This is a genomic window from Pseudomonas sp. 2,4-D (genome assembly GCF_030418155.1).
Classification (GTDB): domain Bacteria; phylum Pseudomonadota; class Gammaproteobacteria; order Pseudomonadales; family Pseudomonadaceae; genus Aquipseudomonas; species Aquipseudomonas alloputida.
The window spans coordinates 57,672-114,770 of record NZ_JAUHUI010000013.1 but is presented as its reverse complement, the minus strand read 5'-3'; the positions used below and the strand labels follow the sequence as shown (position 1 = coordinate 114,770).

Sequence of the window (57,099 nt, the reverse complement as noted above, 5' to 3'; positions counted from 1 at the left end):
ACTATTACCTGCGCGTCATGGTTACCCTGTACCTGGTCGAGCCGAACCTGCGTCGTCACGACGCCCCGCTCAAGTGGGAACAGCGCACCGGCGGTGTCATGCTGCTGGCTATCGCCATTCTCGCTTTCGTACTGGGTGTGTACCCGCAGCCCCTGCTGGAACTGGTTCAGCAAGCGGGCCTGCAACTGATCGGTTGATCACCCCGGCAGCCCCGGTAACAGAAAACACCCCGCCTAGGCGGGGTGTTTTTTTATCTACACGTTTTTCTACCTGCGCCCAATGGTGCCTCACTCACTCGGGCAGCCCTGGCCTGCGCCCGGCAACGCGGCCTTGCGCAAATCACCATTGGCCGAAGGCAGGTACACTTCCGGGTTGGGCATGCCGCTGGGGGAGAGTTCATGGGTCATTTCGAATTCGGCGCGCACTGACCAGCCACACGCCTCGGTGGTGCATTGCAAATAAGCGATTCGCAGGAAAATATGGCGCCCTTCGCTAGTACGTATGCGCATCCGGCTGTGGCAATGCGGGCAAACCAGCTTGTAAGTACTCACGGCAAGTACCTGCTAGCATTGCCCAGGCTAGCCTGTGTATCAGTATTGGCTGCAACTGTGGGTGTATTCTTCAATTTGATGGTTCTCATTGCAGAAGTGCTCCTTAAAACGCAGGGCTGTATTCATAACGAGTAGTTTAAGCCCATGGAATATCATTAAACCAGTCATGGATATTTGTTATGAGTACTCACATACTTGCTGAGGTGCTCACGCGCCTTAAGCTTCTCACTGGCGCAAACACTGATGCCGAGCTGTCACGTGCACTGTCGGTCAGCCCGCAAACGCTGAGTAGCTGGAAGGTTCGCGAAAGCATCCCTTACTCACTTTGCATAGACATCGCCAAAAAGCATGCATGCTCACTGGACTGGCTATTGCTGGGCCAAGCCGAGCACAACCCCGCCGGCCCAGATGATGCGGGCTGGGAGTGCGAGATGCTCGAACGGCTGCGCACGCTCTCGCACAGCGACCGCCAGGCCATCCTGCTGTTCATCAAGGACAAGCAGCGCATCCAGCAGTTGGAACAGCAACTGAGTGAGCTCGGCGGCGCAACCAATGGCTAACCCCGACGGCGCCAGCGCTGGATAAGCTCGCGCGGGTCAAGTGTATCCAGCCAGACCATGACCTTGAGGCTGATGGGGATCACCACTACAGCGGCCACGAATGCCGCCATGCCCCGGGTCAGCAATGGCACCAATGACGAAACCAGTGGCTCGAACAAATGGCCCACACCCACGGTCACGAATAGCAGCAGCAGTTTCTTGGCCAGCGTCAGGCGCCTGGCCTCACTGGTGATCAATCGATCGCGTGCCGCGCTCACCAACAATGCTCCCAGCAGCGCGGCGAACAGCACATCGCCATCCACCCCCAGGAACGTCACCAATGCCGGAGCCAGGTGGTCGAAAACAGATCGCTCAGGCATGCACTTGCCCTCCGCGCGGAACAGGCAGGCAGGCGGTTGAACCCAGGCTATACATGACCGCCGCTTCGACAAAACGGATGTAGCACACCCGCAAGGCACGCCCATGATCATGCCCGGCCACATCCTCGAGCCGCTTGTAGCCCCGCGCTCGCAGCACTGACCGCCAGCGGGCGAATTCCCGTGCTGCTTCGATGGCTGCGCAGCGCGCGGCCACTTCCAAAGCAGCGTCACTGACAGACCGCGGCAGTTGCAGGTGCTCACGCAACCTGCCCAGATCCACCCGCGGCCAGAACGGGTCGTGGCAATCGGCAAAGCGCGGTAGCCGAGGATCGTTGCTCATGCGCTACCCCCTTACTGCTCGGCCAGCATGCCGTAGCGAATGGCCTTGATCACAGCAGCCACCCGGGTAGGCACTTCGAATTTGCGCAGGATGTTGGACACGTGAAAGTTCACCGTCGACTCCTTGCATTCAAGGATCTGGCCGATCTCCCACGAGCTCTTGCCATAAGCACACCACAACAGCACTTGCTGTTCACGTGGCGTCAGGCGAACCGGGGCGTCCGCCAAGGGTTGCTGCGAGTGTCGAGCGTTGTCAGTCATGTTTGAACTCCACGGGTGATTGAGCGAGGCATTGCTGCCTACTTGCAGTCACCTTACGAAGCACAGGCCACCCACCTCCACCGCCGTGGTTTGTAAAGAACTTTCGTACAAGACCGCATGACGAAGGTTACGCACGATTTGCTGACTTTCTGCGTGCTCCAAGCCGCATTTCGCTCGTCTCAACGCCGTTGTCCATTCGCCTTTCGCCTGGAGTCGTACAATGCGTTCCGATTTACCCCTCTCGTCCTGCCTCGGTCTGCTGGCGGCCTTGGCTGCCACTCAGCCCGCCCTGGGGGCATCCTCGGTCGAATTGGGCCGAGTGCTGATCACCGATGAGGAGCAGAACGAGCTGACGGCAGCCAGCGAGCGCCTGCGTGAAATACCGGGAGCCAGCAACCTGGTGGACATGCAGCGCGTAGGGCAAGGCCGAGTGGCCAGCAACCAGGACGTGCTGGCCTACCAGCCTGGGGTATTCGCCCAATCGGCAGGCAACGACGGCATCAAGCTGTCGATACGCGGCTCGGGCCTCAACCGTGCGCCAGGGGCGCACGGTTCCGGTGTCTACACCATGTTCGACGGCCTGCCGTTGACTGGCCCGGGCGGCACGCCTTACGAATTGTTCGAACCCCTGTGGCTGAGCCGTGCCGAAGTGCTGCGTGGCGCCAATGGCTTTGACCAAGGCTCCCTGGCCTTGGGCGGTGCGATCAACTACGTCACCCACACCGGCTACGACGCGCCTGCACTGCAAGTACGCTACGAGGTCGGTAGCCGCGGCTACCAGCATCGGCACATCAGTTCGGGCCAGGTGCTGGGCAATCTCGACTATTACGTGGCCCTGACCGATTCGGAATATGACGGCTACCAGGCGCACAGCAGCGGCAGCGCCAAGGGCATTGCCGCCAATGTCGGTTACCGCTTCAACCCCAACCTGGAAACCCGCTTCTACCTGCGCTATCGGGAAACTGAAAACGAACTGCCAGGCCGCCTGACCAAGGACCAGATCAAGCACCACCCGCGCGCGGCCAACCCCAACTATCTGGCACGCGACGACAGCCGCCCGCAACCAGGCAGCACCTGGGTGGGCAACAAGACGACCTTCTACCTCGACGACGAGGCACGCCTGGAAGCCGGCCTGGTCTATCACGACTACCCGATGGACCTGCGCGAAGGCCCCATGCGCCTGAAGGTCGCCTACACCGATGTCAGCGGCACGCTGAACTATTTCCGCCGCGACACACTGTTCGGCCGCGAGAGCAAGACCACCGTCGGTTGGCGTACCACCAAGCACCTGCCCAACAGCGGCGCTTCGCAATTTACCCGCAATGGCGATGTGTTTGGCGAGCGCACCCGTGACTTCACCTACCAGGGCTCGGACACCGTGCTGCATGTTGGCAACGACCTGGAACTGGTCCCCAACCTGTGGCTGAGCACCGGCCTGGCCATGATCTACACGCGCCGCGAAAGTGACGTGACCTACCCCGCTGAAGGCGGCAAGGTGAGCATGCATGACTGGGACTATGCCCCCCGCCTGGGGCTGCGCTACGACATCCGCCCGGACTTGCAGGTGTACGGTAACCTGAGCCGCTCGGTAGAGCCGCCCCACCCGTGGTCGCTGATCTGGAGCGCGCCCAGCACAGGCGGCAAGCAGATCCAGCCGATCGAGATGCAAAACCAGACAGCCACCACCCTCGAACTGGGCGCCCGTGGCGACTCGGCCCTCGGCCGCTGGGACCTGGCCTGGTACTACTCGCAAGTACGCCACGAACTGCTGGCCGTTGAGGTAGTGCCAAATTTCACCTCGGAATTCAACGCCAGCGCTACCGTGCACCAAGGCGTGGAAGCCGGCCTCGACAGCACCCTGTGGGAGCGCGCGGGCACTGGAAAGCTGAGCTTGCACCAGGCCTACACCTTCAGCGACTTCCACTACCGTGATGACGACACGTTTGGCGACAACCGTCTGCCCGGCATCCCCATGCACTACTACCAGGCCGAGCTGCGCTATGACTGGCCGAGCGGCTTCTATGCCGGGGTCAACACACAAATGGCTTCGAAGGTGCAGGTGGACTACGCCAATAGCTACCACGCCGATGAATATGCCTTGCTCGGCGCACGCGTTGGCTGGGACTCACCGAAACAGGACTGGCAGACCTGGCTGGACCTGCGCAACCTGACCAACCAGCGCTATGCAGCGACCGTGACGCCGGCCTACAACGACGCAGGCAAGGACAATGCCCGTTCGACACCGGGCGAAGGGTTTGGCGTATATGCGGGGGTATCCTACAGCTTCCGCTGACGGGTAGGAGCGGGTTTACCCGCGAATGCGTCGGCAAAGTCAATGACGCATTCGCGGGTAAACCCGCTCCTGCGGGGGGGGGCGCTGCACAGCATGATTCGGGGTTCAGACCGCCCTGTTCAACTTCACCCATGAAGCAAACTTGTCGACAAACGCCTGCAAGAACGGTCGCGTCTTATCGTTGAGCTTGCCCGAATCCTCGAACAAGCTCGCCGCACCGCCAAGGTAAGCCTCGGGCATCTGCATGCAGGGCATGTCGAGAAACACCAGCGACTGGCGCACCGCATGGTTGGCGCCAAAGCCACCAATCGCCCCCGGCGACACACTCACCACCGCCGTCGGCTTGCCGCTCCAGGCACTTTGCCCGTAAGGACGCGAACCCACATCAATGGCATTTTTCAGGCAGCCCGGCACCGAGCGGTTGTATTCCGGGGTGACGAACAGCACTGCATCACTGCGGCGGATCTCATCGCGAAAACGCTTCCAGGTTTCCGGCGGTGCCTCGGCTTCGATATCTTCGTTGTACAGCGGCAGGTCGCCAATCTCGACGATCTTCAGCGCAAGGCTGGACGGCGCCAGCTCCGAAAGTGCGCGGGCGACCTTGCGGTTGTAGGACTCCTTGCGCAAGCTGCCCACGACGACTGCTACCGAATACACCTGGCTCATGGCAATTCCAACCTTTGCGGGTTAATTAGACGTTGTAGTTATAGATGACCGTTCTCCGGCGCCTGAGTTTTTTTTCCGCAGGGCGAAAACTTCCGCATCTGTTTCACGGTCTATGCCTTCATACATTTCCTACGTAATTCAGAGGTTTCCACCCAAATGGCAGCAGTAATGGTCGGCCAATTCCACGCCCGTGACGCCGAAGGCCGCATCTACCCCGTGCACGAGTTTCAGGAATCCACCCTGCAACTCGACGGCAGCACGCTGGGCGCCCCCATCACCACCTACCGCCTGGCCATCGGCGACAAGGTCAACCACCTGGGTGAAAACCGTTTCGAGCTGGCACGTTCCGGCGTCGAGATCACGCGCATTCCGTGATGCAATCCACCGTGTAGCGGCCCCCTTCGTGCTGCAGGCCGTGCACATCGGCGACAAAGCCGGGAAAGCCCTGGTTGAATGCTCGGGCGAATGCCAGGTAATCAAGGATCGAGCGGGTCGCCTCGGTGAACCGCTCACCCGGCATGATCAATGGGATGCCAGGCGGGTACGGCACCAGCATCACCGCCGCCACACGCCCCAGCAGTGCCTCGATCGGCACCGCCTCCACTTCGCCACGCACCATCTTGTCATAGGCCTGGGCCGGGCTGACGGCCACCTCCGGCAAACGGGTGAACAGCCGCTTTAGCTGCTTGGCCGTGGCATTGGCGCGGTAGCAGTCATGTAACTGGTCGCACAGGTCGCGCAGGCCCATGCCCTGGTAGCGCAAGGCGTCGGCAGACCCCACACTGGGCAGGCAGCTGCTGATTGGGGTGTTGCCGTCATAGTGGCGCTTGAACTCCAGCAGCTCGGTGAGCAAGGTGCTCCACTTGCCCTTGGTGATGCCCATGGAAAACAGTACCAGGAAGCTGTACAGGCCCGTTTTTTCCACCACCAGCCCGCGCTCCCAGAGAAACTTGCTGACTACCGCCGCCGGGATGCCGCGCGCGCCCAGCACACCGTCTGCGCTCAGGCCCGGCATTACCAAGGTTACCTTCAGCGGGTCGAGCAGCACATAGTCGGTCACCACTTCACCAAACCCATGCCATTGCGCCCCCGGCTGCAGCAGCCAGTCCTGCGCGGCCAGACGGGGCATGCCCTCGGCACTTGGCGGCTGCCAGATGCTGAACCACCAGTCCTCTGCGGCAATGTGCTCACGCAGGTTGGCCAGGGCACGACGAAAACTCAAGGCCTCGTCGAACATCTCCTGCAGCAGCGAGCGCCCAGCCGGCCCTTCCATCATGGTGGAAGCCACATCCAGCGAGGCGAGAATACTGTACTGCGGCGAGGTAGAGATGTGCATCATGAACGCTTCGTTGAAACGGTCCCGGTCCAGCTGCCGCCTGGCACCGTCCTGCACATGAATCATCGAGGCCTGGCTGAACGCCGCCAGCAGCTTGTGGGTGGAGTGGGTACTGAACACCAGCGGGCTGTCTGCCGCGCAGGCGGTGCCCATGGCGTAGCGCCCGGTGAAAAAGTCGTGGAACGCGGCATAGGCAAACCAGGCCTCGTCGAAGTGCAGCACCTCGACACTGGCACCCAGGGCCTGCTTGATCAGCCCGGCGTGGTAACACAGCCCGTCGTAGGTGGAGTTGGTCACTACCGCCAGCTTGATACGCTGCCCCCGATCCCGGGCAAGGGGGTTGGCCTGAATCTTCGCGGCGATCGCCTCGGGGCTGAACTCGCTGAGCGGGATCGGGCCGATGATGCCCAGTTCGTTGCGCTCCGGGCACAGGTACAACGGGATGGCACCCGTCATGATGATCGCGTGCACCACCGACTTGTGGCAGTTGCGGTCCACCAGCACCAGGTCGTCACGGCCGACCATGGCGTGCCAGACGATCTTGTTGGCCGTGGAGGTACCATTGATGACGAAGAAGGTGTGGTCGGCGCCAAAGTTGCGCGCCGCCCTGGCCTCGGCTTCGGCCAGCGGGCCTGTGTGGTCGAGCAGCGAACCCAGCTCCGGCACGGAAACGGACAGGTCCGAACGCAGGGTGTTTTCCCCGAAGAACTGGTGAAAGGCTTGGCCTACCGGGCTTTTATGATAGGCCACACCGCCACCATGGCCTGGAGTGTGCCAGGAATAGTTGGACTGCGCGGTGTGCTGCACCAGCGCCTTGAAGAACGGCGGCAGCAGGCCGTCGAGGTAGGTGTGTGCAGCACGCGCTACCTGGCGGGCGAGAAACGGCACGGTGTCTTCGAACAGGTAAAGGATGCCACGCAGCTGGTTGAGCTCGCTCATGGCTTCGGCGGGGGCATTTTCCAAGGTCACCTGCTCGCCCAGGGCGAAGATCGGCAGGTTGGGTGCACGCAAGCGGGCCAGGCCAATCAGCTCGGCCATGTTCTGCAACAGATGGGTGTTCTCGCCAGCGCCTTCGGCCGCGATGAGCATGCAGGCCAGGCCGTGGTGGGTGGCGGCGACCAGCCGTGCTTCGGCGTGGTCAGCGGCGGCGAGAATGGCAAAGCCATCCTGGCGCAATTCCTCGGCGATGCCGCGCACACGCTCGCCAGCAACACTGTCGGCCTTGATGGCGCGGTGGACGATGAGGATCGGGAACTTGAGGTCCTTGTACATCAGGTGGCTACCTCCGAAGGACATGGCGTCCATTTCAGGGTAGTTGAGCCTTGTATTGCCTGTACTGGCCCTTTCGCGAGTGAAGCCGCCCCTACACCTGATTGGTGGTGGACACCTGTCGGTGATTGGACACAGGCGTCGTAGGAGCGGGTTTACCCGCGAAAGGGCCGGGCCTGCTGGCCAATCTGCCCCCCGCCATTCACCGCCGCAGGCGCCACCGTATTCGCGGGTAAACCCGCTCCTGCAACGATCTCCACTTCTGTTGCAGGGCGAAAGATCAGCCGGCTGGCGTCTCAGTCAGGGCCTGCCACAGCGAAGGCCCACCCGCCGACTTGGCAATGGCTGCCAGCCGCTCGGCATGCGCCTCCAGCTCTTCAGCGCTGGCCATGATCACCCGCCCCGGCGTACGCCCGACAATCCGGCGGATCTCGCTGCCGCCAGCGCCTTGCCCGTCCTCTTCGGCATCTGCCCCATTCCCAGCCAACGACAGGCTCGTCTGGCCACCGGTCATTGCCAGGTAAACGTCGGCCAGCAGTTCCGAGTCGAGCAGTGCGCCGTGCAACTCACGGCCCGAGTTGTCGATGTCGTAGCGTTTACACAGCGCGTCCAGGCTGTTGCGCTGCCCCGGGTGGCGCGAACGTGCCAGCAGCAGGGTGTCAAGAATGGTGCAGTGCTGCGAAATGTCAGCGCGGTCCTGCTGGCCCAGCAAGGCGAATTCGTTGTTGATGAAGCCAACGTCGAACGCCGCGTTGTGGATGACCAGCGTGGCGCCCTGGATGAACTGGAAGAACTCCTCGGCGACATCGCCAAACCGTGGCTTGCCGACCAGGAAGGCATCCGTGATGCCGTGAACGTTGATCGCGCCCTCGTCACTCTCGCGGTCGGGCTGCAGGTAGACGTGGAAGTGTCGCCCGGTCAGGCGCCGGCCGATGACCTCGACACAGCCGATCTCGATGATCCGGTGGCCTTCGCCAACCGGCATACCCGTGGTTTCGGTATCGAGAATGACGAACCGTTTATCTTGCTGCTGCTCCACGCGGGCGCTCCAACTTGCATCCGTTACAAAGGCCGCAATTGTACCCCAGCTCAACGCTGGGCGCGTACCTCATCGACCCCACGGTTGGCCAGCTGGTCGGCGCGTTCATTGCCGGGGTGGCCAATATGGCCGCGCACCCACTTCCAGGTTACCTTGTGGCGGTTGACCTGCTCATCGAGCTGCTGCCACAAGTCAGCGTTCTTCACCGGCTCCTTGGCGGCGGTCTTCCAGCCGCGCTTCTTCCAGTTGACCATCCATTCGTTGATGCCCTTCATCACGTACTGCGAGTCCGTGGTCAGCACCACCTCGCATTCACGCTTGAGCGACATGAGGCCCTGGATCGCGGCCATCAGCTCCATGCGGTTGTTGGTGGTCTCACGTTCGCCGCCCCACAGTTCCTTCTCGACGCCCTTGTAGATCATCAGCACGCCCCAGCCACCCGGGCCAGGGTTGCCCTTGCAGGCACCATCAGTAAACATCTCGACGCTATCGCTCATGTACCACTCTTGAATTCAGTGCTTGTCAGTTTCGGGGTTGGCTACGGTGCGGTTGACCTTCGCCAGTGGCAGCGGCAGCAGCTTGCCCATCGGCTCGCGACGTTCCGGCCGCAAAGGCCGCAGGCCTACCACCATCTTGCGCGCCACCAGCAGGTACACCCCGCCACCGGAGCCCTGCCAGCCGCCGGCCAGTCGTTCCCAGCCCTCCAGGCGTTGCTGCCAGGCCGGTGAGGCAAGCGGCGGACGATAGCACCCGAAGCGACGTTTCTCCAGCGCGAAGCCCAGCAGGTTGAGCCAGTCGCCCACCCGTGACGGCGAGATGCAGCGCGCCTTGCGCAGAGCACCGTGACTGAAGAAATGGCGCATGCCCCAGCTGCTCCAGGGGTTGATCCCCACGATCAGCAGGTGCCCGCCCGGGCGTACGGCACTGGCGGCCTCGCGCAGCAGGCCATGGGGTGACAGGCAGAAGTCCAGGCCATGCTGCAGCACCACCACGTCGGCAGCGTGCTCGCTCAACGGCCAGGCCTGCTCTTCGCAGACAATCTCCACACCCGGCAAGGGCGCACCAAGGCGCACGTTACGCTGCACCTGGGGGGCTCTGGGCGGTGGCTCGGCGCAGGGCCCGTAATGCACGAGATAGCCGCCAAAGAAGCGCCCGAGCTCTTCTTCCAGCAGTTTGTCCTCCTCCTTGAGCATCAGTTGCCCAAGTGGGCCGTTGAACCACTCACGGGCCAGGCTGATCAGCTCGACCCAGTCCGGGTCGGCCTGGGCAAAGGCTTGGTCGGTCATTGCGCTCTCCCTCGAAGGTTCTCCCACCGCGCCATCGCGGCTAAGATGCCCTCATGTGCCACGCTAGGCGAATCGGATCCGCACCATGATACAGATCGAAGCTCTCCCCGCTTTCTCCGACAACTACATCTGGTTGTTACAGGATACTGCCAAACGCCGTTGTGCGGTGGTCGACCCGGGCGATGCCGGCCCAGTGGAGCGCTGGCTGGCTGCCAACCCGGAGTGGGTGCTGAGCGACATCCTCGTCACCCACCACCACAATGACCATGTCGGCGGGGTGGAACGGCTCAGGCAATTGACCGGCGCACGGGTCTGTGGCCCTGCCAACGAGCGCATTCCCGGCCGCGACCTGGCCCTGGACGAAGGCGACAGGGTGGACGTACTGGGTGTGACGTTCCAGGTACTGGCGGTACCCGGCCACACCCTGGGGCATATCGCCTTCTTCAGCGACCAGCCAGCAACGCCCATCCTGTTCAGTGGCGACACCCTGTTCGCCGCCGGTTGCGGGCGCATGTTCGAGGGTACACCCGAACAGATGCAGCCCGCCCTCGCCCGCCTGGCGGCCCTGCCAGAGCAGACACAAGTGTACTGCGCCCATGAATACACCCTCAGCAACCTGCGCTTCGCCAAGGCTGTGGAACCGACCAACCCGCACGTTCAGCAACGCTTCGAGGACGTTACCCGTTTGCGCGCCGAAAATCGCATCAGCTTGCCCTCAACGATCGGCCTGGAGCGCCTGACCAACCCCTTTCTGCGTACCTCTGAAACATTAGTTAAACAAAAAGCAGACGAATGGAAGGGACATTCAAACACCTCGCATGTCGCTGTTTTTGCTGCCTTGAGGTCTTGGAAGGACACCTTCTGATAACCGCAAGATATATCGCAAGTGAGGGTAGAAGGTTGACCGGGGCCGGAGCGGTTTCTAGAATCGCCGAAATTTTTCGCCCGGATACCCGTGTCAGCCGATGTCTTCCCGTAGCCGCAGAACCTCTCATTCCGCCGCCCTGACGCGCCTGGCCCAAATCAGCGCGCTGGCCCTGGCCGCCACGCTGGTGGGCTGCCAGAGCACCCGTCAGCTCGACGAATCCGATAGCGTTCGCGCGCACAACTACCAGGCACGGATCAAGCACAAACCTTCACCGCTGCTGGTCAAGCCGGCCGAACAGGCGCCGCAGGATGTCTGGGAGCGCATGCGCCAGGGCTTCGCCCTGCAGGACAGCATCGACGTCAACCCGCGCATCGAGCAGCAGCGCTTGTGGTTCGCCAGCAACCCGACCTTCATCGAAAGCGCCGGGGAACGTGGCAGCCTCTACCTGCACTACATCGTCGAGCGCCTTGAAGAACGCGACATGCCGCTGGAACTGGCCCTGCTGCCAGCCATCGAAAGTGCCTACAACCCCATGGCCTACTCACGCGCCAGCGCTGCCGGCATGTGGCAGTTCATGCCGGCTACCGGTCGCCACTTCAACCTGCGCCAGACCAACTTCTATGACGGCCGCCGCGATGTCACCGCGTCGACCAACGCCGCGCTGGACTACCTGACCCGCCTGCACGACATGTTCAACGGCGACTGGCTGTTGGCCCTGGCGGCCTACAATGCCGGCGAAGGCACCGTCAGCCGAGCCATCGAGCGCAACGAAAGGCTCGGCCTGCCGACCGACTACTGGAACCTGCCGCTGCCACAGGAAACCCGCGACTACGTGCCCAAGTTGCTGGCACTGTCGCAGGTGGTGTCCACGCCAGAAGCCTATGGTGTCAATCTTACCCCGATCGCCAACGAACCGTACTTCGAAGCGGTGGCGATCAATGACCGCCTGGACCTTACCCGGGTCGCGGCCTTTGCCAACATCGACGAGGACGAGCTGATCCAGCTCAACCCGGCATTCAAGAAGCGCATGACCGTCGATGGCCCGAAACAGCTGCTGGTGCCCACCGCCAAGGCGCAGTTGCTCAGTGCCAGCCTGTCCAACCTCAACCCGGAGCAACTGGTCAGCCTGCAACCGCCGAAAGCAGCGTTTGCCCGGGCCGTGGCCGAAGCCAAGGCACCGACGGCGCGCAGCTACCGGGTCAAGCGTGGCGATAACCTGAGCGCCATCGCCAAGGCCAACCGTGTGTCGGTCAAGGACATCAAGCGCTGGAACCGTTTGTCCGGCAACAGTCTGCGTGCTGGCCAGGTTCTGGCCCTGCGCGGCGGCAGTGCACCGAGCGCCGCCGGCAACCGGGTTGCCGCCTCCGGAAAGCGCTCCACGCAATACAAGGTCCGCAAGGGCGACTCCCTGTACCTGGTGGCCAAGCGCTTCAATGTGGAAATGAAGCACCTCAAGCGTTGGAACCCACGCAGCGGCCATGCCCTCAAGCCAGGCCAGACCCTGACCGTCTACCTCGGGCATTGAGTCGTTACAGGGGCTGCTTTGCAGCCCATTCGCGGGCACGCCCGCTCCCACAGGTTTTTCACAGCCCTCAAAGCCGGTGCCGTACCTGTGGAAGCGGGCGTGCCCGCGAATAGGCCTGAAAACCCAGCCACTGGAAAACCCAGCCCCTCTCTTTTTCCAACCCCACCAAGCTGTTACTGTACTCGATCAAAGCCCAACGCCTCTGGATCGGATGCCGACTTGATACGTCCCCTCCTGCTGTCACTCAGCCTGGCCTTGAGCTTTCCCGCAGCCGCGATGGTGAGCGAAAGCCACGGATACGCGCAGTTCGGCACGCTCAAGTACCCAGCCACCTTCACCCACTTCGACTGGGTCAACCCGCAAGCGCCCAAGGGCGGCACGTTGCGGGCCATGGCTTTTGGTACCTTCGACACGCTCAACCCCTACACCTTCAAAGGGTCGAGCCCGATTACCACGCCCAATTTCCAGCAGTACGGCATCAGCGAGCTGAACGAGCCACTGATGGTCGGCACGGGCCAGTACGACCCGTCCGGTGACGAGCCGACCTCCAGCTATGGCCTGATCGCCCGCTCGGTGGAGTACAGCGAGGACCGCAGCTGGGTGGTGTTCAACCTGCGCCCCGAAGCCCGCTGGCATGACGGCCAGCCCATCACCTCGGCTGACGTGGCCTTCTCGTACCGCACGCTGCTCAAGGATGGCCACCCGATCTACCGCACCAACCTGCAGGAAGTGCAGCGGGTGGACATCCTCGGCCCGCTACGCATCCGCTTCGTGTTCAAACGCGCCGGCAACCCGCTGCTGATCCTGCGTCTGGGCGAAATGCCGGTGCTGCCCAAACACTACTGGCAGAAGCGCGACTTCAAGGCCACCACCTTCGAGCCCCCCTTGGGCAGCGGGCCCTACCGCATCACCCAGGTACAACCCGGACGACGCCTGGTGTTTGAACGGGTGAAGAACTACTGGGGCAAAGACCTGGCGGTCAACCGTGGCAAGTACAATTTCAATCGGGTCGAATACGAGTTCTATCGTGACGCGACGGTGGCCTTCGAAGCATTCAAGGCCGGCGAGTTCGACATCTATATCGAGCATCAGGCAAAAAACTGGGCCAACGGTTACAACTTCCCTGCCGTGCGCCGGGGTGAAGTGATCAAGGCACAAATCCCGCACAGCATCCCCACGCAAACACAGGGCCTGTTCATGAACAGCCGCCGGGCCGCGTTCAGTGACCCGCGGGTACGCCAGGCGCTGGGGCTGATGCTGGACTTCGAGTGGACCAACCGCGCGCTGTTCAGCAGCGCCTACCGCCGCTCGACCAGCTACTACCCCAACAGCGAGTTCGCCGCCAGCGGCCTGCCCACCGGCAAGGAGTGGCTGCTGCTGGCGCCGTTCCGTGACCAGTTGCCGGCCAAGCTGTTCAGCGAACCGTACAAGGTCAGCCACACCGATGGCCGGGGTATCAGCCGCCAGACCCTGCGCCAGGCCCTGGGCCTGCTCGCCGAGGCCGGCTGGAAGCTGCACGGCCAGCGCCTGGTCGACAGCAAGGGCCAGCAATTGCGCATGGAACTGCTGCTGGTAAATCCCAACCTTGAACGCATCCTGCAACCTTATGTCGAAAACCTGTCCAGCATCGGCATCGATGCGCGCTTGCGCACCGTGGACCGTGCCCAGTACAAACAACGCCTGGACCAGTTCGATTTCGACATGATTCTGATGACCCTGAACCAGACCCTCAGCCCCGGCCTCGAACAGTGGCTGTACTTCCATTCCAGCCAGGCCGTGACAAAGGGCAGCAAGAACTATGCTGGGGTCAAGGACCCGGTGGTCGACCACCTGCTCGACACCCTGCTCGCCGCCCGCACCCGCGATGACCAGGTCGCCGCTGCCCGCGCCCTGGACCGCGTGCTCTCATGGCACTACTACATGATCCCCAACTGGTACCTCGACAACCATCGCCTGGCCTACCGCAACCGGTTCGCCTTCGTCACCACGCCGCCCTACACCCTTGGGCTGAACAGCTGGTGGATCAAGACTTCGGAGAAAGCCCAATGACGCCAACGCACCGTCTGCGCCGGCTGGCAGGCAGCCTGTTGCTCGCCTGCCTGAGCCTTCCCGCGCTGGCCGCACCGCAGCACGCGCTCACCCTTTACGATGAGCCACCCAAGTACCCCGCCGACTTCAAGCACTTCGACTACGTCAACCCGGATGCGCCCAAGGGCGGCACCTTCCGCCAGTCCAGCTTCGGCGGCTTCGACAGCCTCAACCCGTTCATCAACAAAGGCGTGGCGGCCGAGAACATCGGCATTATCTACGACACCCTGATGCGCCAGAGCCAGGATGAACCGTTCACCGAATACGGCCTGGTGGCCGGCAAGATCGAAAAGGCCCCGGACAACAGCTGGGTGCGCTTCTACCTGCGCCCTGAAGCGCGCTTCCATGATGGCCATCCGATGCGCGCCGACGACGTGGTGTTCACCTTCAACGCCCTGATCAAGGACGGCGCCCCGCTGTACCGCCAGTACTACGCCGACGTCGCCGAAGTGGTCGCCGAAGAACCGCTGAAGGTGCTGTTCAAGTTCAAGCACAAGAACAACCGCGAGCTGCCACTGATTCTCGGCCAGCTGCCGGTACTGCCCAAGCACTGGTACGAAAACCGCGAGTTCAACCGCGGCAACCTGGAAATCCCGTTGGGCAGCGGCCCGTACAAGGTCGCCAAGGTCAAGGCCGGGCGCTCGGTGCGCTACGAACGGGTCAAGGACTACTGGGCCAAGGACCTGCCCATCAACCGCGGCTTCTACAACTTCGATGCCATGACGTTCGACTCCTACCGCGACACCACCGTCGCCCTGGAGGCCCTCAAGGCCGGGGCATTCGACTATGGCCTGGAAGTCAGTGCTAAGAACTGGGCCACCGCCTACAACGTGCCCGCCGTGCGCGAAGGTCGCCTGATCAAGGAAGAGCTGCCCAACGGCAACCCCACCGGTATGCAGGGCTTCATTTTCAACATCCGCCGCCCGGTGTTCCAGGATGTGCGTGTGCGCCAGGCCCTGAGCCTGCTGCTGGACTACGAGTGGACCAACAAGCAGCTGTTCAACGGCGCCTACACCCGTACCGGCAGCTACTTCGAGAACTCGGAAATGGCCGCCCGCGGCCTGCCCAGCCCCAACGAGCTGAAAATCCTCGAACCACTGCGCGGCAAAGTGCCCGAGCAAGTATTTACCGAGATCTTCCACAACCCGGTCAGTGACGGCAGCGGCATGATCCGCGAGCAACAGCGCCAGGCCTACAAGCTGTTGCAGGAAGCCGGCTGGAAAATCGTCGACGACAAGATGGTCGACGCCCAAGGCAAGCCGGCAAGCATCGAGTTCCTGCTGGCGCAGACCGAGTTCGAACGCATTCTGCTGCCGTTCAAGCGCAACCTTGCCGACCTCGGTATCGAGCTGAACATTCGCCGCGTCGACGTTTCGCAGTACATAACCCGCCTGCGCTCGCGTGACTACGACATGATCGTTGGCGGCTACCCGCAATCCAACTCGCCAGGCAACGAGCAGCGCGAGTTCTGGTCCAGCGCCGCCGCCGACAACCCCGGCAGCCGCAACTTCATCGGCCTGCGCGACCCGGCCATCGACCAACTGGTGGACCAGTTGATCAACGCCGACTCTCGGCAGAGCCTGATCGACCACTGCCGCGCCCTCGACCGCGTGCTGCTGTGGGGCTATTACGTGATTCCCAACTGGCACATCAAGACCTGGCGTGTGGCCTACTGGAACCACATCGGCCACCCGAACGTGTCGCCCAAGTACGACATCGGCATCGACACCTGGTGGATCAAGCCCGATGTAACCCCGGCGGTCAGCGAAGCGACTGCGGACGAGGCCAATTAAGATGCTGGCCTACATCCTGCGCCGCCTGCTGCTGATCATTCCGACCCTGTTCGGCATCCTCATCATCAACTTCATCATCGTCCAGGCCGCCCCCGGTGGCCCGGTCGAGCAAATGATCGCCAAGCTCGAAGGCTTCGAAGGCGCCACCAGCCGCATTGCAGGTGGCGGCGCCGAGGTTTCCGTGGCCGGCTCCAGCTACCGCGGCGCCCAGGGCCTGGATCCGGCGCTGATCGCTGAAATCGAGCGCATGTACGGTTTCGACAAGTCGCCGCCCGAGCGCCTATGGATCATGGTCAAGAACTATGCCCGGCTGGACTTCGGCGACAGCTTCTTCCGCGACGCCAAGGTGATCGACCTGATCGCCGAGAAGATGCCGGTTTCGATCTCGCTGGGGCTGTGGAGCACGCTGATCATGTACCTGGTGTCGATCCCGCTGGGGATCGCCAAGGCCGTGCGCCACGGCAGCCACTTCGACGTGTGGACCAGTTCGGCGATCATCGTCGGCTACGCCATCCCGGCGTTCCTGTTCGCCATCCTGCTGATCGTGCTGTTCGCCGGTGGCAGCTACTTCGACTGGTTCCCGCTGCGTGGCCTCACCTCCAACAACTTCGACGAACTGAGCACCACCGGCAAGGTGCTGGACTACTTCTGGCACCTGGTGCTGCCGATCACCGCGCTGGTCATCGGCAACTTCGCCACCATGACCCTGCTGACCAAGAACAGCTTCCTCGACGAAATCAACAAACAGTACGTGGTCACCGCCAAAGCCAAAGGCCTGAGCCGATCACGGGTGCTGTACGGCCACGTGTTCCGCAACGCCATGCTGCTGGTGATCGCCGGTTTCCCTTCGGCGTTCATCGGCATCTTCTTCACAGGCTCCTTGCTGATCGAGGTGATCTTCAGTCTCGACGGCCTCGGCCTGATGAGTTTCGAAGCGGCCATCAACCGCGACTACCCGGTGGTCTTCGGCACCCTGTTCATCTTCACCCTGCTGGGGCTGGTGGTGAAACTGATCGGCGACCTGACCTACACCTTGGTCGATCCGCGCATCGACTTTGCCAGCCGGGAGCACTGACATGGCCTTGTCCCCCCTCAACCGCCGGCGCTTCGAGCGTTTCAAGGCCAACCGCCGTGGCTGGTGGTCGTTGTGGCTGTTCCTGATTCTGTTCGGGCTGAGCCTGGGCGCCGAACTGATCGCCAACGACAAACCGATCGCCGTACGTTACGACGGTGAATGGTACTTCCCGGCGTTCAAGCGTTACCCGGAAACCACCTTCGGCGGGGAATTCCCGCTGGAAGCCAACTACAAGAGCCCCTACATCCGCGAACTGCTGGCGAAGAAAGACAGCTTCGTGCTGTGGGCGCCCATTCCGTTCAGCTACCAGAGCATCAACTATGACCTGCGTGTCCCCGCCCCCGCCCCACCTTCGGCGGACAACTGGCTGGGCACCGACGATCAGGGCCGCGACGTGCTGGCGCGGGTGATCTACGGCTTCCGCATTTCGGTTCTGTTCGCCCTCACCTTGACCGTGGCCAGCTCCATTATTGGCGTCATAGCAGGCGCCCTGCAGGGGTTCTACGGTGGCTGGGTCGACCTGGCCGGGCAACGCTTTCTGGAAATCTGGTCCGGCCTGCCTGTGCTGTACCTGCTGATCATCCTGGCCAGCTTCGTGCAACCCAACTTCTGGTGGCTGCTGGGCATCATGTTGCTGTTCTCGTGGATGAGCCTGGTGGATGTGGTACGCGCCGAGTTCCTGCGCGGGCGCAACCTGGAATACGTGCGCGCCGCCCGTGCACTTGGCATGCGCAACGGCGCAATCATGTACCGGCACATCCTGCCCAACGCCATGATCTCGACCATGACCTTCATGCCGTTCATTCTCACCGGTGCCATCGGCACCCTCACCGCCCTGGACTTCCTCGGCTTCGGCCTGCCCGCCGGTTCGCCCTCGCTGGGCGAACTGGTGGCGCAGGGCAAGTCCAACCTGCAAGCGCCATGGCTGGGCATCAGCGCCTTTGCCGTGCTGGCGCTGATGCTGAGCCTGCTGGTGTTCATCGGCGAATCCGCCCGCGACGCCTTCGACCCGAGGAAGTGACATGAGTGAACAGAACCTGATCGAAGTGCGGGACCTGGCCGTGGAGTTCGTGACCGGGGACCAGGTCAACCGGGTGGTGGACGGCGTCAGCTTCGATATTCGCAAAGGCGAGACACTGGCCCTGGTGGGCGAAAGTGGCTCGGGCAAATCGGTCACCGCGCACTCGATCCTGCGCCTGCTGCCCTATCCCCTGGCCCGGCACCCCAGCGGCAGCATCCGCTACGAAGGCAAGGACCTGCTGCAGCAGAACGAGAAGACCCTGCAGCGCATTCGCGGTAACCGCATTGCGATGATCTTCCAGGAGCCGATGACCTCACTCAACCCGCTGCATTGCATCGAGAAGCAGATCAACGAAATCCTCCTGCTGCACAAGGGCCTGACCGGCAAGGAAGCGACTGCGCGCACCCTGGAGTTGCTGGATATGGTCGGCATTCCAGAGCCGCGCAAGCGCCTCAAGGCCCTGCCCCACGAATTGTCGGGCGGGCAGCGCCAGCGGGTAATGATCGCCATGGCGCTGGCCAACGAGCCCGAGCTGCTGATTGCCGACGAGCCGACCACGGCGCTGGATGTGACCGTGCAGCTGAAGATACTCGAGCTGCTCAAGGAATTGCAGGCACGTATGGGCATGGCCCTGTTGCTGATCAGCCATGACCTGAACTTGGTACGCCGCATCGCTCACCGCGTGTGCGTGATGCAGCGTGGGCAAATTGTCGAGCAAGCCGAATGCGCCACGCTGTTCAGTTCGCCACAGCACCATTACACCCAGATGCTGATCAATGCCGAACCCAGCGGGCTGCCGGCGCACAATCCGGTGGGCGCGCCGTTGCTGGAGGTGGATGACCTCAAGGTCTGGTTCCCGATCAAGAAGGGCTTTCTGCAACGCACGGTCGACCATGTGAAGGCGGTGGACGGGGTCAACTTCAGCTTGCCCCAGGGCCAGACGCTGGGCATTGTTGGCGAATCCGGGTCGGGCAAGTCCACATTGGGCCTGGCTATCTTGCGGCTGATTTCCAGCCAGGGCGGCATTCGCTTTCATGGGCAGAACCTCGAAGGGCTGAACCAGAAAGCCGTGCGACCCTTGCGGCGGGAAATGCAGGTGGTGTTCCAGGACCCGTTTGGCAGCCTGAGCCCGCGCATGTGCGTAGCGGATATCGTCGGCGAAGGGTTGCGCATTCACGGTATTGGCAATGCGCAGGAACAGGAAGCGGCGATCATCGCGGCGCTGGAGGAAGTGGGGCTGGACCCGCGCACGCGGCATCGCTACCCGCATGAGTTTTCGGGTGGCCAGCGCCAGCGCATAGCGATTGCCCGGGCGCTGGTGCTGAAGCCGGCGCTGATTCTGCTGGATGAGCCCACCTCGGCGCTGGACCGTACCGTACAGCGGCAAGTGGTCGAGCTGCTGCGTAATCTGCAGCAGAAGTACAACCTGACCTACTTGTTCATCAGCCATGACCTGGCAGTGGTCAAGGCGTTGAGCCACCAATTGATGGTGATCAAGCATGGGCATGTGGTAGAGCAAGGGGACGCGCAGGCAATCTTCCATGCGCCGCAGCATCCCTATACGCGGCAGTTGCTGGAGGCGGCGTTTTTGGAGGTTGAGGATTTGTAGGAGAAGGGTGTGTGTTCGCCTTGATTCTTGCGGCGCTCGATCTACGCAACACCGCAAAACCCAAGGCAGGTGCCCTGACGCAATCGGGCGTAGAACACCTGGAGATTACGTACGCCCGGGTTATCAGAAATCAATGGTCCCGGAGAACTTCACCAGTCGCGGGTCACCCTGGGTCAGGTAACCGCCGTTAGCCGAAGCCCAGTAGTTCTTGTCGGTCAGGTTCTCCACATTCACCCGCAAGGTCAGGTCTTTCTCCGCTACCTTCAACTTGTAGCGGGCACCGGCATCGAAACGGTTCCAGGTCGGCAGACTGACATTGTTCGCCGCATCGACGAACTGGCCACCGGTGCGCAGCATCCTTGCATTCAGCGCCAGACCCGACACGCCGGGCACGTCCCAGTCGACGCTGGCATTGAGCTGGAACGTCGGCACGCCGATGGCATGGTTGCCATCGTTGCTGCCGTTAGCGGTATTTTTCTGCTCCGAGGTCATGCGCGTGCCGCCGGCCATCAGGCGTAAGCCCTGGACCGGCTCGCCGAACACACTCAACTCCAGGCCTTTGTTGACCTGCTCGCCGTCGCGAATGAAGACATTGTTCAAGGTGTAGCCGTCCGAAGGCTTCTCGATACGGAACACGGCCAGGTTCGCACCAAAGGTCTGTCGGTCGAACTTGATACCAGCCTCAAGCTGCTTGGTGCGGCCTGGCGGGAACATCTCGTTGGCGTTCGACACATTGGCTGGCGCCGTCGGCCCCTGCGCCAGGCCTTCGATGCGGTTGGCATACAAGGAAATGCTGTCGGTGGCCTTGAAAACGATGCCATAGACCGGTGTGGTGATGGACTCCTCGTACGGGTCGCCTTTGCGGCTGCCGTCATTCGCCAGGTTGGGCTGCCCTTGGGAAACAGTGCCATCGTAGGTGTAGCTTTCCACCCGCAGTTGCTGCCGTCGCAAGCCGTAAGTCAGCAGCAGGCGGTCATCGAAGACGCCAATGGTGTCGGAAATCGCGATGCTCCGCGCGCGAGTCTTGCCGGTGACACCAGGGTCACCCATGTCGCCACCCGTGCTGGTGACCGTGCCCGGCTTGGCCTGCTGCACGGTGTCGTAAATGTTGGTGTTGATTGGCGAATAGAAGATGTAGGCGTTTTCCGCCTGGGTCCACATGGTATTGGCCCCCACGGCGATCTGGTGGCTGATCGGCCCGGTCTGCAGCCGCCCATTCAGGCCGGTACTGAAGCTGGTGTTGTCTTCGCCGTGCACGATGTCCGAAGCGGTCATCGTCGCTGCGCCGCTGTTGCCGACCAGTACCGGCGTGCCGTAGGTACCATGCTCGCGCGTGTGACGGGCGCCGCCGGCGAGGTAGGCGGTCCAGTTGTCGCTCAGGTCCCATTCGCCACGAACCATGCCGAAGGTATCTTCCGACTCACTGTAACTCCAGTTCTGGCCATAGTTGTGACTGGCATCCGGGGCGGTCGGGGCCTTGGTCGCGGTGCTGCCCAGGCGCACCGAATTGCGCAGGTGGTTGATGCGCTGTTTCTGGTAGCCGATATCAGTCGACACGCGGAAGTTGTCGCCGCGGTAGTCCAGGCCAGCGGTGAACAGCTTGGTGCGCTGGTCCTGGTCGTCGACGGCGGTTTCACCTTCGCGCTGGCTGAGGTTCAGGCGCGCGCCGAAGCGGTTGTCCTCACCGAAGCGCTGGCCGATATCCAGGTGCTCGCCAATGCGGCCATCAGAGCTGATGTCCTGGGTATAGCGGCGGGTCGGCTCATCGCCGGCGCGCTTGGGCTGCAGGTTGACGTTGCCGCCCAGGCCGGTGCCAGTCGGGCTTACGCCATTGAGGAAGGCATTAGGCCCCTTGAACACTTCGACCCGCTCGACGCCGTCGGTGGACATGATCTGTCGCGGCAAGATGCCGTACAGGCCATTGAATGAAATATCGTCGCCAGCCAACGGCAAACCACGGATCACGAACACTTTGGACTGGTTGCCGAAGCCGAATGATTCACGCACCGAAGGATCGTTGGCCAAAACGTCACCGATATCCTCCGCCTGTTGGTCCTCGATCACCTTGGCGGTATAACTGGTCATGGTAAACGGCACATCCATGTAGTCCTGGTTACCCAGCACGCCCATCCGCCCGCCACGGGCAACCTGGCCTCCGGCAAACTCGTCCGGTAACGCGTCGGGCCGCGCTTTCAACGCATCGGCGCTGACATCGGTCGCCTCCAGCTGGATCGGCTCGGCAGCCTGCGCCATCAGGGTTACGGAACAGCAGATCGCCAGTAATGCGGGGCGTGAGGGAATACGGGAAGGCATTTGTAAATTCCTGACAGCGCTGAGGAAGTGAAACTAAATGTAAATGGTAATGCTTACCAAACACAAACATCAACCCATGTACGTGGCAAAGGGCTGCCATTTATCAGGATTTCTGATCACGATCGTCTTTCATCATCAGCCAGATCGGGCATACAGTCGCTGCTGTCACCCCTGCTCCAACGGTAGAGCCCATGCCCAGTCAACAACAAAAAAACGTCTCCCCTGCCCTCGAGCAGCTGATCCAGCGCGCCAGCCTGCCAGGCCCCACGCTCAGCGAAGCCCAGGCGCATGCCTTGCTGCAGATGCACTACGGCGTTGCCGGTGGGTTGTCGGCATTGGGCAGTCAGCAGGACCTGAACTTCCGGGTCGACACGGCTGAAGGGCAGTTCGTGCTCAAGGCCTGTCATGGCAGCTACGCCAAGGTGGAGCTGGAGGCGCAGCATGCCGCCCTCGCCTACCTGCGTGAGCACGGCCTGTCGGTGCCCGCAGTACGTGCGGCGCACAGCGGCGAAAACTTGCTGGCCGTGGAGGTTGATGGCCAACCGCTGCGGGTACGCCTGCTCGACTACATCGACGGTCAACCGTTGACGCGTCTCAAGCACATGCCGGCGCAGTTGATGGCCGAAATGGGCAGGCTGTGCGCGCGGCTCGACAGCGCCCTGGCCGATTTCGACCACCCCGGCCTTGCGCGCACCCTGCAGTGGGACCCGCAACACGCCCAGGCGTTGATCCAGCATCTGCTGCCCGTCCTGCACAACACCGAGCAACGCGTCCGCATCGAACACGCCACCCGCGTCGCCGGCGAACACCTCGCACCGCTGGTTGATCGGCTGCCAAGCCAGGCCGTGCACCTGGACATTACCGACGACAACACCGTCTGGGCCCGTGATGGCGAGCGCCAGTGGCAGTTGCAAGGGGTGATCGACTTCGGCGACCTGCTGCGCACCTGGCGCATCGCCGACCTGTCGGTGACCTGCGCGGCGCTGCTGCACCACGCCGAAGGCGACCCGCTGCGGATCCTGCCGGCAATCAGCGCCTACCAGGCGCTCAACCCGCTGACCGACGCCGAACTGCGTGCCTTATGGCCTCTGGTACTGAACCGCGCGGCAGTGCTGGTGCTGAGCAGTGCGCAGCAACTGGCCGTGGACCCGGGCAACCAGTACACCCGCGACAACGTCGCCCATGAGTGGGAAATCTTCGACACCGCCACCGCCGTGCCTTTCGCGCTAATGCAAGCGGCCATCCTGCAGGCTGCCGGCCTGCAGCCCGCCACGCCGGACCTGACCGGCTGCGCGCCGCTGCTGCCCGAACTTGCGGGGCAACCGGTGACGCGCGTGGACCTCGGCGTACTCAGCGAGCATTGTGAAGCGGGCAACTGGGAGCAACCCGGCTTCGACCAACGTCTATTAACCCTGCACCCTGCCCCAGCCTGCAGCCTGCACGGGCAGTATCGCCTGTCGCAAACCCATATCGACCGCCCCGACGAACCCGCCACCTGCGCCCTTGGCGTCGAGCTGCATGTGCCCAACGGCAGCCAGGTGCAAGCGCCGGCAGCCGGCACCTGGCTGCACCGCGGCGACGGCCGGGGCTGCTTGCGCACCCCGCATTGGGCTTTGTGGCTGCAAGGCCTGGAAGACGCACCGGCAGACGGCCAGGCCGTGGAAAAGGGCCAGTTCCTGGGCAGCAGCTGCGGCTTCCTCAGCGTGCAGTTGTGCCTGGACAATGGCATCCATCCGCCGCGCTTCGCCACGCCTTCACAAGCCGCCGCCTGGCTGGCCCTGTGCCCGTCACCGGCCGCCCTGCTGGGCTTCGATTGCGATGCCGAGCCGCTACCCGATCCGCAAGCGCTGCTGGCCCGCCGCGATGCCAGCTTCGCCCGCTCGCAGAAGCACTACTACGCGCAACCGCCGCACATTGAGCGTGGCTGGCGCAACTACCTGATCGACATGCAAGGCCGTTCCTATCTGGACATGCTCAACAACGTCGCAGTGCTGGGCCATGGCCATCCACGCATGGTTGCCGAGTCGGCGCGGCAGTGGTCGCTGCTGAACACCAACTCGCGCTTCCATTACGCAGCAATCACCGAATTCTCCGAGCGCCTGCTGGACCTGGCCCCCGAAGGTTTCGACCGGGTGTTCATGGTCAACAGCGGCACAGAGGCCAACGACCTGGCGATTCGTCTGGCCTGGGCCTACAGTGGCGGGCGCGACCTGCTCAGTGTGCTGGAGGCCTACCACGGCTGGTCGGTGGCCACCGATGCCATCTCCACGTCGATCGCCGACAACCCGCAAGCCCTGGAAACCCGACCGGACTGGGTACACCCGGTCGAAGCACCGAACACCTTCCGCGGTCGTTTCCGCGGGGCCGAAAGCGCCGCCGACTACCTGCAGGACGTCGACGCCAAGCTGGCTGACCTCGACGCCCGTGGCCGTCAGCTGGCGGGCATCATCTGCGAACCGGTGTACGGCAATGCCGGCGGTATCTCGCTGCCCGCAGGCTACCTGCGCGCAGCCTATGCCAAGGTCCGCGCGCGCGGCGGGGTGTGCATCGCCGACGAAGTGCAGGTGGGTTATGGCCGCCTGGGCGAGTACTTCTGGGGCTTCGAGGAACAGGGCGTGGTGCCGGACATCATTACCATGGCCAAAGGCATGGGTAACGGCCAGCCACTGGGCGTGGTCATCACCCGTCGCGAAATCGCCGAGGCGCTGGAGGCCGAGGGCTACTTCTTCTCCTCGGCCGGTGGCAGCCCGGTCAGTTGCCGCATCGGCATGGCGGTGCTGGATGTCATGCAGGAGGAAGGTTTGTGGGACAACGCCCGTGACACCGGGCGCTACTTCAAGGCACGCCTGCAGGCGCTGGTCGACAAGCACCCGCTGGCCGGAGCGGCACATGGCTCGGGCTTCTACCTGGGGCTGGAACTGGTGCGCGACCGCACCACCCTGGAGCCGGCCACCGAAGAAACCATGATGCTGTGCAATCGCCTGCGTGACCTGGGCATCTTCATGCAGCCGACCGGCGACTACCTGAACATCCTCAAGATCAAGCCACCGATGTGCACCAGCCGGGCGAGCGTGGACTACTTTGTCGATTGTATTGATCAGGTACTGGGTGAAGGGCTGTAGGGATTGTGAAGCTGGCCGATGAGTGTTCATACTTTTCGGCCACAACGTTCCCGTCATCAGGTTTACTGACAATGGCCTTTACCAGCGACTCCCTGGCGATTTTCCTCGCGGTGCTCGATGCCGGCTCGTTCTCCGCCGCCGCCCGCAAGCTGGGCCGTGTGCCTTCAGCCGTGAGCATGGCAATCGCCCAACTGGAAGCGGAACTGGACCTGCCCCTGTTCGACCGGGCCACGCGCAAAGCCTTGCCCACCAACGCCGCCCTGGCGCTGGAGCCCCAGGCCAGGCAGGTCATCTGCCAACTCAACCTGCTGGATGCCCAGGCCCTGCAATTGCACAAAGGCCTGGAAAAGCGCCTGACCATCGCCATGGCGCCTGAGTTGCAGACCGGCCCCTGGAACCAACCGCTGGAAATCCTCGCCCAGGCATTTCCCAGCCTGGAAATCGAGGTACGCTCGGCCACCCAGACCGAAGCCATTCGCCTGCTGCATGACGGCAGTGTGCAATTGGCCCTGGTGTTCGAACGGCCCGGCATCGATGAGCGCGAGTCATTCCTCGAGGCCGGCAGCCAACTGCTGGTGGCCGTTGCCTCACCGCGCCATCCAGCCGGGCAGAACAGCGGTACGCCATTGCCTGAAGAGGCCTTTGCCGAACAACGGCAGATCATCGTGGCTTCGGGCAAGGCCACCGGGTCGGACCCGCGCATGGTGCTGTCCCGGCGCATCTGGTTGACCGATAGCTACCTCGCCACGCTGGACCTGGTGCAGTCCGGGCTGGGCTGGGCCTACCTGCCGCAGCCATTGGTCGAACCGCTGATTGCCTCGGGCGCACTGGCCGAGGTGCGCTTCGACAACATGGCCAGCCGCCTGCGCTTGTGGGTAGACATCATCTGGATCAAGTCGCGCCCGTTGGGCCTGGGCGCGCGACGCTACCTGGAAGTCATGCGCCAGCTGTTCGAGAAGGAGCCCCCCAGGGCCTGATATCCCTTGCGCGCGTCCAGACCCGGCAGGTGGTCGCCCGGCCCTTTGGGCTGGGGGTTATGCTGTCGGCGCCACCAACCTGTAGCCAACCCCCGCCTCAGTAATGATGAACCGCGGCGCCGTGGGGTCATCGCCCAGCTTCTGTCGCAGATGCCCGACCACAATGCGCAGGTAGTGGGTATCCTCCGCATGGGTCGGCCCCCAGATATCCTTGAGCAACTGCTGCTGGGTAATCACCCGCCCGGGGTGCCCGGCCAATAGCGCCAGCAAAGCATACTCCTTGCGTGTCAATGCCACCTCCACACCCTCGAGCGTCACCCGGCGGAAGGCAAAATCCACCGTCAGCGGCCCAAAGCTGGCCGCCACTTCCGAGCCGCCGGCTTGTGGCACCTGGCGCAGCAACGCCCGCACGCGGGCGAGAAACTCCTGGATACCGAACGGCTTGGTCACATAGTCATTGGCGCCACCATCCAGCGCATCGACCTTCTGCACTTCACTGGCACGTACCGACAACACCATCACCGGCACTGCACTCCATTCGCGCAACTCACGCAGTACCTGCTGGCCGTCCATGTCCGGCAGCCCCAGGTCGAGCACCACCAGATCCGGCTTGCCCAGTGCCGCCTGGGCCAACCCTTCGGCACCGGTGGCGGCCTCCAGCACCTTGTAGCCTTGCGAGGCCAGGCTGATACGCAGGAACTTGCGGATCTGCGGTTCATCGTCGATGACCAACAGGGTGGCGGACTGACTCATGGGGTTTCGCTTTCGGCTTCAGGTTGAGGAGGCAGCGGCAAGCATAGAGTGATGCTGGTGCCTTGGCCATCAATGCCTTCGCCTACCAGAATCTGCCCGCCATGGGCACCGATCATGCCCTGGCAGATAGCCAGGCCCAGCCCGGTACCCTGCCCGCCGCGGTCGCCACGGGCGGCGGTGTAGAACATGTCGAAGATTTTCTCGCGGTCGGCTTCGGGAATGCCGGGGCCCTGGTCGCTGACGGTCAAGCGCAGTTGGTCGTCATGCACCGACACCTGAAGCTCAAGCCGACCATTGGCCGGCGAAAAGCGTGCGGCGTTTTCCAGCACGTTGACCAGTGCCTGCTCGATCAACGCCGCATGCACGAACAGCAATGGCAGCTCGGCCGGCACGTCCGTGTGCACACGCAGCGGCGCCAGCACCACCCGCAGGCGGTTGAGCGCACTGCCGACGATATCCGCCGGGGCCACCCAGTCGCGGGCCAGCTTGAGGCCGCCATGGCCCAGGCGGGTCATGTCCAGCAGGTTCTGGATGTAGCGATCGAGGCGTTCAGCCTCGTTGCGGGTGCCCTCCAGCAGCTCGCGGCGGTCTTCAGCCGGGATCGCATCGCCCAACGCCAGCAGGCTGTCGATGCTGCCACGCATGGCGGTCAACGGCGTGCGCAAGTCATGGGATACGGAAGCCAGCAGGGCGCTGCGCAGTTGCTCGGTTTCGCCGTGCAGGCGTGCGGCTTCCAGCTGTTCGGCCAGGCGTGCGCGGGCCAGGGCCTGGGCCAGGGGCTGGCCTAGGGCGGTAAGCAGGCGCCGGCGTGGGTCGCTGAGCGGCTGCCCGTTGCGCGGGCGCACGCCCAGCAGCGCCAGCGGCTGATCGTCCACCGCCAATGGCCACCACCACCAACGGCCATTTGGCAAGGTATCGCTGCCGTGGCCGGCGGCCTGCCCATGCTGCCAGGCCCAATCGGCAGCCGCCCGTTCGGTGTCGCTGAAGGTGCAGGCTTCCCCGCTGGCCACTTGCAACTGGCCCTCGGCGTTGCGCTCCAGCAAGCACACCTGGGCGTCCTGCCAGCCGTCCAGGTGCTGGCCGGCAGCCTTGAATATGGCTTGGCGGTCGGTGGCTACCGTCAACCGGCGAGACAGGTCGAGCAACTGGCTGGTCTGCGCCTGGGTCTCGCGCAGCGCCTGCAATTGGCGACGCTGGCGCGCGGCCAGGTTGCCGGTGAGCGCGGCCATCAACAGAAAGAACACCAAGGTCAGCACGTCTTCTTCGCGCTGGATGGTGAACGAGAAGTTGGGCGGTATGAACAGGAAGTCATAGACCAGGAACGACAGCGCGGCGCAAGCAAGCGCAGGTCCCAGGCTACTGCGCACCGCGACCAGCAACACCGCCGCCAGGAACACCAGCGAGATATTGGGCAACGCGAGCACACTGGACACCGCCCAGGCCAGACCCGCAGCCATCACGGTGGCCAGCAGCGCCAGCAGGTAATGACGCCACACCCACACCCGCCGCACGGCTGAACGCGGCGCTGGCGGCTGCACGTCGCGGTCCAGCACGTTGATTTCCAGACCACGGCTTTCGCGCAGCAGCCGCGCCGCCACACCCGCGCCGAACAAACGCCGACGCAGGCGGTTGCGGGACTGCCCGACCAGCACCAGGCTGGCCCGCCGCTCGACCGCATGCTGGATCAGCGTACGGGCCACTTCCCCAGCACGCAGCAGCACCACCTCCCCGCCCAGCCGCTCGGCCAGTTGCTGCGCGGCTTGCAAACGATGCCGTGCGGTTTCGTCACGCAGGCGGCCGTTGTCCACATGCACCAGGCTCCAAGGCAGATGACGGCGCTGGGCCACGCGGCTGGCATGGCGCACCAGGCGTTCGGCCTGATCGTCACCGTCTATGCCCACCAGCAACCGGCCGCGCAAGGCCGGCGCCTCCTGGCCGCGCTGACGATAGCCGTGGGCCAGGTCGGCATCGACCTGAGCAGCGGCGGTCTGCATGGCCAGCTCGCGCAGGGCGGTGAGGTTGGTTTGCGAAAAGTACGCATCGATGGCCGCCCTAGCCTGCTCGGGCACGTACACCTTGCCTTCACGCAGGCGTTCGAGCAGCTCTCGCGGAGGCAGGTCGATCAGCACCAGCTCGAACGCTTCCTGCAGCACCCAGTCCGGCAGGGTCTCGCGCACTTGCACGCCGGTAATGTCGCGGACCTTGTCGTTGAGGCTTTCCAGGTGCTGGACGTTGACCGTGGTGTACACGTCGATGCCCGCGGCCAAGAGTTCTTGGACATCCTGCCAGCGTTTGGCGTGGCGGCTGCCGGGGGCGTTCGTGTGGGCCAGTTCGTCCACCAGGGCCAAGGCCGGCGCGGCACGCAGCAGGCCGTCGAGGTCCATTTCCTCAAGGGTGACGCCACGGTACTGGCTGCGCAGCAAGGGCTGCTGATGCAGCCCACCGAGCAACGCTTCGGTTTCCGCGCGGCCATGGGTTTCGACCACCCCGGCCAACACCTGCACGCCCTGGCGTTGCTGGGCGTGTGCGGCCTGGAGCATGGCGAAGGTCTTGCCGACGCCGGGGGCAGCACCGAGGAACACCTTCAGCCGGCCCCGGCCGGTGCGTGGGAGGTTGGCCAACAGCGCATCGGCGCGGGCGGAGTCACTCATGTTTCATCCTTTGCTTTTTCCAGCAGTCGGCCACTTCAGGGAAAGCCCCCTTAATTTGTAGGAGCGGGTTTACCCGCGAATACGTCAGTGGCACCACCACCGCATTCGCGGGTGAACCCGCTCCTACAGGCTTCCTGCCAGCGTTACCTGGCGAGCTTTTCCAAGGCCTGGTTCAACGCCAGCACGTTGACCACCGGCGGGCCGATCAATGGGTGGAGGGTGGCCTGTTCCAGCAAGGCTTGCAAGCGCTCTACCGGCAGCTGCCGTGCCGCCGCCACCCGCGGGATCTGATAGGCCAAGGCCTCCGGTGGCAAGTGCGGGTCCAGGCCGCTGCCCGAGGTGGTCAGCAGCGCCTGCGGCACTGGCCCCTGCTGCGCCTGATACAACGTGGCCGCATCGCCCTTTACCCGCTCAGCCAGCGCCGGGTTGCTCGGCGACAGGTTGCTGGCGCCGCTGGCCACGGTCGCGTAGGCACCTGCCGAGGGCCGCGAGTGGAACCAGCCATCGCCCTGGAAGTCCTGGGCGATCAGTGCCGAACCCCGCACCTGGCCTTGCGCATCGCGTACCAGGCTACCGTTGGCCTGGTTCGGAAAAGCGACTTGGGCAATACCGGTCACCGCCAGCGGATACAGAGCGCCCGTCACCAGGGTCATCAACAAAGCCAGGCTCAATGCCGGGCGTAGATAAGCAGTCATGGCGGCCTCCTCAGACCAGGTTCAGGGCGTTGAGCAGCAGGTCGATCAGCTTGATCCCGGCAAACGGCACCACAATGCCACCCAGCCCGTAGATCATCAGGTTGCGCCGCAACAGGTGCGCCGCACTGGCCGCCTGCACGCGCACCCCACGCAGCGCCAGCGGGATCAGCACGATGATGATCAGCGCGTTGAACACGATCGCCGACAGGATGGCGCTCTGCGGGCTGGCCAGTTGCATCAGGTTGAGCACACCCAGTTGCGGGTAGATGGCAGCGAACAGCGCCGGCAGGATGGCGAAGTATTTGGCCACGTCGTTGGCAATGGAGAACGTTGTCAACGCACCGCGGGTGACCAGCAGCTCCTTGCCGACCTGGACTACGTCCAGCAGCTTGGTCGGGTCGCTGTCCAGGTCGACCATGTTGGCGGCCTCACGCGCAGCCTGAGTGCCGTCGTTCATGGCCATGCCTACGTCAGCCTGGGCCAGTGCCGGGGCGTCGTTGGCACCGTCGCCACACATGGCAACCAGGCGGCCTTCATTCTGCTCCTGGCGAATGCGCGCGAGCTTCTTCTCGGGCGTGGCCTCGGCCAGCACGTCATCGACCCCCGCTTCGGCGGCGATGGCGGCCGCAGTCAACGGGTTGTCGCCGGTCACCATGACCGTGCGGATGCCCAGCTTGCGCAGCTCGGCGAAGCGCTCGCGGATACCAGGTTTGACCACGTCCTTGAGGTGGATCACACCCAGCAAGCGCTTGTCGACGCACACCAGTAACGGGGTGCCGCCACTCTGCGCGATGCGTTCGACTTCACGGGCCAGCGCCGCCGGCATTTCCAGGCGTTGCATACCGACGAATGCCAGCACCGCATCGACGGCGCCCTTGCGGTAGCGGTGCTGTTCGAAGTCGATGCCCGACAGGCGTGTCTCGGCACTGAAAGCCACCGCTTCGAACTGCCCGGCAGGCGGGTCGACGAAGTCATGCAACTGGCGCAGGTATTCGACAATCGACTTGCCTTCGGCGGTGTCGTCGGCCAGCGAGGCCAGCAATGCGCCCTCCCCCAGTTCCTTGGCGGTAATGCCCGGTGCAGCATGCAGTGCGCTGCAGCGGCGGTTACCGAAGGTGATGGTGCCGGTCTTGTCGAGCATCAGCGTATGCACGTCCCCGGCCGCCTCGACGGCGCGGCCCGAGCGGGCAATGACATTCAGCCGTACCAGCCTGTCCATGCCGGCGATACCGATGGCCGACAGCAGGCCGCCGATGGTGGTCGGGATCAGCGTCACCAGCAACGCGGCCAGGAAGATCAGCGGCAGGCTGCCACCCACGAAGTGGGCGAACGGCTGCAAGGTCACCACCACGATCAGGAAAATCAGGGTCAGGCCGATCAGCAGGATGTCGAGGGCGATTTCGTTCGGGGTCTTCTGCCGCTTGGCACCTTCGACCAGGGCGATCATCCGGTCCAGGGTCGACTCGCCGGGGTTGCTGGTGATGCGGATAAGCAGCCAGTCGGAGACCAGCCGCGTATTGCCGGTCACCGCCGAGCGGTCGCCACCTGATTCGCGGATTACCGGTGCGGATTCGCCGGTAATGGCGGCCTCGTTGACGGCCGCGATGCCTTCAATCACCTCACCGTCGCCGGGGATCACTTCGCCGGCGACCACGCGGACCACGTCGTCCTTGCGCAGCGCACTGGCAGCCACCGTCTCGTAGCTGCCATCACGCAGACGACGCTGGGCGGTCAGGCCCTGGCTGCCGGCCTTGAGGCTGTCGGCGCGGGCCTTGCCACGGCCTTCGGCCAACGCCTCGGCGAAGTTGGCGAACAACACGGTGAACCACAGCCACAGGGCAATCTGTACCGCAACGCCGGTGCTCACGCCGCCGCCGGGGGCAAAACACAGCACGGTGGTCAGCACCGCGGTCAGGGCCACCACCAGCATTACCGGGGAGCGCTTGAGCTGACGCGGGTCGAGCTTGACGAACGCCTGCACCAGCGCCGGGCGCCACAGCGCGGCGAAGCGGGTCTGGTCCTTGGCACTGTGCCGGCTATTCACTTCAGGAATGGGCATGTTCATGATCGGTCCTCAAAAACCCAGGCTAAGGTGTTCGGCGATTGGCCCAAGGGCCAGGGTCGGCAGGAAGGTCAGGCCACCGACCAGCAGGATGGTCACCAGCAGCAAGCCGGTGAACAGCGGGCCGTGGGTCGGGAAGCTGTTCTGCCCCAGCGTCGCGCTTTTTTTCGCCGCCAGGCTGCCGGCCAACGCCAGTATCGGCAGGATGTAGCCGAAGCGGCCGATGAGCATGGCCAGGCCGATCATCAGGTTGTGGTACACGGTGTTGGCGCCAAACCCGGCAAAGGCCGAGCCGTTGTTGGCCGAGCCCGAGGTATAGGCGTACAGCAACTGGCTGAAACCATGCGCCCCCGGGTTGGTGACCGCCCCGGCCGGGCCGGGCAGGCTGGCGGCGATGGCGCCAAGTACCAGCACGCCAACCGGCATCACCAGCAGGGTTGCCACCAGAAGCTGCACTTCACGGGCCTGCAGCTTCTTGCCCAGGTATTCCGGGGTACGGCCAATCATCAGCCCGGCCAGGAACACCGCGATAAGGACAAACAGCAGCATGCCGTAGAGGCCCGCGCCGACGCCGCCGAATATCACCTCGCCGACCATCATGTTGACCATCGCCACCATACCGGTCAGCGGGTTCAGGCTGTCGTGCATGGCATTGACCGAACCGTTGGAGGCGGCGGTGGTGGTGACCGCCCACAGCACCGAACCGGTGGTACCGAAGCGGCTTTCCTTGCCCTCCAGAGGGGCGGTCTGTTGCACCTGCGCGCTTTCCAGGGCCGGGTTCGGCTGATGCTCGGACCACAGCGCCGTGCTGCCACCGATCAGGAACAGGGCAAGCATGCAGGCGAGGATGGCGCGGCTCTGACGCAGGTCCTTCACGTAGTGACCGAAGGTGAACACCAACGCCACCGGAATGAGGATGATCGATGCCACCTCGAACAGGTTGCTCCAGGCCGTTGGGTTTTCGAACGGGTGCGCCGAGTTGACGCCGAAGAAGCCACCGCCATTGGTACCCAGCTGCTTGATGGCGATCTGGCTGGCGGCCGGCCCCAGCGGAATGGTCTGGTCGGCACCTTGCAAAGTCAGCGCGTGGGCGTAGTCGGCAAAGGTCTGTGGTACGCCCTGCCATACCAGCAGCAGCGCCAGCAGCAAGCACAGCGGCAGCAGGCCGTAGAGGGTGGCACGGGTCATGTCGACCCAGAAGTTGCCCAGCGTCGTCGCGCTGCGCCGGGCGATACCGCGGCACAGGACAACCAGCACGGCCAGGCCGGTGGCAGGGCTGACAAAGTTCTGCACGGTCAGACCAAGCATCTGGCTCAGGTAGCTGACCGACGCCTCACCGCTGTAGGCCTGCCAGTTGGTGTTGGTAACGAAACTGACGGCGGTGTTGAACGCCAGTGACCATTCCTGGCCAGGCAGGTGCTGAGGGTTGAGTGGCAGGTAGCCCTGCAACAGCAGCACGGCGAACAGCAGCAGGAAACCGACCAGGTTGAACGCCAACAGGGCCAGGGCGTATTGCCGCCAGTTCTGCTCCTGGCTGGCGTTCACACCCGCCAGCCGGTAACAGCCCTGCTCGACCGGCCCCAGCACAGGGGTCAGCCAGGTACGCTGGCCTTCCATGACCTTGTAGTAGAACCGCCCGAGCCAGGGTGCAGGTAGCAGCACGATGGCAAAGAATGCCAAGAGCAAGGCGAAATCGTAACTGTGCATGGCCGCTCCCTAGCTGCGATCGGCGCGCAGCAGCGCCACCAGCAGATAAAACGCCAATGCCACTGCCAGTAGCAGTGACAGCCAGTCGAGCATGTTCATGTGTGGATCTCCCCGTGTTACGGCTTGGGCCGCTTTGGGGAAATTGTCCGAGGGAGAGACGTAAAGGGGCGAGATCGGGGGGTGGGGGTGGGTATAAAGAATGCGTAAAAATCAGCGTTCTTCGCGGGCACGCCCGCTCCCACAGGTACTGCACAGCCTTCAAGGCCTGTGTGGTACCTGTGGAAGCGGGCAAGCCCGCGAAAGGGCCGTTACAGGCTTATTGTTGTGGCGGCTGCTGCGCCGCGTTACGGCTCCAGTCCAGCAGCAGGCTGTAGCCTACCGCCAGCAAGGTCGGCCCGATGAACAGGCCAATGAAGCCAAAGGCAAGCAAGCCGCCGAACACGCCCAGCAGCACGATCACCAGCGGCAGGTTGCCGCCACGGCTGATCAGGTAAGGTTTGAGCACGTTGTCCACGCCACTGATGACGAAGGTACCCCACACACCCAGGAACACCGCCATGCCGTATTCGCCCTTCCACACCAGCCAAGCGGTGGCCGGGATCCAGGCCAGTGGCGGCCCCATGGGAATCAGGCTGAGCATGAAGGTGACCAACCCCAGCACGATCGCCCCAGGCACCCCGGCGATCAGGAAGCCGATCAGTGCCAGCAGGGCCTGCGCGGCCGCCGTGCCGATCACCCCGTTGACCACCCGCTGCACGGTAGCGGCTACCAGGTCCAGGTAATACTCGGCGCGTTCGCCCACCAGCCGGTGCAGCAAGCGCAGCACGAATGCCGCCAAGCGTGGCCCGTCGCGGTAGAAGAAGAACACGAACACCAGGCTCAGGGTCAGTTCCAGCACGCCGCTGCCGATCTGCGCGCTGCGCGCCAGCAACCAGTTGCCCACCTGCCCAAAGTAAGGCTTGATCGAGGCAAGCAAGGCTGCGCCTTGCTGGTCCAGCGATTGCCAACCGTTGACCAGACGCTCGCCAACGAAAGGAATGCCACCCAGCCAGGCCGGTGCATCGGGCAGGCCGTCGACCTGCACGTCACGCACGAACGCCGTAGCGTCGCGAATGTGATCGGCCAGGTTGAACCCCAGCCACACCAGCGGCAGTGCCACGATCAGGATCCAGGCCATGGTCAGCAGGCCGGCGGCCAGCGTCTCGCGACCGCCCAGCAGGCGCGTAAGAAAGCGCATCAACGGCCAGCTGGCAAAGGCCAGGATGGCCCCCCACAGCAATGCCGATATGAAGGGTGCCATCACCCACAGGCCGGCCCCCAGCAATGCCACCAGCAGAATCTGGACCAGCAGGCGATCATTGTTAACCATGAGGGTGCTCGTTCAAGGGATCAGTTCAAGGTGCAGGCCGTTTGTAGGCGCACTGCCGACTTCAAGACGGCGATTGCGCACCCCGGCCTTGACCAGCGCTTCGCGCCAGGCCTCAGCCTGGGCGCCACTGAGGCTGACACGCAAGGTGCTGTCAAGGTTCAGGCTGCGGGCCAGCAGATTCACCCAGGCGTCTTGCGGCGCAGCAAGGTCAGGGTAGTCGAGCTTGCCGGTGTCACGCATTTCGCGCAGCACCGTAGCGGCGGTTGGCAGCAGCACGCCCAGCGGGCTGCCAGAGATGAACTCTTCCACGTGCAGATAGGCACGGCGGTTGCCACGGGTAACGCTGTACAGCGCGACCAGGGTATCCGCCTCGTCTGCCGAGCGGCGCAGCAGGATGAACGCCTGCTGCTCGTCGCCTCCGTTGAGGCGGGCATTGGCGAACACATCATTGGCCCACAGGCTGGCCTCACCGCAATCACGCCCCTGACACCAGAACAACGGGTAGCCACCCTCGCGTACAAGTGCTTCGCGGGCACTGGTGAAGGCCTCGCGTGCAGTCCGCTCGACGGGCAATTCATAGGTCACCGAGCTGACCTGACCGCGGCTCTCGACTTTGTCATCGACCCGCAGGCGGCCACTGATCTTGCGTAGCGGGCCCATCGGGTAGACCCGCTCCTGTTCCGTCGCCGGGCGTTGATCGACCACCTTGGCGTCCTGCGGGACCGGCAGGCTGCCGGCCCACGCCACCGGGGTGGCGAGCACCAGGCAGGCAGCCAAGCCAGTGCGAATGGAAACGGGCACGCTCATTGGCGAACCAGGCGGCGCTCAGCGCCGAATTGAAGCTCCAGGATGTCTGGCAGTTGCATGGTTGTCTCCCTGTTCAACCCGCCAAGCCTCGACACTTGTCCGGTGCAAGTCAAGCAAAGCCAAAGAAGCGATTGATACAGTCTGCAACAAGGGCCGCGCCCTGCGCATCGTTCAGGTGCAGGTGATGGCCGCCGGGCAGCGTCACCTGTTCAAAGGGTAGCTGCTCCAGCAACTCTGTGTGGCGCGCCAGCATGCCGTCGGCGGCCACCACCAACAGCGCCGGGCAACTCACCCGCCGCACATAGGCCATGGCCTGGACCTCGCTCAGGCGCACCGGCGAGGGCAGGGTCAGCCGGCTGTCGCTGCGCCAGCTGTAGCCACCGGGCACCGGCATCAGGCCACGCTGGGCCAGCAGCTCGGCCGCTTCACGGCTGACCGCGACCATGCCTTTCATCCGGGCTTGCACCCCTGCTTCCAATGTCGCATACACCGACTTGCGTTTGCCATCCAGCCGCAACTGGGCTTGCAGCGCCATCCCCAAACGCTCGCCTGCGTCCTGCTCGGCGCCGGTCGGCGGGATGACGCCGTCGATAAGCGCCAGGTGACTGACCCGATCGGGCAATGCACCGGCCAGTTGCACCGAAATGATCGCGCCCAGCGAATGCCCCAGCAGGGCAAAACGCGGCCAACCCAATTGCTCGGCCACGCGCAGCACGTCATGGGCATAGTCGGCCAGGGCATACCCGGCGCCGAGCGGGCGGTGCTCCGAATAACCATGGCCGGCCAGGTCCAGGGCGACGAGGCGTAGACCTTTCAGTTGCGGTGCCAGGCGGGCAAAGCTGTTGGCGTTGTCCAGCCAGCCATGCAGGGCAATCACCGGCAGCCCGTCTTCGGGGCCGAACAGGTGTGCAGCCAGCTCGATATGGCCCAGGCTCAGGCGAATTTCCTCTACGTGCGCGCTCATGCCTGGCTCCAGCGGTCGAACAGGCCCTTGATCAGGCTGGCAGTGTCGGCCGGGCGCTCCAGCGGGAACATGTGCCCACCCGGTACGCTGTGGTATTCACCTTTGGGCATGCCGCGCACAGCCAAGGTGTGGTGGCGACGAATGACGTTGCTGCGGTTGCCGCGCACCATGGCCAGCGGCACCTGCAACTGGTGCGCGGGGGCGGGGCTGGTGTGCGGGATGCTGCGGTAGATGCTGATTTCAGTAGCAGGGTCGAAGCGCAACTGCAGCCCTTGCCCCACCACCTGCAGACCATGTTCTACATATGCGTCGAGGCAATCGGGATCGAAATGGCGGAACAGTGATTTGCCAGCGAAATAGTCCCGGGCGCTGTCGCGGTCATTGAACGTTTCGCGACGCCCCAAGGTGCGCCCGGCCGGTGTGATGCGGTCGATGAAACCAAAGCGCTTGGCTGTGCGCAGCAGCCATTGATCAGCGCGGGTGAGCACCGGAGAGTCGAGCATCACCAGCCCCCGATAGTACTCGGGGCAGCGCAATGCCGCGTGCAGGTGCAACACGCCACCCAGCGAATGGCCGACGCCCCAGACCGGCTGGTCCTGCTGCGCCAGGTGATGCAACAATTCATCGACCAGGCTTTGCCAGTTTTCATCCACGGGAAAACGCGGGTCATGTGCATGCTGGGCCAGGTGCTGCACCTGATAGTCCGGCGCCAGCGCTGCAAACAGCTTGCCGTAGGTGGCCGATGGGAAACCGTTGGCATGGGCGAAGAAGATCTGCTGCGACATGGCGCCTGGTCCGGACCGGAATGATGGCCCATTGTCGGCATCGCGGGGCAGTTCGGCAATGTCCATAAAGGTCATCGGCGAGGGGGATCAGGTCATGCCGAGCGGTCGAAACTGCTCAGCGACCGACGCAGGCAGGCCTGCATGTAGGCCACTTGGCTCTCCAGCGCCTCGCGGGCCAGACGCTGGTCCTGGTAATCCAGTTGCAGGCGGCGCAGGGCCAGACAACTGGTTTGCAGCAGGTGCGAGACCCGCAGGCAGGCATCCTGCAGCGTACGCAGGTCCTGCTCGCATTGTTGCCTCGCAGCAGGGTCCAGCCCAGGGTTGTCGTTCACCTTGCGCATCAGGTGGTAAAGCTTGGCATCGGCCGATTCACGCAGCAGGCTGTATTGGGCGAAATCCAGCGAAGTACCTTGGTCAACCTGTTCCAGGGTGGGTTGCAGGTCCAGGGAGCGCAACAGCTCCAGCATTTCACCCCTCATTCGCCGTTCCCTGATGTTTGCCATGTGGCAACGCTAGCAAGCGGTGGTGAAGCGCGACAACTGACAAAAATGCCAGTTGCCTTATCGATCTTTACCCATGCCAGCATGCAGACGCGAGCGAAACAGTGGCCTGCACAAGCCATGGGAAGTTCAAGCGGGTGAGTGGATGGCCTGCAGCGTCATCAACCCGGCCAGCGGCCACTCACCTTCCAGCTCCGCCAGGCTGGCAGTGCTCATGGCTGCCGGCTGTTGCCTGTGGCCGTGCTCCAGCGCACCGACCAGGTTACCTACCAACGGCTGGTGGCTGACCAGCAGCACATGCTCAAGCCCCAGTCGCTCGATTTCGCCGATGACCTGCTGCACATCACCCTCGGGCGTCAGCCAGGGCACGGTGCGCACGGGTTCGGCGAAGCCCAAAGTGTCATGCACCAGCGCGGCGGTCTGCTGGGCGCGTACGTAAGGGCTGGCGACAATCGCCTGCAATGGCTGCCCGATCAGGTAAGCCGCACTGTGCAGCACCTGCTCGCGACCATGGGCAGTCAGCCGGCGCTCGGCATCCGTCTTGGCCCGCGGCTCAGCTTCACCGTGGCGCAGCACCCACAGCTTCACAGCTTGGGTTCCTCGTCACGCACCGGATGCGCGGCCGGTGCCACGGCGTGCGCTGCTTCACCTTCCGGCGCACGCGGGGCCGGCCAGTCTGCGAACGGCCATGGCTTCTGGTCGCTGTGGAAACTGCCGAAGCGGCCGATCTGTGCCAGGTACTGGCTCAGGCTGTCGCCGAAGTTCATCAGGCTGGCGCTGGGCGCGCCATACACCAGTCGGTAGATCAGCTGTACCAGCACCAGGCCACCCAGCAGCAACTCGGCCAGTTGCCAGACCACCAGGAACACCAGCATCCACAGCACCCGCAGGATGATCGACTCGCGCTGGGCGCGTTCGGGCGTATCGTTCATGTGTTGCTCCTTGCTCGTGTCAGAGCCGCCAAGGGCTCAGTTGAAACCGCTGATGGAAATGAAATCGACGTCGGTCTTGGGCTCGGCGCGCATCAGGTGCTCGATCACCTGGTTCAGCGTGCGCCCTTCGAACAGGATGGCATGCAGACCAGCCACCAGCGGCATGTACACCTGCACTTGCTGGGCCTTGGTCTTGAGCACCTTGAGCGTGTTGACCCCCTCGGCCACTTCACCCAGGCGGCTGACCGCCTCTTCCAGGCTTTGGCCCTGCCCCAGTGCGTAGCCAACCTGATAGTTGCGGCTTTTGGGCGAGGAGCAGGTGACGATCAGGTCACCGACACCGGCCAGGCCGAGGAACGTCATGGGGTTGGCGCCCTGGCTGACGGCGAAACGGGTCATCTCGGCCAAGGCCCGGGTAATCAGCATGCTCTTGGTGTTCTCGCCCATCCCCAAGGCCACAGCCATGCCGGCGATGATCGCGTAGACGTTCTTCAGTGCACCGCCCAGTTCGACACCGAAACGGTCGGCACTGGCGTAGACGCGGAAGGTGCGCCCGTGCAGCACGGCCTGTACCTGCTGGCACAGGTCTTCGTGCTCACTGGCCACCACTGTGGCAGTCAGCGCATGTTCGGCGATTTCGCGCGCCAGGTTGGGCCCCGACAAAACGCCGATGCGCGCCTCGGGGGCGATTTCTTCGAGGATCTGGCTCATCAACTTGAAGCTTTGCGCTTCGATGCCCTTGGTCAGGCTGACCAGGCCCTTGCCGCGCAGCAGCTCGGCATGCGGTGCCAGCACGCTGCGCAAGGCACTCGATGGCAGGGCAACGAAGATCAGCTCGCTGGCCTGCAGGGTGGCCAGCAAGTCGTTGACCGGATCAACCCCATCGTGCAGGCGGATACCCTTGAGGTAGCGCGGATTCTCGCGATTCACACGCATGGCCTCGGCCTGCGCCGGGTCGCGCATCCATTGGCGCACCGGCACACCGTTTTCCGCCAGCAGGTTCGCCACGGCGGTGCCGAAGCTGCCGCCGCCCAGAACCGCAACAGGTTGCTGTTCAGTCATATCCAATCCATTAAAGCCAAAAGTTAAGTGGCGACCCCGCCATTATACGGCTCGCCTGCTACAGAACCAGTGTCTGGGCGTTTGCGGTACTCGCCATGGCATTTTCGGGGCCGTCGAGATCGAGCGCCGCCACGCAGCACATTTCAAGATGTACGCCCGACAACCACTGGCAAAACCCCCACGGTCAGTTACCATGCCTGTTTCAATCCTGAAACAAAGGCCGCTCCGTGTTCCCTGGCACGCCCCCGTACCCGCGCCTGCTGTTATTGACCGCCCTGCTCGGCGGTCAGGCCGTGGCCGACGACCTGTTCATCGACAACACCGACCTGCCACAGGTTCTGACCGCCACACGCCTGAAACAATCCCCCGCCGCTGTCCCGGGCAGCATGACCGTACTCGACAGCGAACTGATTCGCGCCAGCGGTGCCCGTGACATCCCCGAACTGCTGCGCCTGGTACCGGGCATGATGATCGGCTACGGTGCCGGTAATCAACCCACGGTCAACTACCACGGCAGCAACGTCAACGACGCACGGCGCATGCAGGTATTGATCGATGGCCGCTCGGTATACCGCGCAGGCCTGGCCACGGTGGACTGGAGCGACATCCCCTTGGCCATGGAGGATATCGAGCGCATCGAGGTGTTCCGCGGCCCGAATACCGTCAGCTATGGCGCCAACGCGCTGATGGCGGTGGTCAACATCCTCACCCGCAAACCCGCCGACAGCCACGGTACGCGGCTGAAAGTGACACGCGGCCAGGACGGCATCAACGACTTCTATGCCAGCCACGGCTTGGGTTGGGACGGTGGCGACCTGCGCCTGTCGCTGTCGGGCCAACAGGACGACGGCTTCGATGAGAACCAGTTCGGCCAGGACTACCGCGACAGCCGCCGCCTGACTCGCTTCAACCTCAGCGCCAACCACAACCTGGCGGTCGACCAGACCCTGGAGTGGCAACTGGCGGCCAAGGAAGGCAGCAATCAGCGGCCCTACACCTACCAGCCGGTGTTCCAGCAGTACGAGTCCGGGAACAATGCCGACGTCAACGCCAAGGACTATGCGGGCTCGTTGCGCTGGACCAAAGACTTCAGCGCTGAACACAGCCTTTATATCCAGGGTTCCGCCCAGCATTTTGATCGCCAGCAAGTGTGGCGCGCCTGTGATGCCTTGCAGTCGTTCAGCCCCGAACTGACCCAGCTCTGGCAGATGAACCCCGACTTCGCCGAGAAAGTGGCGCGCGGCATTGCGACTGGCGCCCCCCTTTCCACTGACGACCCTGCCCTTGAAGGGCTTCTGCAGAAAGTGCAGCAGCAATGGGAGCAGGGAGGACGGGAGCAGGTCTGCGGCGATGTCGATCAGAGCACCCGTGAAACCCGCTATGACCTGGAAATCCAGGACACCCTGAGCCTGACCGACAGCCTGCGTCTGCTCAGTGGCATGAACTACCGCTATGATCGCGCCGACTCGCAGACCTACTTCAACGGCAGCATCGACGACCAGACCTGGCGCCTGTTCGGCCAGCTGGAATGGCGCGCCGACGAGCACTGGATACTGCAAGGTGGGGCCATGTTCGAAGACTCGCGCCTGTCTGGCAGTTCGCTGACCCCGCGCGTCGCGGTCAACTACCTGATCACCCCGCGCCACGGCCTGCGTGCGGTGTACTCCGAAGCGGTGCGCTCGCCCGACATGTTCGAGAACAACGTCAACTGGAGTTACACGGTCAAGAACCTCACCCCCAATTCATTCGGGCTGCAAAACGGTGAGTATTTCGTCAAGACCCGTGGCCCTGGCGACCTTGAACAGGAGCGCATGCGCTCGCGCGAGCTAGGCTACAACGGCTATTTCAGCGACCTCGACCTAAGCCTGGATGTGAAGCTGTTCTACGACGAGATCACCGGCATGATCAGCGAGCCTCTGAGGAACAACCAGTACATCGCCAGCAACGCCAACAAGGCCCGTTTCAGCGGCAGCGAGGCGCAAATGGACTGGCGCCCCACCCTGCGCGACCGCCTGCGCCTGACCTATGCCTACGTCGATGCGTGGGCCAGCAACCCCGACGACCGTCGCCTCAGCGCCCGTAACAGCGGCTCGGCCGGGTGGATGCGCGAATGGGGTTCCGGCTGGTCGAGCGCGCTGTTCTACTACGGCGACGATGCCCTCAACCAGTACCGCTACGAGCGTCTTGACCTGCGCCTGGCCAAGCGCTTTCGGGTGTATGGCAGCAACCTGGAGCTGGCGGCGCTGTGGCAGCAGCGCCTGGACGATGAACCGACCTCGGCCCTGCAGAACCGCTACGACAGCCGTCACCGCCTGAGCGTGAGCGCGGAGCTGGAGTTCTGATGGCCCTGCTGCTGCGCCTGTTGCTGCTCTGCCTGTGGCCTTTGGGGCCTTTGTCCGCCAGCGAAGTCCTGCTGGTGGGGGCTGAGGACCAGCCCGGTGTCCGCAGCTTCATCGCCGCACTGGAAAGCCGCCGGCCCCACGATCATGTGCAGTTTCAAACCACCGCCAACCTGCCACGCCCGGGCAAGCTCAAAGCCGACCAACGCCTGATCCTGCTCGACAACGCAGCACTTGAATGGCGCCTGGTGGAAACCGCCGGCCCGCCGGCACTGGTCATGCGGGTCAGCCGAGTACAGGCTGAACAGCGCCTGGGAAAGTCCCGCCCCGCGTTCCTCACACTGTTGTGGAGCGACGCACCGTTGGGACGGCAACTGCGCCTGGCACGCTACCTGTTGCCGCAGGCCAAGCGCGTTGGCGTGCTGTATGGCGAGCACAGCAGCTTTCTGCTGGACGAACTGCGCCATGCTGCACGGCCGCTAGGCCTGGAGATCGTTGCCCAGGACTGGTCCGACCCGCGTGACAACCGGCCGCTGCAGCACCTGCTGGGCAATAGCGATGTGCTACTGGGCCTGGACGACCCTGACTTGTACAACTCCAAGACTGCAAAGAACCTGCTGTTGAGCAGTTATGGCCGGCAGATGGCACTGATCGGCCCGAACGCCGGCTTCGTTCGCGCCGGCGCCCTGGCCAGTACCTACAGCGACCAAGACGACTGGCTGTGGGTGCTCGACCAGTTGCTCGACCAGCCGCCGACGCGCTGGCCGCGCAGCCTGTACCCGGTGCGTTACGGCGTCAGTGGCAACCAGCAGGTGGCCCGTGCCCTGGGTCTTGAACCAATCGATCAGAACGCCGCCGTCAAGGCCCTGGCCGAGGGAGAACCCACCCCATGAGCAAACGCTTGAGCTGGGACATTCATACCCGCACGCAGATCATCAGTCTCGGCCCCGCCCTGCTACTGACCTTGCTCTTGATCAGCTTCTTTACCTTCGTACGCATCCAGGACCTGCGCCAGGAACTCAACCACACCGGGCAACTGATCGCCAACCAGTTGGCACCGGCGTCGGAATATGGGGTGATTTCGGGCAACAACGAAGTGCTTGAAGGGCTGATGCGTGCCACCCTCAGCATCCCGCATGTGCGCTTTCTGGAAGTGCAGGACAGCCGCAACCACATCCTCGTGTACGTTGAGCAGTCCGATGAAAGTGCCAACCGTGCGCAACAGGTCGAGGTTTTCCAGGCGCCCATTCGCCTGCAGCAAATCCGCCTGGACAACGACTTCCTGCAGCAGGGTAAAGCCACCACCCCGGCCATCGGTGACGACTACCTGGGCCGCGTGATCGTCGGCATGTCCGATGACGCCTTCAGTCAGCGTCAGCAGGAAATCGTGATCAAGGCCGGGATCCTGGCGTTGTTCGCCCTGCTGTTCACCTTCTTGCTGGCACGCCGCCTGGCCATGAGCCTGGCCAAGCCGATCAGCGACATGGGCCATGCGGTCAAGGCTATTCAGCAAGGCGAGTACGACACCCCCTTGCCGGTCGTCGACGACAGCGAGCTGGGCCACTTGGCCCGCCACATCAATAACCTGGCCAGCGCCCTGGAACAGGCCAGCGATGAACAGAAGCAGGCCATCGCCGAACTGATCCAGGCCCGCGAGGAGGCCGAACAGGCCAACCGTGCCAAATCGGATTTCCTGGCGATGATGAGCCATGAGTTGCGCACCCCGATGAATGGCGTGCTAGGCATGCTGCAACTGCTGGAAACCACACCGCTGAGCAGTGAACAGGCCGATTACACGGCAGTGGCCAGCGAGTCCACCGGGCATTTGCTCAAGGTCATCAACGACATCCTCGATTTTTCGCGCATCGAACGCGCCGCGCTGCAACTGGAGCACATCGACTTCAACCTCGGCGAGCTGATCACCAACAGTGTGCAGTCGTTCCAGCACAGCGCCCAGCAACGCGGCCTGGGCCTGCACCTGCAACTGCCGGCCGGCATCGAGCAGCTGCAGGTGAACGGCGATCCCACGCGCATCCGCCAGATCCTGCTGAACCTGGTAGGCAACGCCCTGAAGTTCACCGAACGCGGCCAGGTGCAAGTCGACGCACGCTGGCAGGTGCTCGACCGGCAGTTGATCTGGTTGACCTGCAGCGTGCGCGACACCGGCATCGGCATCGACAGCGACCGCCTGGAAATGATGTTCGTCGCCTTCCAGCAGGCCGACAGCTCGATTTCCCGTCGTTATGGCGGCACCGGGCTGGGGCTGTCGATCGCTCGTACCCTGGCCGAGCGCATGGGCGGCAAGCTACGCGGTGAAAGCCGTGAGGGCCTGGGTTCGACCTTCACCCTGGAGATGCCGTTGGCCCTCGCCAACCCTGCCCCCGTCCCGTTGACGCCGCCAACGACTGCACGAACGACGGTGCCGGACAATGATCAGGTACTGCTGGTGGAGGACAATCCGGTCAACCGGAGTGTCGTAGAAGCCATGCTGCGCAGCCTGGGGCTGGCAGTATGCACGGCAGAAGATGGCCTTGAAGCCGTCGAACTGGTCGGCCGGCAGCGCTTTGCTGCCGTACTGATGGATTGCCGCCTGCCACACCTGGACGGCTATGAAGCCACCCGACGCATCCGCCAATTGCCCAACGGCGCTGGGCTACCGATCATCGCCCTGACCGCCAATGCCTTGCAGGGCGACCGTGAACGTTGCATGGCCGCCGGTATGGACGATTACCTGAGCAAACCCTTGCGTCGCACCGAATTGCAGCAGGTGCTGCAGCGCTGGTTACCCGGTCAGACAACCGCGACTGGCGATAAATGCTAAAGTGCGGCAGTCTTAAACACTGGACAGGACCTTCATCGGACCTGAAAATAGACGTTTCAGTGCACACCTGTACTTCTTTCACCAGGTGCGCTGTGACTTTCACCACAACGCAATAGTCTACCTGTAGGCTGCCGTCTCGAAGCGCTTGGTTTTCGGGCCGGCCGGGAAGATTCATCCCCTGCCGCAGGGGGTTATTGAGGAGCTCGCATGACCAAACAACACGCCTTTACTCGGGAAGACCTGCTGCGCTGCAGTCGCGGTGAGCTGTTCGGCCCAGGTAATGCGCAACTGCCCGCGCCGAACATGCTGATGGTCGATCGCATCACCCATATCAGCGAAGAAGGCGGCAAGTACGGCAAAGGTGAGTTGGTCGCCGAGCTGGATATCAACCCGGACCTGTGGTTCTTCGCCTGCCATTTCGAAGGCGATCCGGTAATGCCGGGCTGCCTGGGCCTCGACGCCATGTGGCAGCTGGTTGGCTTCTTCCTCGGCTGGCAGGGCCTGCCGGGCCGTGGCCGCGCCCTGGGTTCGGGCGAGGTGAAATTCTTTGGCCAGGTACTGCCTGAAGCCAAGAAAGTCACGTACAACATTCACATCAAGCGCGTCCTGAAGGGCAAGCTGAACATGGCCATCGCCGATGGCTCGGTCAGCGTCGACGGCCGCGAGATCTACACTGCCGAAGGCCTGCGGGTCGGCGTGTTCACCTCCACTGACAATTTCTAAGGGTTATTCGCATGCGCCGCGTCGTTATCACTGGTCTGGGCATCGTATCGTGCCTGGGCAATGACAAAGCTACCGTCACCGAAAACCTGCGCAACAGCCGTCCGGGTATCCGCTTCAACCCGGAATACAAGGAAATGGGGCTGCGTAGCCAGGTTTCCGGGTCCATCGACCTCAACCTCGAAGAACTGATCGACCGCAAGGTTTACCGTTTCGTCGGCCATGCGGCTGCCTACGCCTACCTGGCCATGCAGGACGCGATCAAAGACGCTGGCCTGACCGAAGAGCAGGTTTCCAACCCGCGTACCGGCCTGGTGGCGGGTTCCGGCGGCGCCTCGACCCTGAACCAGATGGAAGCGCTGGACACCCTGCGTGAAAAAGGCGTCAAGCGCGTCGGTCCATACCGCGTTACCCGCACCATGGGCAGCACCGTTTCGGCATGCCTGGCCACCCCGTTCAAGATCAAGGGTATCAACTACTCGATCTCGTCGGCCTGCGCCACCTCGGCTCACTGCATCGGTACCGCACTGGAGCAGATCCAGTGGGGCAAGCAGGACATCGTCTTCGCCGGTGGTGGTGAAGAAGAGCACTGGAGCCAGTCGTTCCTGTTCGATGCCATGGGCGCCCTGTCGACCAAGCGCAACGAAACCCCTGAACTGGCCTCGCGCGCCTACGACGCTGACCGTGATGGTTTCGTCATCGCTGGCGGTGGCGGTATGGTCGTGGTTGAGGAGCTGGAACACGCCCTGGCCCGCGGCGCCAAGATCTACGCCGAAATCGTTGGCTACGGTGCGACTTCCGACGGCTACGACATGGTTGCACCGAGCGGCGAAGGCGCCATCCGCTGCATGCAGCAGGCGCTGTCCACTGTCGACACCCCGATCGACTACCTGAACACCCACGGTACCTCGACCCCGGTCGGTGACGTGGCCGAGATCAAGGGCGTGCGTGCCGTGTTCGGCGACAAGGCTCCGAAGATCAGCTCTACCAAGAGCCTGTCGGGTCACTCGCTGGGCGCTGCCGGTGTGCACGAGGCGATCTACTGCCTGCTGATGATGGAAAACAACTTCATCGCCGGCTCTGCCAACATCGACGAGCTGGATCCGGAAGTCGCCGACTTGCCAATCCTGCGTAAAACCGAAGAAAACGCCAAGATCGACACGGTCATGAGCAACAGCTTCGGCTTCGGCGGCACCAACGCCACTCTGGTGCTCAAGCGCTGGGAAGGCAAGTAAGACGCTGCCGCTGTAAATGAAAACGCCCCGACTGGTTCGGGGCGTTTTTGTTTGTGTTGCCTGTGCTGGCCTCTTCGCGGGCAAACCCACCACACAAGCCTTCAGCGCTGTGCCCACCTTGTAGGAGCGGGTTTACCCGCGAAGAGGCCAGCACAGGTCACTGCTGTACCCTGGGCAACACCGCCAGAAAGTTCTCCAGGGCCACCTTGTGCGCCACCGACTCCGGCAAGGCATCCAGAAACGGCTTGAACCCGTGCATCTGCTCCCCCAGGCTGCCAAACCGCCCCACCACATCCGAACCCAGCATGAACCGCTCCGGGTACTTCTCGACCAGCGCCAGCCATTCCTTGCGCGGCACACTCTGCTCATCCAGCAAATACGGCTGCAGCACACTCCACGACAGATCGACATACAGGTTCGGGTAGTCCTCCAGCAATCGCCTCAGTACCGGCAGTAGAAAGTCCATCTGCGTCTGGTGGCGATGTATCTCCATGCTGCTGCCCGCATGCGCCCAGATGAATCGCGTATGCGGGTGATTGCGCAGCGGCTCTTCGATCTCCGCCAGGTACAGCGGGTTGCGCTCGCGCTTGGAGGTGATGTTGGAATGCAGCAGCACGGGCAGGTCGCGCTCGGCCGCCAGGTGGTAGATACGCGTCATGGCCTCATTATTGGCACGTGGCGTGTCGCCACTGGTCAGCGCTGTCAGGTCATCATGTCGGGTGAACACCTCGCCGATGCCCTGCCAAAGGCCCGGGTACAAATCGAGCATGCGCTCGATATGGCTGACCGCATTCTTGTCCACCGGGTTAAAACCACTCAGGAACGGGTGGAAGCGCTTGCGCTGCTCACTTGGCAATTGCTGCAGCGCCGCCGCCACGTAAGTATCGGTGGCGCTGTACCAATAGGCGTCGGCGTCATCACCGGCGTAGTAGCGCGGGCGCTTGGGCTCGTCTTCGTGCCATTTCTTGGCCACCGGTATGCCTGAAATCATCGACTGCTCAACCCCTGCGGCATCCATGGCCTTGATCAGCGCCGGCATGCCTTCACTTTCCTGGAAGAAGTCCACATAGTGCAGGTGGGCATCACTGTAGCGGTACTCGCGCGCCTGGGCCGCCTGGCACAGCCAGCCGAACAACAGCACACAAGCCAGCGCTCTGGCGGTCATGGTCATCTTCCTCATGCAAGTACGAACCCAGTAGACCAGGCGGCCGCCAAGACGGTTCAGCGACGGCGGGCAAACCGCTATGCTTGAGGCACTTCCACCGTGCCTGGAGCCTTCCCCATGAGCAGCCCACTGGTCATCCACCCCCGAGCCGAGACGGTCGAGGGCCAGCCGATCCTGCGCCCGCTGCCGTCAGCCCAGTGCCGCAGCGTCGGCCCGTTCGTGTTCTTCGACCACATGCTCGAAACAGACTATGCCCCGGGGCATGGCATGGATATCCGCCAGCATCCGCATATCGGCTTGTCGACCCTGACCTACCTGTTCGAAGGCGCAATCCTGCACAAGGACAGCCTTGGCTCGGCGCAGCGGGTGCTGCCCGGTGATGTCAGCTGGATGACTGCGGGCAGCGGCGTCGCCCATGTCGAGCGCACCCCGGAAGATGGCCTGGCCCATGGGTCGCGCCTGCATGGGCTACAGGTATGGCTGGCATCGCCACGCGAGTTTGAGCAAGGCCCGGCAAGCTACAGCCATCACCCCGCCGCGAGCTTGCCCGTCAGTGACAGCCTGGGTGTACGTATCTGCATGATTGCTGGCAGCGGGTTCTGCCTGGCGTCCCCGGTGCCGGTGCTGTCCCCTACCCTTTATGCGCATGTCCGGATGCAACCGGCGACCACCTTGCTGGTACCGAATGAGCATGTGCAGCGGGCGCTGTACCTGCTCGATGGTGAGTTGACGATGAACGATGAAGATGTAGAACCGTGCAGCCTGGTGGTGCTGCCGGAGGGAGAAGAGGTGACGCTGTATGCGGAGGGTGAATGCCAATTGGTACTGATTGGCGGTGCACCGCTGGATGGGCCGCGTCGGATGAACTGGAATTTCGTGGCCAGCGACCCGGAACTGATCGAGCGGGCCCGGGCCAGGTGGGCTGCGGGGGATTGGCCGGTGGTGCCGGGGGAACATTCTAGGATCGAGTTGCCTCGGTGATCAGGGCCGGCCCTTTCGCGGGTAAACCCGCTCCTACACCTATCGGGGGTGGACACACATCGGTGATTGGGCGCAGGCCGTCGCGTAGGAGCGGGTTCACCCGCGAAGGGCTGCAAAGCAGCCCCCTGCAATCTCAGCGCTGGAACACTTCACTCAGCAGATTATGCATCGAACGGAACGCTCGCTCGGAAGTGCGTCGGTCATACTGCATCTTGCCCGGCATATTGGCATTCGGGTCGGTAAACGAGTGCACCGCGCCGCCAAAACTGAGCAACTGCCAGTCCACCTTGGCTGCGTTCATCTCATCTTCGAATGCCGGCAGCTGCTCTTTAGGCACCAATGGGTCGGAGGCACCATGCAACACCAGCACCGAGCCCTTGATGCGCTTGGCATCTTCAGGATTCGGCGTGTCCAGGGTGCCGTGGAACGACACTGCCGCACGCAGGTCGGCGCCGCTACGGGCCAGTTCCAAGGCACAGCAGCCACCGAAGCAGAAGCCGAAGGTGGCCACCTTGCCAGGCTCCAGCAACGCCTTCGACTGCCCCAGCAATTGCGCCAAGGCTTCCTGCATGCGCTTGCGCAGTTCGCCACGATCATTCTTCAGCGGCATCATCGCCACGCCTGCCTCATCGGCATTGGACGGGCGCACCGATTGCCCGTACAGGTCGGCGATCAGCACCACATAGCCCTTCTCGGCCACTTCCTTGGCAATGCGCTCGGCACCTTCGCCAATGCCCATCCAGTTCGGCGCCATCACCAGCCCTGGGCGGCCCAGCGCACCCGGCTCATAGACCAAACGGCTTTCGTAGGTCTTGCCAGACAGGTGATAAACCAGCGATTCGACGATTACTTTGCTCATCAAGCACTCCTTTGGCACTCGTCATAAAAAAGCCCGCCGAAGCGGGCTTTGCTGTGCATCAACTCAAGCAGACAGCTCGACCAGTAGCTTGTTCAGGCGACGAACGTACGCCGCAGGGTCCTTCAGGCTGTCACCGGCCGCCAGGGCCGCCTGATCGAACAGGATGTGCGACAGCTCGGCGAAACGGTCTTCACTCTGCTCGTGATCCAGCTTCTCGATCAGCGGGTGGCTCGGGTTGAACTCGAAGATCGGCTTGGACTCCGGCACTTTCTGCCCGCTGGCCTCCAGGATCTGGCGCATCTGCAGGCCCAGGTCCTGTTCGCCGATGGCCAGGATCGCCGGCGAGTCGGTCAGGCGGTGCGATACGCGTACTTCGGCCACGCTGTCACCCAGCGCACCTTTCAGTCGCTCGACCAGACCTTCCTTGTCCTTGGCGACTTCTTCCTGGGCTTTCTTGTCTTCTTCCGAATCCAGCTTGCCCAGGTCCAGGTCACCACGGGCAATATCGACAAAGGCCTTGCCGTCGAATTCGTTGAGGTAGCTCATCAGCCACTCGTCGATGCGATCAGTGAGCAGCAGCACTTCGATACCTTTCTTGCGGAAGACTTCCAGGTGCGGGCTGTTCTTGACCTGCGCGTATGACTCTCCGGTGAGGTAATAGATCTTGTCCTGACCTTCCTTGGCGCGGGCCAGGTAGTCGGCCAGGGCGACGCTCTGCTCGCCGCTGTCGTCCTGGGTGGACGCAAAGCGCAGCAGACCGGCGATTTTCTCCTTGTTGGCGAAGTCTTCGGCCGGGCCCTCTTTCAGCACCTGACCGAAGTTTTTCCAGAAGCCCTTGTATTTCTCGGGTTCGTTCTTCGCCAGCTTCTCCAGCATGTCCAGCACGCGCTTGGTCAGCGCGGTCTTCATCGAATCGATGATCGGGTCTTTCTGCAGGATTTCACGCGACACGTTCAGCGACAGGTCGTTGGAATCGACCACACCCTTGATGAAGCGCAGGTACAGCGGCAGGAACGACTCGGCCTGGTCCATGATGAATACACGTTGCACGTACAGCTTCAGGCCGCGCGGCGCTTCGCGCTGGTAGAGGTCGAACGGCGCACGGGCCGGCACGTACAGCAGCGAGTTGTATTCGAGCTTGCCTTCGACCTTGTTGTGGCTCCAGGCCAGCGGGTTTTCGAAGTCATGGCCGATGTGCTTGTAGAACTCCTGGTACTCCTCGTCCTTCACCTCGGTGCGCGAACGGGTCCACAGGGCGCTGGCGCGGTTGACGGTTTCCCACTCTTCAGCCGGCTGCTCTTCACCTTCGGCGGCAGCCTGCTCTTTCGGCAGCTGAATCGGCAGGGCGATGTGGTCGGAGTACTTCTTGACCACGTTGCGCAGGCGCCAGCCATCGGCAAACTCCTGCTCGTCCTTCTTCAGGTGCAGGACGATACGGGTACCGCGCTGCGGTTTGTCGATGGTGGCGACTTCGAACTCGCCCTCGCCTTTCGACGACCAGTGCACACCTTCGGCCGCTGGCTGGCCCGCACGGCGGCTGTACACGTCGACCTTGTCGGCAACGATGAACGCGGAGTAGAAGCCCACGCCGAACTGACCGATCAGGTGCGAGTCCTTCTTCTGGTCACCGGTGAGGTTCTTCATGAAGTCGGCAGTGCCGGACTTGGCGATGGTGCCCAGGTGGGCAATGACGTCTTCGCGGCTCATGCCGATGCCGTTGTCCTCGAGGGTGACGGTACCGGCGTCCTTGTCGAAGCTCAGGCGAATCTTCAGGTCAGCATCGCCCTCGAACAGCTCTGGCTTGGCCAGGGCTTCGAAACGCAGCTTGTCGGCGGCGTCGGAAGCATTGGAAATCAGCTCCCGCAGGAAGATTTCCTTGTTCGAGTACAGCGAGTGAATCATGAGGTGCAGCAGTTGCTTCACCTCGGTCTGGAAGCCCAGCGTTTCCTTTTGTGTTTCCACAGTCATGGTCTTCGAAACTCCGATCTGATGGCGTTGGCGCCTGGCGGCCGGTTCGGCCAGCGTTAACGGCGGATGTCATGCAGATGGGGGCTGCCCGGATGATTTCAAGGGCTTTTCCGGTTCGATCTTGAAATGCGCACGGGCCGTGGCAATCGGCGACTGCCTGTCGCCCTGCCAGGCGGTGATGGCCACGTTGGTCACACGCCGGCCCTGGCGCCACAGCTGGCACTGGGCGTAGGTATCGCGAAAGTGCCCGGCGCGCAGGTAGTCGATGGAAAAGTCGATGATCTTCGGAATGCTTGCGCTTTCGCTGTAGATCAGCAGGTACAGCGCGGCCGACAGCTCCATGAAGCCGGCAATCACGCCGCCATGGATGGCCGGTAGCAGTGGGTTGCCGATATTGTCCGGGCTGGCCGGCAGGCGGAACAACAGGTCATCGCCCTGACGCTCGCATTCGATGCCGATCAGCCCGGCATAGGGAATCAGTGCCAGCAATGGTCGATAGTCGCCCACCGCATGGGCGGCGTTGAGCTGCTGGCGCACCGCGTGCGGAATCATGCCTTGCCCTCCTTCAGACTGTCGCCGAAACGGATGCCGCCCTTGATGTCCTGGCCCAGGCGCATGAACGTGCCCACCACCTGGCAGATGGGCTGGTCGGGGTCGTCCTGATAGGCGGTGCCACGGGTGAAGATCACGTCGCGGGTAACACGGTAGCACTGGGCGTGGCCATAGATGTCCTTGCCGGCCTCAGCCGGGTGCATGTAGTCGATGCGCAGGTCCAACGTCGGGCACACTTCGAAGCGCGGCAGCACACACAACGTGGCCATGCCACAGGTGGTGTCCATCAGCGTGGTCAGCGCACCGCCGTGCACGGCACCGGTTTGCGGGTTGCCGACAATCGCCGGCGACCACGGCAGGACCAGGGTCATGCCATTGCCATCAGCCTGCGCCACGCGCATCTGCAACAACTGACAATGTTTTAACGCCGTGAGAAAGCGCTCGGCCATTGCCATCAAGGTTGAATCGCTCATCGGCTGTTCCCATCGGCCGCAGGGCAGCGGCATAAATTCGTTAAAAAGTCCATGTAGAACGGGACGTTATATATCTGTAATCTTCGTTGAACTTATTCCGCGTAGTTGTACTCGAAGGAACAAGTCACTTATTCCACCAAGGAGAAACACCCCCATGCGTAAACCTTTTGCTTTTGCTCTGATGCTGGCCGCTGCCATGGGCCTGGCTGCTTGCGATAAAGCGAGCGAAGACAAAGCCCAGGACGCACAGCAACACGCCGAGCAAGCCCAGGAAAAAATGGGTGAAGCTCAGGATAAGATGAACGAAGCCGCCGAGGAAAACGCCGAAGCTGCCAAAGATCAGGCCGAAGCCGAGCAGAAGGCTGCCGAAGAAGCCGCTCCGGCTACTCCGGCTCCAACTACACCGGCAGAACCTGCCAAGCAGTAATTGGCTAAAACAAAAAAACCCGACGATGTCGGGTTTTTTTGTGCCTGCGAACTTTTGATTAATCGTTTCAGTTGGAGACAACCGAGCTTTCCTTGGCCGGCTCCGACAGTACACTTTCGGTCGGCGTGAACACCATCACATCGAGTACATCCGAATGGAACTCTCGACGGTACAGAATCAGCACTACGCCCACACTCATCGCCATGAACAACCATGGGCTGATAAACCAGCTCAACATGGCCATGCCGAAGTAATACGAACGCAGCCCCAGGTTGAACTGGTTAGCCGCCAACGACAATACCCGCGCCGCGCGGGAGGCGAACGCCTTGCGCTCCAGCTCATTGACCAGCCGTTCGCCGATCATAGGTGCCGAGCCCACCAGCACGGCGGCAAAGTTGTATTGGCGCATGCACCAGCTGAACGTGAAGAAGGCGTAGACAAATACCATGGCCAGGCACAGCAGCTTGATCTCCGACATGCCCTGGGATGTTTGCTGAACCAGCGGCAGGTCGGCCAGCAACGACAGTGCCCGGTCGGAGGCACCGAGCACGGTGAGGATGCCAGCCAGAATGATCAGGGTGCTGGAGGCAAAGAACGAAGCGTTGCGCTCCAGGTTACCGATCACGCTGGCATCGGCGATGCGGTTGTCGCGCAGCAGCATGCGGCGCATCCAGTCTTCGCGGTACAAGTGCAGCACGCTGGCCAGGCACGCGGTGTCGCGCCCCTTCCAGATCGCATAGCGGGTATAGCCACCCCAGCACAGGGCGAACCAGGCGATGGCCAGCAGGTTGTTGAGGTTGCTTTGGATGAAGTTCATGCAGGGTTACCGAAAGGGCCATGTGCCTAAAGGATAGGGACCGGATTTCGACGCTGGCAAGCGGCAAAAGGCACACCTGCACACTGAAAAATACCTTACCTGCTGCGAAGAGGCCGAAACCGGCAAACAGCAAAAAGCCCCGCATCCTTTCGGATACGGGGCTCTCTTGTTTTCACCCTTGGCGGGCACCCTTCGGCTTGTGGCCGGTGCCGCCCTCAGGCTTCAACTTGTCCAGTCAGGCCAGCGCCTCGCGCGGCTTGCCGAGCATGCGGTCGCAGGCCACGGCACCCACCAGGGTCACCACCGAAGGTACCAGCCAGGCCATGCCGGCATCACTCAATGGCAGGTGCGCCATGAAGTCTGGCAACACGTGGGCAAGGCTGCTGCCCTTGATCGCATCGACCATGCCGAACAGCAGCGAGACCAGCATCACGGGCGCCAGGATGCGCGTTGGCGAGTTCCACAGGTCTTTCACGAAGCTCAGGCCAACCACCACGATGCACGGCGGATAGATGGCGGTGAGCACCGGGATCGAGAACATGATCAGCTTGGTCAGGCCAAGGTTGGAAATCAGCAGCGAGAAGCCGGCAAGGATCACCACCAGCGCGCGGTAGGACAGCGGCAGGATCTGGCTGAAGTACTCGGCGCAGGCACAGGTCAGGCCAACCGCGGTCACCAGGCAGGCCAGCGCGATCAGCACGGCGAGGAAGCCGCTGCCCAGGGAGCCGAAGGTGTGCTGTACGTAGGCATGCAGCACCGCCGCACCGTTGGTGGCGTCAGCCGCGATGTCGTGGCTGGTGGCACCCAGGCGGAACAGGCTGATGTAGACCAGGGCCAGCCCGACACCGGCGATCAGGCCGGCGATGATGGCGTAGCGGGTAATCAGCCTCGGCGACTCGACACCGCGCGAGCGAATGGCATTGACAATGACGATACCGAACACCAGGGCACCCAGGGTATCCATGGTCAGGTAGCCATCGGAGAAGCCCTTGGAGAACGCAGCGGCGGCATAGGCAGGCTGTGCGTCACCAATGCTACCGGCGGGCAGCGCGAAGGCAGCGATGCCCAGTACTGCCAGGGCAATGATCTTCAACGGTGCCAGGAAGCGGCCCACGGTGTCGAGCAACTTGCCAGGGTACATGGACACGGCCAGCACGACGATGAAGTACACCAGGCTGTAGATGAACAGCGCCAGCGGGCTTTCACCGGTCAGTGGTGCAACGCCCACTTCGAACGACACGGTCGCCGTACGCGGGGTGGCGAACAATGGGCCGACCGACAGGTAGCACACGGCTGCCAGCAGGCCGCCGAAGAACTTGCCGATCGGGCTGCTCAGTGCATCCATGCCGCCACCGACCTTGGCCAGAGCGACCACCGTGATGACCGGCAGGCCCACGGCAGTGACCAGGAAGCCCAAGGCCGCCATCCATACGTGCGGGCCAGACTGCAGGCCGACGATAGGCGGGAAGATGATATTGCCTGCACCCACGAAAAGCGCAAACGTCATAAAGCCAAGCGCCAGGATATCCTGGCCTTTGAGAACTTTCATTTAAGGTAGTACCACACTGCTGAAATCGGGATTCGAGAGGGGATTTCCCTTTGGGTAAGGGGAAATGCTGCCCGGCTTGATAGGCCAGACCCGTTTAGCGTGTCGTTCCCTTTTGGGGTACGGGCACAGAGTGAACGCGTAATGTAACTGGTTTGTCAGTCAAACGCACTGGCACAGTGCTGCTTGTCCGATGTGCGTACATGTTTGTCGTCTGTGTGACCGAGGACGGCAGGTATTATCCTCGGATTGAAACATTCGTCTGCGTGAAAATTCCTATCAAACCTATCGAAGAATCTCTATTGCCAGCACCGGCCTCTTCGCGGGTAAACCCGCTCCTACGAACCCCACATACGACAAAGGCCACCCGAAGGTGGCCTCTGTGCGCGTGGGGGGTGTAGCAGTATTACTTCTTGGCTTCCCAGCCAGTCAGCTCGGCCAGGGCCTTGCCGATGTCAGCCAGGGAACGCACGGTTTTCACACCCGCGTCCTGCAGGGCGGCGAACTTCTCGTCCGCAGTGCCCTTGCCGCCGGAGATGATGGCGCCAGCGTGGCCCAT

52 protein-coding genes (2 of these 52 running past the window's edge) are annotated in these 57,099 nt (G+C 63.0%); 20 read left to right on the top strand and 32 right to left on the bottom strand.

All coding sequences use genetic code 11. The annotated features are described in order from the left end of the window. On the top strand, positions 1-197 hold the 3' end of the coding sequence (nuoN, locus tag QYE47_RS12345; RefSeq protein ID WP_003251449.1) for an NADH-quinone oxidoreductase subunit NuoN. It extends 1,273 nt beyond the left edge of the window; 197 of the gene's 1,470 nt are visible here — the last part of the coding sequence; its start codon lies beyond the left edge, outside the window; its stop codon occupies positions 195-197. Between the two features lie 90 nt (positions 198-287). On the opposite strand, the gene QYE47_RS12340 is transcribed toward nuoN, so the two are convergent. Next, positions 288-551 carry an ogr/Delta-like zinc finger family protein gene (locus QYE47_RS12340; protein WP_004576942.1) on the bottom strand — a complete coding sequence of 88 codons (264 nt, stop codon included), beginning with the start codon at positions 549-551 and terminating at the stop codon, positions 288-290. A gap of 179 nt (positions 552-730) precedes the next feature. Between QYE47_RS12340 and QYE47_RS12335 the strand changes: the two genes are divergently transcribed. After that, a complete protein-coding gene (locus tag QYE47_RS12335; protein WP_014590309.1) occupies positions 731-1,111 on the top strand; it encodes a helix-turn-helix domain-containing protein in 381 nt (126 codons plus the stop codon). On the opposite strand, the gene QYE47_RS12330 is transcribed toward QYE47_RS12335, so the two are convergent. The 3 genes from QYE47_RS12330 to QYE47_RS12320 are packed head-to-tail and all read right to left on the bottom strand — an operon-like array spanning position 1,108 to position 2,070. Beyond that, complete coding sequence (locus QYE47_RS12330) at positions 1,108-1,470, bottom strand: hypothetical protein (RefSeq protein WP_014590308.1); 363 nt, start codon at positions 1,468-1,470, stop codon at positions 1,108-1,110. The genes QYE47_RS12335 and QYE47_RS12330 overlap by 4 nt on opposite strands. Next, a complete protein-coding gene (locus tag QYE47_RS12325) occupies positions 1,463-1,810 on the bottom strand; it encodes a head completion/stabilization protein (RefSeq protein WP_014590307.1) in 348 nt (115 codons plus the stop codon). The genes QYE47_RS12330 and QYE47_RS12325 overlap by 8 nt, the downstream gene beginning before the upstream one ends. A gap of 11 nt (positions 1,811-1,821) precedes the next feature. After that, positions 1,822-2,070: a helix-turn-helix domain-containing protein gene (locus QYE47_RS12320; protein WP_003251454.1), complete on the bottom strand. Its 249-nt coding sequence runs from the start codon at positions 2,068-2,070 to the stop codon at positions 1,822-1,824. 220 nt (positions 2,071-2,290) lie between these two features. Here QYE47_RS12320 and QYE47_RS12315 point away from each other — a divergent pair, with 220 nt between their 5' ends. Then, positions 2,291-4,363: a TonB-dependent receptor gene (locus QYE47_RS12315; protein WP_014590306.1), complete on the top strand. Its 2,073-nt coding sequence runs from the start codon at positions 2,291-2,293 to the stop codon at positions 4,361-4,363. Positions 4,364-4,468: 105 nt separating this feature from the next. On the opposite strand, the gene chrR is transcribed toward QYE47_RS12315, so the two are convergent. Continuing rightward, positions 4,469-5,029 (bottom strand): class I chromate reductase ChrR, encoded by a 561-nt coding sequence (gene chrR / locus QYE47_RS12310; protein WP_014590305.1) that lies wholly within the window; start codon positions 5,027-5,029, stop codon positions 4,469-4,471. Between the two features lie 156 nt (positions 5,030-5,185). Between chrR and QYE47_RS12305 the strand changes: the two genes are divergently transcribed. After that, complete coding sequence (locus QYE47_RS12305) at positions 5,186-5,404, top strand: hypothetical protein (RefSeq protein ID WP_010954911.1); 219 nt, start codon at positions 5,186-5,188, stop codon at positions 5,402-5,404. Here QYE47_RS12305 and QYE47_RS12300 read toward each other — a convergent pair. The 4 genes from QYE47_RS12300 to QYE47_RS12285 form a co-directional block, all read right to left on the bottom strand. Next, a complete protein-coding gene (locus QYE47_RS12300) occupies positions 5,388-7,637 on the bottom strand; it encodes an Orn/Lys/Arg decarboxylase N-terminal domain-containing protein (protein WP_041167131.1) in 2,250 nt (749 codons plus the stop codon). The two genes, QYE47_RS12305 and QYE47_RS12300, sit on opposite strands and share 17 nt — an antisense overlap. A 277-nt stretch (positions 7,638-7,914) precedes the next feature. Then, the gene (gene dnaQ, locus QYE47_RS12295) at positions 7,915-8,673 is read right to left on the bottom strand and encodes a DNA polymerase III subunit epsilon (protein ID WP_014590303.1); all 759 of its coding nucleotides are present in this window, start codon (positions 8,671-8,673) and stop codon (positions 7,915-7,917) included. Positions 8,674-8,723: 50 nt separating this feature from the next. After that, positions 8,724-9,170: a ribonuclease HI gene (gene rnhA, locus QYE47_RS12290; protein ID WP_003251460.1), complete on the bottom strand. Its 447-nt coding sequence runs from the start codon at positions 9,168-9,170 to the stop codon at positions 8,724-8,726. A 15-nt stretch (positions 9,171-9,185) separates the two neighbouring features. After that, complete coding sequence (locus QYE47_RS12285; protein ID WP_014590302.1) at positions 9,186-9,959, bottom strand: class I SAM-dependent methyltransferase; 774 nt, start codon at positions 9,957-9,959, stop codon at positions 9,186-9,188. 85 nt (positions 9,960-10,044) lie between these two features. Between QYE47_RS12285 and gloB the strand changes: the two genes are divergently transcribed. From gloB to QYE47_RS12250, 7 genes are all read left to right on the top strand, one after another. Next, positions 10,045-10,824, top strand: a complete 780-nt coding sequence (gloB, locus tag QYE47_RS12280) for a hydroxyacylglutathione hydrolase (protein ID WP_014590301.1) — start codon at positions 10,045-10,047, stop codon at positions 10,822-10,824. A 100-nt stretch (positions 10,825-10,924) separates the two neighbouring features. Beyond that, positions 10,925-12,352 (top strand): lytic transglycosylase domain-containing protein, encoded by a 1,428-nt coding sequence (locus tag QYE47_RS12275; protein WP_014590300.1) that lies wholly within the window; start codon positions 10,925-10,927, stop codon positions 12,350-12,352. Between the two features lie 219 nt (positions 12,353-12,571). After that, complete coding sequence (locus QYE47_RS12270) at positions 12,572-14,401, top strand: extracellular solute-binding protein (RefSeq protein ID WP_041166876.1); 1,830 nt, start codon at positions 12,572-12,574, stop codon at positions 14,399-14,401. Next, positions 14,398-16,233 (top strand): extracellular solute-binding protein, encoded by a 1,836-nt coding sequence (locus QYE47_RS12265; protein WP_014590298.1) that lies wholly within the window; start codon positions 14,398-14,400, stop codon positions 16,231-16,233. The genes QYE47_RS12270 and QYE47_RS12265 overlap by 4 nt, the downstream gene beginning before the upstream one ends. Position 16,234: 1 nt before the next feature. Beyond that, positions 16,235-17,308, top strand: coding sequence for a microcin C ABC transporter permease YejB (locus QYE47_RS12260; protein WP_014590297.1), 1,074 nt, complete (start codon positions 16,235-16,237; stop codon positions 17,306-17,308). Between the two features lies 1 nt (position 17,309). Next, positions 17,310-18,329, top strand: a complete 1,020-nt coding sequence (locus tag QYE47_RS12255; protein ID WP_014590296.1) for an ABC transporter permease — start codon at positions 17,310-17,312, stop codon at positions 18,327-18,329. Position 18,330: 1 nt separating this feature from the next. Beyond that, positions 18,331-19,938 carry an ABC transporter ATP-binding protein gene (locus tag QYE47_RS12250; RefSeq protein WP_014590295.1) on the top strand — a complete coding sequence of 536 codons (1,608 nt, stop codon included), beginning with the start codon at positions 18,331-18,333 and terminating at the stop codon, positions 19,936-19,938. A 123-nt stretch (positions 19,939-20,061) separates the two neighbouring features. Here QYE47_RS12250 and QYE47_RS12245 read toward each other — a convergent pair whose 3' ends face one another. Continuing rightward, a complete protein-coding gene (locus QYE47_RS12245) occupies positions 20,062-22,251 on the bottom strand; it encodes a TonB-dependent siderophore receptor (protein WP_014590294.1) in 2,190 nt (729 codons plus the stop codon). A 191-nt stretch (positions 22,252-22,442) separates the two neighbouring features. Between QYE47_RS12245 and QYE47_RS12240 the strand changes: the two genes are divergently transcribed. Together QYE47_RS12240 and QYE47_RS12235 are read left to right on the top strand one after the other, a co-directional pair. Then, complete coding sequence (locus QYE47_RS12240) at positions 22,443-25,373, top strand: aminotransferase (protein WP_014590293.1); 2,931 nt, start codon at positions 22,443-22,445, stop codon at positions 25,371-25,373. A gap of 71 nt (positions 25,374-25,444) precedes the next feature. Then, positions 25,445-26,350: a LysR family transcriptional regulator gene (locus QYE47_RS12235; RefSeq protein WP_014590292.1), complete on the top strand. Its 906-nt coding sequence runs from the start codon at positions 25,445-25,447 to the stop codon at positions 26,348-26,350. 57 nt (positions 26,351-26,407) lie between these two features. Here the strand turns inward: QYE47_RS12235 and QYE47_RS12230 are convergent, their stop codons facing one another. The 14 genes from QYE47_RS12230 to QYE47_RS12165 all read right to left on the bottom strand — a co-directional run bounded on the left by QYE47_RS12230 (position 26,408) and on the right by QYE47_RS12165 (position 40,637). Next, positions 26,408-27,103: a response regulator gene (locus tag QYE47_RS12230; protein ID WP_014590291.1), complete on the bottom strand. Its 696-nt coding sequence runs from the start codon at positions 27,101-27,103 to the stop codon at positions 26,408-26,410. Beyond that, entirely contained in the window at positions 27,100-29,754 is a 2,655-nt protein-coding gene (locus tag QYE47_RS12225) for a sensor histidine kinase KdpD (RefSeq protein ID WP_014590290.1), read from the bottom strand. Before QYE47_RS12225 ends, QYE47_RS12230 begins: the two co-directional genes overlap by 4 nt. A gap of 143 nt (positions 29,755-29,897) precedes the next feature. Beyond that, positions 29,898-30,449: a potassium-transporting ATPase subunit KdpC gene (gene kdpC, locus QYE47_RS12220; protein ID WP_014590289.1), complete on the bottom strand. Its 552-nt coding sequence runs from the start codon at positions 30,447-30,449 to the stop codon at positions 29,898-29,900. Positions 30,450-30,459: 10 nt separating this feature from the next. Further along, positions 30,460-32,514 carry a potassium-transporting ATPase subunit KdpB gene (gene kdpB, locus QYE47_RS12215; protein WP_070383608.1) on the bottom strand — a complete coding sequence of 685 codons (2,055 nt, stop codon included), beginning with the start codon at positions 32,512-32,514 and terminating at the stop codon, positions 30,460-30,462. A 9-nt stretch (positions 32,515-32,523) separates the two neighbouring features. Then, entirely contained in the window at positions 32,524-34,218 is a 1,695-nt protein-coding gene (gene kdpA / locus QYE47_RS12210; RefSeq protein WP_014590286.1) for a potassium-transporting ATPase subunit KdpA, read from the bottom strand. A 9-nt stretch (positions 34,219-34,227) separates the two neighbouring features. Then, positions 34,228-34,317 (bottom strand): K(+)-transporting ATPase subunit F, encoded by a 90-nt coding sequence (gene kdpF, locus QYE47_RS12205; protein WP_041166875.1) that lies wholly within the window; start codon positions 34,315-34,317, stop codon positions 34,228-34,230. 217 nt (positions 34,318-34,534) lie between these two features. After that, entirely contained in the window at positions 34,535-35,587 is a 1,053-nt protein-coding gene (locus QYE47_RS12200; RefSeq protein ID WP_014590285.1) for an AI-2E family transporter, read from the bottom strand. Between the two features lie 12 nt (positions 35,588-35,599). Then, positions 35,600-36,394 (bottom strand): DUF4892 domain-containing protein, encoded by a 795-nt coding sequence (locus tag QYE47_RS12195; RefSeq protein ID WP_014590284.1) that lies wholly within the window; start codon positions 36,392-36,394, stop codon positions 35,600-35,602. A gap of 109 nt (positions 36,395-36,503) precedes the next feature. Further along, positions 36,504-37,358, bottom strand: a complete 855-nt coding sequence (locus QYE47_RS12190; protein WP_014590283.1) for an alpha/beta hydrolase — start codon at positions 37,356-37,358, stop codon at positions 36,504-36,506. Next, entirely contained in the window at positions 37,355-38,143 is a 789-nt protein-coding gene (locus QYE47_RS12185) for an alpha/beta hydrolase (RefSeq protein WP_026031896.1), read from the bottom strand. The genes QYE47_RS12190 and QYE47_RS12185 overlap by 4 nt, the downstream gene beginning before the upstream one ends. A gap of 92 nt (positions 38,144-38,235) precedes the next feature. Beyond that, positions 38,236-38,610, bottom strand: a complete 375-nt coding sequence (locus tag QYE47_RS12180; RefSeq protein WP_010954933.1) for a hypothetical protein — start codon at positions 38,608-38,610, stop codon at positions 38,236-38,238. A gap of 162 nt (positions 38,611-38,772) precedes the next feature. Then, positions 38,773-39,231, bottom strand: a complete 459-nt coding sequence (gene sixA / locus QYE47_RS12175) for a phosphohistidine phosphatase SixA (RefSeq protein WP_014590281.1) — start codon at positions 39,229-39,231, stop codon at positions 38,773-38,775. Next, the gene (locus tag QYE47_RS12170) at positions 39,228-39,575 is read right to left on the bottom strand and encodes a DUF4389 domain-containing protein (RefSeq protein ID WP_003251499.1); all 348 of its coding nucleotides are present in this window, start codon (positions 39,573-39,575) and stop codon (positions 39,228-39,230) included. Before QYE47_RS12170 ends, sixA begins: the two co-directional genes overlap by 4 nt. Positions 39,576-39,611: 36 nt before the next feature. Further along, a complete protein-coding gene (locus QYE47_RS12165) occupies positions 39,612-40,637 on the bottom strand; it encodes an NAD(P)H-dependent glycerol-3-phosphate dehydrogenase (RefSeq protein ID WP_014590280.1) in 1,026 nt (341 codons plus the stop codon). Positions 40,638-40,864: 227 nt separating this feature from the next. Here QYE47_RS12165 and QYE47_RS12160 point away from each other — a divergent pair, with 227 nt between their 5' ends. The 5 genes from QYE47_RS12160 to fabB all read left to right on the top strand — a co-directional run bounded on the left by QYE47_RS12160 (position 40,865) and on the right by fabB (position 47,752). Then, positions 40,865-42,979: a TonB-dependent siderophore receptor gene (locus QYE47_RS12160; RefSeq protein WP_014590279.1), complete on the top strand. Its 2,115-nt coding sequence runs from the start codon at positions 40,865-40,867 to the stop codon at positions 42,977-42,979. Further along, the gene (locus tag QYE47_RS12155) at positions 42,979-43,869 is read left to right on the top strand and encodes an ABC transporter substrate-binding protein (RefSeq protein ID WP_014590278.1); all 891 of its coding nucleotides are present in this window, start codon (positions 42,979-42,981) and stop codon (positions 43,867-43,869) included. Before QYE47_RS12160 ends, QYE47_RS12155 begins: the two co-directional genes overlap by 1 nt. After that, on the top strand, positions 43,866-45,797 hold the full coding sequence (locus QYE47_RS12150; RefSeq protein ID WP_014590277.1) for an ATP-binding protein: 1,932 nt from the start codon (positions 43,866-43,868) through the stop codon (positions 45,795-45,797). The genes QYE47_RS12155 and QYE47_RS12150 overlap by 4 nt, the downstream gene beginning before the upstream one ends. 207 nt (positions 45,798-46,004) lie before the next feature. Further along, positions 46,005-46,520, top strand: coding sequence for a 3-hydroxyacyl-[acyl-carrier-protein] dehydratase FabA (gene fabA, locus QYE47_RS12145; protein WP_003251509.1), 516 nt, complete (start codon positions 46,005-46,007; stop codon positions 46,518-46,520). 11 nt (positions 46,521-46,531) lie between these two features. Next, positions 46,532-47,752 carry a beta-ketoacyl-ACP synthase I gene (fabB, locus tag QYE47_RS12140; RefSeq protein WP_003251511.1) on the top strand — a complete coding sequence of 407 codons (1,221 nt, stop codon included), beginning with the start codon at positions 46,532-46,534 and terminating at the stop codon, positions 47,750-47,752. Between the two features lie 157 nt (positions 47,753-47,909). Here fabB and QYE47_RS12135 read toward each other — a convergent pair whose 3' ends face one another. Continuing rightward, entirely contained in the window at positions 47,910-48,917 is a 1,008-nt protein-coding gene (locus QYE47_RS12135) for an amidohydrolase family protein (RefSeq protein ID WP_014590276.1), read from the bottom strand. Positions 48,918-49,034: 117 nt separating this feature from the next. Here QYE47_RS12135 and QYE47_RS12130 point away from each other — a divergent pair, with 117 nt between their 5' ends. After that, the gene (locus QYE47_RS12130; protein WP_014590275.1) at positions 49,035-49,898 is read left to right on the top strand and encodes a pirin family protein; all 864 of its coding nucleotides are present in this window, start codon (positions 49,035-49,037) and stop codon (positions 49,896-49,898) included. A gap of 133 nt (positions 49,899-50,031) precedes the next feature. Here the strand turns inward: QYE47_RS12130 and QYE47_RS12125 are convergent, their stop codons facing one another. The 4 genes from QYE47_RS12125 to QYE47_RS12110 form a co-directional block, all read right to left on the bottom strand. After that, positions 50,032-50,757, bottom strand: a complete 726-nt coding sequence (locus tag QYE47_RS12125) for a dienelactone hydrolase family protein (RefSeq protein ID WP_014590274.1) — start codon at positions 50,755-50,757, stop codon at positions 50,032-50,034. Positions 50,758-50,820: 63 nt separating this feature from the next. Next, positions 50,821-52,725, bottom strand: a complete 1,905-nt coding sequence (gene htpG / locus QYE47_RS12120) for a molecular chaperone HtpG (RefSeq protein WP_014590273.1) — start codon at positions 52,723-52,725, stop codon at positions 50,821-50,823. Positions 52,726-52,794: 69 nt separating this feature from the next. After that, positions 52,795-53,277 (bottom strand): PaaI family thioesterase, encoded by a 483-nt coding sequence (locus QYE47_RS12115; RefSeq protein WP_014590272.1) that lies wholly within the window; start codon positions 53,275-53,277, stop codon positions 52,795-52,797. After that, positions 53,274-53,750 (bottom strand): PaaI family thioesterase, encoded by a 477-nt coding sequence (locus QYE47_RS12110; protein ID WP_014590271.1) that lies wholly within the window; start codon positions 53,748-53,750, stop codon positions 53,274-53,276. The genes QYE47_RS12115 and QYE47_RS12110 overlap by 4 nt, the downstream gene beginning before the upstream one ends. Positions 53,751-53,904: 154 nt before the next feature. Between QYE47_RS12110 and QYE47_RS12105 the strand changes: the two genes are divergently transcribed. Beyond that, positions 53,905-54,177: a hypothetical protein gene (locus tag QYE47_RS12105; RefSeq protein WP_019437947.1), complete on the top strand. Its 273-nt coding sequence runs from the start codon at positions 53,905-53,907 to the stop codon at positions 54,175-54,177. 67 nt (positions 54,178-54,244) lie between these two features. Here the strand turns inward: QYE47_RS12105 and QYE47_RS12100 are convergent, their stop codons facing one another. The 3 genes from QYE47_RS12100 to sucD all read right to left on the bottom strand — a co-directional run. Beyond that, entirely contained in the window at positions 54,245-54,994 is a 750-nt protein-coding gene (locus QYE47_RS12100) for a DUF599 family protein (RefSeq protein ID WP_010954947.1), read from the bottom strand. A 235-nt stretch (positions 54,995-55,229) separates the two neighbouring features. Next, positions 55,230-56,543, bottom strand: coding sequence for a branched-chain amino acid transport system II carrier protein (brnQ, locus tag QYE47_RS12095; protein WP_010954948.1), 1,314 nt, complete (start codon positions 56,541-56,543; stop codon positions 55,230-55,232). Positions 56,544-56,946: 403 nt separating this feature from the next. After that, positions 56,947-57,099, bottom strand: the 3' end of a protein-coding gene (gene sucD, locus QYE47_RS12090; protein ID WP_003254203.1) for a succinate--CoA ligase subunit alpha. 732 nt of this gene lie beyond the right edge of the window; the window shows 153 of its 885 coding nt (coding positions 733-885); its start codon lies beyond the right edge, outside the window; its stop codon occupies positions 56,947-56,949.

Bases quoted from the DNA above. Each gene is read 5' to 3' on its own strand.
- fabA (WP_003251509.1), top strand. From the start codon at position 46,005: ATGACCAAACAACACGCCTTTACTCGGGAAGACCTGCTGCGCTGCAGT.
- QYE47_RS12305 (WP_010954911.1), top strand. From the start codon at position 5,186: ATGGCAGCAGTAATGGTCGGCCAATTCCACGCCCGTGACGCCGAAGGC.
- htpG (WP_014590273.1), bottom strand. From the start codon at position 52,725: ATGACTGTGGAAACACAAAAGGAAACGCTGGGCTTCCAGACCGAGGTG.
- QYE47_RS12130 (WP_014590275.1), top strand. From the start codon at position 49,035: ATGAGCAGCCCACTGGTCATCCACCCCCGAGCCGAGACGGTCGAGGGC.
- QYE47_RS12135 (WP_014590276.1), bottom strand. From the start codon at position 48,917: ATGACCGCCAGAGCGCTGGCTTGTGTGCTGTTGTTCGGCTGGCTGTGC.
- QYE47_RS12100 (WP_010954947.1), bottom strand. From the start codon at position 54,994: ATGAACTTCATCCAAAGCAACCTCAACAACCTGCTGGCCATCGCCTGG.
- QYE47_RS12225 (WP_014590290.1), bottom strand. From the start codon at position 29,754: ATGAGTGACTCCGCCCGCGCCGATGCGCTGTTGGCCAACCTCCCACGC.
- QYE47_RS12240 (WP_014590293.1), top strand. From the start codon at position 22,443: ATGCCCAGTCAACAACAAAAAAACGTCTCCCCTGCCCTCGAGCAGCTG.
- QYE47_RS12275 (WP_014590300.1), top strand. From the start codon at position 10,925: ATGTCTTCCCGTAGCCGCAGAACCTCTCATTCCGCCGCCCTGACGCGC.
- QYE47_RS12330 (WP_014590308.1), bottom strand. From the start codon at position 1,470: ATGCCTGAGCGATCTGTTTTCGACCACCTGGCTCCGGCATTGGTGACG.
- QYE47_RS12230 (WP_014590291.1), bottom strand. From the start codon at position 27,103: ATGAGTCAGTCCGCCACCCTGTTGGTCATCGACGATGAACCGCAGATC.
- QYE47_RS12115 (WP_014590272.1), bottom strand. From the start codon at position 53,277: ATGATTCCGCACGCGGTGCGCCAGCAGCTCAACGCCGCCCATGCGGTG.
- QYE47_RS12185 (WP_026031896.1), bottom strand. From the start codon at position 38,143: ATGTCGCAGCAGATCTTCTTCGCCCATGCCAACGGTTTCCCATCGGCC.
- QYE47_RS12190 (WP_014590283.1), bottom strand. From the start codon at position 37,358: ATGAGCGCGCACGTAGAGGAAATTCGCCTGAGCCTGGGCCATATCGAG.
- QYE47_RS12245 (WP_014590294.1), bottom strand. From the start codon at position 22,251: ATGCCTTCCCGTATTCCCTCACGCCCCGCATTACTGGCGATCTGCTGT.
- QYE47_RS12285 (WP_014590302.1), bottom strand. From the start codon at position 9,959: ATGACCGACCAAGCCTTTGCCCAGGCCGACCCGGACTGGGTCGAGCTG.
- brnQ (WP_010954948.1), bottom strand. From the start codon at position 56,543: ATGAAAGTTCTCAAAGGCCAGGATATCCTGGCGCTTGGCTTTATGACG.
- QYE47_RS12200 (WP_014590285.1), bottom strand. From the start codon at position 35,587: ATGGTTAACAATGATCGCCTGCTGGTCCAGATTCTGCTGGTGGCATTG.
- kdpB (WP_070383608.1), bottom strand. From the start codon at position 32,514: ATGAACATGCCCATTCCTGAAGTGAATAGCCGGCACAGTGCCAAGGAC.
- QYE47_RS12125 (WP_014590274.1), bottom strand. From the start codon at position 50,757: ATGAGCAAAGTAATCGTCGAATCGCTGGTTTATCACCTGTCTGGCAAG.
- QYE47_RS12265 (WP_014590298.1), top strand. From the start codon at position 14,398: ATGACGCCAACGCACCGTCTGCGCCGGCTGGCAGGCAGCCTGTTGCTC.
- chrR (WP_014590305.1), bottom strand. From the start codon at position 5,029: ATGAGCCAGGTGTATTCGGTAGCAGTCGTCGTGGGCAGCTTGCGCAAG.
- fabB (WP_003251511.1), top strand. From the start codon at position 46,532: ATGCGCCGCGTCGTTATCACTGGTCTGGGCATCGTATCGTGCCTGGGC.
- QYE47_RS12300 (WP_041167131.1), bottom strand. From the start codon at position 7,637: ATGTACAAGGACCTCAAGTTCCCGATCCTCATCGTCCACCGCGCCATC.
- QYE47_RS12320 (WP_003251454.1), bottom strand. From the start codon at position 2,070: ATGACTGACAACGCTCGACACTCGCAGCAACCCTTGGCGGACGCCCCG.
- QYE47_RS12335 (WP_014590309.1), top strand. From the start codon at position 731: ATGAGTACTCACATACTTGCTGAGGTGCTCACGCGCCTTAAGCTTCTC.
- QYE47_RS12235 (WP_014590292.1), top strand. From the start codon at position 25,445: ATGGCCTTTACCAGCGACTCCCTGGCGATTTTCCTCGCGGTGCTCGAT.
- QYE47_RS12250 (WP_014590295.1), top strand. From the start codon at position 18,331: ATGAGTGAACAGAACCTGATCGAAGTGCGGGACCTGGCCGTGGAGTTC.
- QYE47_RS12155 (WP_014590278.1), top strand. From the start codon at position 42,979: ATGGCCCTGCTGCTGCGCCTGTTGCTGCTCTGCCTGTGGCCTTTGGGG.
- kdpA (WP_014590286.1), bottom strand. From the start codon at position 34,218: ATGCACAGTTACGATTTCGCCTTGCTCTTGGCATTCTTTGCCATCGTG.
- QYE47_RS12170 (WP_003251499.1), bottom strand. From the start codon at position 39,575: ATGAACGATACGCCCGAACGCGCCCAGCGCGAGTCGATCATCCTGCGG.
- rnhA (WP_003251460.1), bottom strand. From the start codon at position 9,170: ATGAGCGATAGCGTCGAGATGTTTACTGATGGTGCCTGCAAGGGCAAC.
- QYE47_RS12325 (WP_014590307.1), bottom strand. From the start codon at position 1,810: ATGAGCAACGATCCTCGGCTACCGCGCTTTGCCGATTGCCACGACCCG.
- QYE47_RS12195 (WP_014590284.1), bottom strand. From the start codon at position 36,394: ATGAGCGTGCCCGTTTCCATTCGCACTGGCTTGGCTGCCTGCCTGGTG.
- kdpF (WP_041166875.1), bottom strand. From the start codon at position 34,317: ATGAACATGCTCGACTGGCTGTCACTGCTACTGGCAGTGGCATTGGCG.
- QYE47_RS12150 (WP_014590277.1), top strand. From the start codon at position 43,866: ATGAGCAAACGCTTGAGCTGGGACATTCATACCCGCACGCAGATCATC.
- QYE47_RS12105 (WP_019437947.1), top strand. From the start codon at position 53,905: ATGCGTAAACCTTTTGCTTTTGCTCTGATGCTGGCCGCTGCCATGGGC.
- QYE47_RS12165 (WP_014590280.1), bottom strand. From the start codon at position 40,637: ATGACTGAACAGCAACCTGTTGCGGTTCTGGGCGGCGGCAGCTTCGGC.
- QYE47_RS12110 (WP_014590271.1), bottom strand. From the start codon at position 53,750: ATGAGCGATTCAACCTTGATGGCAATGGCCGAGCGCTTTCTCACGGCG.
- gloB (WP_014590301.1), top strand. From the start codon at position 10,045: ATGATACAGATCGAAGCTCTCCCCGCTTTCTCCGACAACTACATCTGG.
- kdpC (WP_014590289.1), bottom strand. From the start codon at position 30,449: ATGACTGCTTATCTACGCCCGGCATTGAGCCTGGCTTTGTTGATGACC.
- QYE47_RS12255 (WP_014590296.1), top strand. From the start codon at position 17,310: ATGGCCTTGTCCCCCCTCAACCGCCGGCGCTTCGAGCGTTTCAAGGCC.
- QYE47_RS12315 (WP_014590306.1), top strand. From the start codon at position 2,291: ATGCGTTCCGATTTACCCCTCTCGTCCTGCCTCGGTCTGCTGGCGGCC.
- QYE47_RS12260 (WP_014590297.1), top strand. From the start codon at position 16,235: ATGCTGGCCTACATCCTGCGCCGCCTGCTGCTGATCATTCCGACCCTG.
- QYE47_RS12180 (WP_010954933.1), bottom strand. From the start codon at position 38,610: ATGCTGGAGCTGTTGCGCTCCCTGGACCTGCAACCCACCCTGGAACAG.